59 protein-coding genes, 1 tRNA gene and 1 pseudogene (1 of these 61 cut by a window edge) are annotated in these 55,734 nt (G+C 56.9%); 9 read left to right on the top strand and 52 right to left on the bottom strand.

Annotated elements, in window-relative coordinates; genetic code table 11:
• Nucleotides 1-990 carry the 5' portion of an ABC transporter ATP-binding protein/permease gene (locus HMPREF1985_RS01490; RefSeq protein ID WP_040636688.1) on the bottom strand. It extends 717 nt beyond the left edge of the window, so only the first 990 of its 1,707 coding nucleotides appear in the window; its start codon is at nt 988-990; its stop codon lies off the left edge, out of view.
• Nucleotides 991-1,100: 110 nt separating this feature from the next.
• On the opposite strand from HMPREF1985_RS01490, the gene HMPREF1985_RS01485 reads away from it, so the two are divergent.
• Nucleotides 1,101-1,787, top strand: a complete 687-nt coding sequence (locus HMPREF1985_RS01485) for a hypothetical protein (protein ID WP_021770652.1) — start codon at nt 1,101-1,103, stop codon at nt 1,785-1,787.
• 127 nt (nt 1,788-1,914) lie between these two features.
• Here the strand turns inward: HMPREF1985_RS01485 and HMPREF1985_RS01480 are convergent, their stop codons facing one another.
• On the bottom strand, nt 1,915-3,294 hold the full coding sequence (locus HMPREF1985_RS01480; RefSeq protein WP_021770651.1) for an amino acid permease: 1,380 nt from the start codon (nt 3,292-3,294) through the stop codon (nt 1,915-1,917).
• A gap of 206 nt (nt 3,295-3,500) precedes the next feature.
• Here HMPREF1985_RS01480 and HMPREF1985_RS01475 point away from each other — a divergent pair, with 206 nt between their 5' ends.
• The 4 genes from HMPREF1985_RS01475 to HMPREF1985_RS01460 all read left to right on the top strand — a co-directional run bounded on the left by HMPREF1985_RS01475 (nt 3,501) and on the right by HMPREF1985_RS01460 (nt 7,156).
• Nucleotides 3,501-4,160, top strand: coding sequence for a YigZ family protein (locus tag HMPREF1985_RS01475; RefSeq protein ID WP_231385153.1), 660 nt, complete (start codon nt 3,501-3,503; stop codon nt 4,158-4,160).
• Nucleotides 4,161-4,275: 115 nt separating this feature from the next.
• Entirely contained in the window at nt 4,276-5,418 is a 1,143-nt protein-coding gene (locus HMPREF1985_RS01470) for a trans-sulfuration enzyme family protein (protein WP_021770648.1), read from the top strand.
• Between the two features lie 47 nt (nt 5,419-5,465).
• A complete protein-coding gene (locus tag HMPREF1985_RS01465; RefSeq protein ID WP_040636686.1) occupies nt 5,466-6,650 on the top strand; it encodes a MalY/PatB family protein in 1,185 nt (394 codons plus the stop codon).
• Complete coding sequence (locus tag HMPREF1985_RS01460) at nt 6,647-7,156, top strand: DNA-deoxyinosine glycosylase (RefSeq protein ID WP_021770646.1); 510 nt, start codon at nt 6,647-6,649, stop codon at nt 7,154-7,156. The genes HMPREF1985_RS01465 and HMPREF1985_RS01460 overlap by 4 nt, the downstream gene beginning before the upstream one ends.
• Here HMPREF1985_RS01460 and HMPREF1985_RS01455 read toward each other — a convergent pair.
• Nucleotides 7,149-7,706, bottom strand: a complete 558-nt coding sequence (locus HMPREF1985_RS01455) for a gamma carbonic anhydrase family protein (RefSeq protein ID WP_040636684.1) — start codon at nt 7,704-7,706, stop codon at nt 7,149-7,151. The two genes, HMPREF1985_RS01460 and HMPREF1985_RS01455, sit on opposite strands and share 8 nt — an antisense overlap.
• Before the next feature lie 165 nt (nt 7,707-7,871).
• On the opposite strand from HMPREF1985_RS01455, the gene HMPREF1985_RS01450 reads away from it, so the two are divergent.
• A tRNA-Arg gene (locus HMPREF1985_RS01450) sits at nt 7,872-7,949 on the top strand.
• A 63-nt stretch (nt 7,950-8,012) separates the two neighbouring features.
• A complete protein-coding gene (locus HMPREF1985_RS01445; RefSeq protein WP_040636759.1) occupies nt 8,013-8,399 on the top strand; it encodes a hypothetical protein in 387 nt (128 codons plus the stop codon).
• A 57-nt stretch (nt 8,400-8,456) separates the two neighbouring features.
• Here the strand turns inward: HMPREF1985_RS01445 and HMPREF1985_RS01440 are convergent, their stop codons facing one another.
• From HMPREF1985_RS01440 to gdhA, 14 genes and pseudogenes are all read right to left on the bottom strand, one after another.
• Complete coding sequence (locus tag HMPREF1985_RS01440; RefSeq protein ID WP_021770642.1) at nt 8,457-9,752, bottom strand: M18 family aminopeptidase; 1,296 nt, start codon at nt 9,750-9,752, stop codon at nt 8,457-8,459.
• 143 nt (nt 9,753-9,895) lie between these two features.
• Nucleotides 9,896-10,027 (bottom strand): annotated as a pseudogene (locus HMPREF1985_RS11515) (nuclease); the annotation flags it as partial.
• 206 nt (nt 10,028-10,233) lie between these two features.
• Nucleotides 10,234-11,556, bottom strand: coding sequence for an MFS transporter (locus tag HMPREF1985_RS01430; protein ID WP_021770640.1), 1,323 nt, complete (start codon nt 11,554-11,556; stop codon nt 10,234-10,236).
• Nucleotides 11,553-12,857: a lactate racemase domain-containing protein gene (locus HMPREF1985_RS01425; protein WP_040636682.1), complete on the bottom strand. Its 1,305-nt coding sequence runs from the start codon at nt 12,855-12,857 to the stop codon at nt 11,553-11,555. The genes HMPREF1985_RS01430 and HMPREF1985_RS01425 overlap by 4 nt, the downstream gene beginning before the upstream one ends.
• 20 nt (nt 12,858-12,877) lie before the next feature.
• Complete coding sequence (locus tag HMPREF1985_RS01420; protein WP_021770638.1) at nt 12,878-14,167, bottom strand: TRAP transporter large permease; 1,290 nt, start codon at nt 14,165-14,167, stop codon at nt 12,878-12,880.
• Nucleotides 14,160-14,663, bottom strand: coding sequence for a TRAP transporter small permease (locus tag HMPREF1985_RS01415; protein WP_021770637.1), 504 nt, complete (start codon nt 14,661-14,663; stop codon nt 14,160-14,162). The genes HMPREF1985_RS01420 and HMPREF1985_RS01415 overlap by 8 nt, the downstream gene beginning before the upstream one ends.
• Before the next feature lie 92 nt (nt 14,664-14,755).
• The gene (locus HMPREF1985_RS01410) at nt 14,756-15,775 is read right to left on the bottom strand and encodes a C4-dicarboxylate TRAP transporter substrate-binding protein (RefSeq protein WP_040636681.1); all 1,020 of its coding nucleotides are present in this window, start codon (nt 15,773-15,775) and stop codon (nt 14,756-14,758) included.
• 5 nt (nt 15,776-15,780) lie between these two features.
• Complete coding sequence (locus HMPREF1985_RS01405; protein WP_021770635.1) at nt 15,781-16,455, bottom strand: bifunctional 2-keto-4-hydroxyglutarate aldolase/2-keto-3-deoxy-6-phosphogluconate aldolase; 675 nt, start codon at nt 16,453-16,455, stop codon at nt 15,781-15,783.
• Nucleotides 16,452-17,399, bottom strand: coding sequence for a sugar kinase (locus HMPREF1985_RS01400; protein WP_021770634.1), 948 nt, complete (start codon nt 17,397-17,399; stop codon nt 16,452-16,454). The genes HMPREF1985_RS01405 and HMPREF1985_RS01400 overlap by 4 nt, the downstream gene beginning before the upstream one ends.
• A gap of 15 nt (nt 17,400-17,414) precedes the next feature.
• On the bottom strand, nt 17,415-18,908 hold the full coding sequence (locus HMPREF1985_RS01395) for a UxaA family hydrolase (RefSeq protein ID WP_040636752.1): 1,494 nt from the start codon (nt 18,906-18,908) through the stop codon (nt 17,415-17,417).
• Nucleotides 18,909-18,917: 9 nt separating this feature from the next.
• Nucleotides 18,918-20,384: a tagaturonate reductase gene (locus tag HMPREF1985_RS01390; protein WP_040636678.1), complete on the bottom strand. Its 1,467-nt coding sequence runs from the start codon at nt 20,382-20,384 to the stop codon at nt 18,918-18,920.
• 41 nt (nt 20,385-20,425) lie between these two features.
• On the bottom strand, nt 20,426-21,457 hold the full coding sequence (locus tag HMPREF1985_RS01385) for a zinc-binding alcohol dehydrogenase family protein (RefSeq protein WP_021770631.1): 1,032 nt from the start codon (nt 21,455-21,457) through the stop codon (nt 20,426-20,428).
• Nucleotides 21,458-21,673: 216 nt separating this feature from the next.
• Nucleotides 21,674-23,533 (bottom strand): sigma 54-interacting transcriptional regulator, encoded by a 1,860-nt coding sequence (locus tag HMPREF1985_RS01380; protein ID WP_021770630.1) that lies wholly within the window; start codon nt 23,531-23,533, stop codon nt 21,674-21,676.
• Between the two features lie 131 nt (nt 23,534-23,664).
• Nucleotides 23,665-25,011, bottom strand: a complete 1,347-nt coding sequence (gene gdhA / locus HMPREF1985_RS01375; protein ID WP_040636675.1) for an NADP-specific glutamate dehydrogenase — start codon at nt 25,009-25,011, stop codon at nt 23,665-23,667.
• A 274-nt stretch (nt 25,012-25,285) separates the two neighbouring features.
• Between gdhA and HMPREF1985_RS01370 the strand changes: the two genes are divergently transcribed.
• Nucleotides 25,286-25,483 carry a DUF1858 domain-containing protein gene (locus HMPREF1985_RS01370; RefSeq protein WP_021770628.1) on the top strand — a complete coding sequence of 66 codons (198 nt, stop codon included), beginning with the start codon at nt 25,286-25,288 and terminating at the stop codon, nt 25,481-25,483.
• Between the two features lie 50 nt (nt 25,484-25,533).
• On the opposite strand, the gene HMPREF1985_RS01365 is transcribed toward HMPREF1985_RS01370, so the two are convergent.
• Nucleotides 25,534-26,526, bottom strand: a complete 993-nt coding sequence (locus HMPREF1985_RS01365; RefSeq protein ID WP_196805295.1) for a sensor domain-containing diguanylate cyclase — start codon at nt 26,524-26,526, stop codon at nt 25,534-25,536.
• Nucleotides 26,527-26,865: 339 nt separating this feature from the next.
• Here HMPREF1985_RS01365 and HMPREF1985_RS01360 point away from each other — a divergent pair, with 339 nt between their 5' ends.
• A complete protein-coding gene (locus HMPREF1985_RS01360) occupies nt 26,866-27,207 on the top strand; it encodes a cupin domain-containing protein (protein ID WP_021770626.1) in 342 nt (113 codons plus the stop codon).
• 56 nt (nt 27,208-27,263) lie between these two features.
• Here the strand turns inward: HMPREF1985_RS01360 and HMPREF1985_RS01355 are convergent, their stop codons facing one another.
• The 34 genes from HMPREF1985_RS01355 to trpD all read right to left on the bottom strand — a co-directional run bounded on the left by HMPREF1985_RS01355 (nt 27,264) and on the right by trpD (nt 55,641).
• Nucleotides 27,264-28,277, bottom strand: a complete 1,014-nt coding sequence (locus HMPREF1985_RS01355) for a LacI family DNA-binding transcriptional regulator (RefSeq protein WP_021770625.1) — start codon at nt 28,275-28,277, stop codon at nt 27,264-27,266.
• A gap of 32 nt (nt 28,278-28,309) precedes the next feature.
• The gene (galT, locus tag HMPREF1985_RS01350) at nt 28,310-29,812 is read right to left on the bottom strand and encodes a UDP-glucose--hexose-1-phosphate uridylyltransferase (protein WP_040636671.1); all 1,503 of its coding nucleotides are present in this window, start codon (nt 29,810-29,812) and stop codon (nt 28,310-28,312) included.
• A gap of 64 nt (nt 29,813-29,876) precedes the next feature.
• Nucleotides 29,877-30,866: a UDP-glucose 4-epimerase GalE gene (galE, locus tag HMPREF1985_RS01345; protein ID WP_021770623.1), complete on the bottom strand. Its 990-nt coding sequence runs from the start codon at nt 30,864-30,866 to the stop codon at nt 29,877-29,879.
• Nucleotides 30,867-30,991: 125 nt separating this feature from the next.
• A complete protein-coding gene (locus HMPREF1985_RS01340) occupies nt 30,992-32,161 on the bottom strand; it encodes a galactokinase (protein WP_021770622.1) in 1,170 nt (389 codons plus the stop codon).
• A gap of 275 nt (nt 32,162-32,436) precedes the next feature.
• On the bottom strand, nt 32,437-33,387 hold the full coding sequence (locus tag HMPREF1985_RS01330; protein WP_021770620.1) for a glycosyltransferase family 2 protein: 951 nt from the start codon (nt 33,385-33,387) through the stop codon (nt 32,437-32,439).
• The gene (locus tag HMPREF1985_RS01325) at nt 33,387-34,853 is read right to left on the bottom strand and encodes an ArnT family glycosyltransferase (protein ID WP_021770619.1); all 1,467 of its coding nucleotides are present in this window, start codon (nt 34,851-34,853) and stop codon (nt 33,387-33,389) included. Before HMPREF1985_RS01325 ends, HMPREF1985_RS01330 begins: the two co-directional genes overlap by 1 nt.
• 219 nt (nt 34,854-35,072) lie before the next feature.
• Nucleotides 35,073-35,303, bottom strand: coding sequence for a hypothetical protein (locus tag HMPREF1985_RS01320; protein WP_021770617.1), 231 nt, complete (start codon nt 35,301-35,303; stop codon nt 35,073-35,075).
• A 229-nt stretch (nt 35,304-35,532) separates the two neighbouring features.
• Nucleotides 35,533-36,483, bottom strand: coding sequence for a hypothetical protein (locus tag HMPREF1985_RS11405; RefSeq protein WP_021770615.1), 951 nt, complete (start codon nt 36,481-36,483; stop codon nt 35,533-35,535).
• 36 nt (nt 36,484-36,519) lie between these two features.
• Nucleotides 36,520-37,005 carry a CinA family protein gene (locus HMPREF1985_RS01305; RefSeq protein ID WP_040636669.1) on the bottom strand — a complete coding sequence of 162 codons (486 nt, stop codon included), beginning with the start codon at nt 37,003-37,005 and terminating at the stop codon, nt 36,520-36,522.
• A 12-nt stretch (nt 37,006-37,017) separates the two neighbouring features.
• Entirely contained in the window at nt 37,018-38,349 is a 1,332-nt protein-coding gene (gene rimO, locus HMPREF1985_RS01300; RefSeq protein WP_040636667.1) for a 30S ribosomal protein S12 methylthiotransferase RimO, read from the bottom strand.
• Nucleotides 38,350-38,390: 41 nt separating this feature from the next.
• Nucleotides 38,391-39,431 (bottom strand): ABC transporter substrate-binding protein, encoded by a 1,041-nt coding sequence (locus tag HMPREF1985_RS01295; RefSeq protein WP_040636665.1) that lies wholly within the window; start codon nt 39,429-39,431, stop codon nt 38,391-38,393.
• A gap of 148 nt (nt 39,432-39,579) precedes the next feature.
• Nucleotides 39,580-40,539 (bottom strand): chemotaxis protein, encoded by a 960-nt coding sequence (locus tag HMPREF1985_RS01290; protein ID WP_040636663.1) that lies wholly within the window; start codon nt 40,537-40,539, stop codon nt 39,580-39,582.
• 135 nt (nt 40,540-40,674) lie between these two features.
• A complete protein-coding gene (locus tag HMPREF1985_RS01285; protein WP_040636747.1) occupies nt 40,675-41,583 on the bottom strand; it encodes a CvfB family protein in 909 nt (302 codons plus the stop codon).
• Nucleotides 41,584-41,593: 10 nt separating this feature from the next.
• On the bottom strand, nt 41,594-41,938 hold the full coding sequence (gene rsfS, locus HMPREF1985_RS01280; protein ID WP_021770609.1) for a ribosome silencing factor: 345 nt from the start codon (nt 41,936-41,938) through the stop codon (nt 41,594-41,596).
• A 40-nt stretch (nt 41,939-41,978) separates the two neighbouring features.
• The gene (locus tag HMPREF1985_RS01275) at nt 41,979-43,046 is read right to left on the bottom strand and encodes an LCP family protein (RefSeq protein WP_021770608.1); all 1,068 of its coding nucleotides are present in this window, start codon (nt 43,044-43,046) and stop codon (nt 41,979-41,981) included.
• A gap of 1 nt (nt 43,047) precedes the next feature.
• Nucleotides 43,048-43,620, bottom strand: a complete 573-nt coding sequence (yqeK, locus tag HMPREF1985_RS01270; protein WP_021770607.1) for a bis(5'-nucleosyl)-tetraphosphatase (symmetrical) YqeK — start codon at nt 43,618-43,620, stop codon at nt 43,048-43,050.
• On the bottom strand, nt 43,610-44,236 hold the full coding sequence (gene nadD / locus HMPREF1985_RS01265) for a nicotinate-nucleotide adenylyltransferase (RefSeq protein WP_021770606.1): 627 nt from the start codon (nt 44,234-44,236) through the stop codon (nt 43,610-43,612). The genes yqeK and nadD overlap by 11 nt, the downstream gene beginning before the upstream one ends.
• Nucleotides 44,237-44,238: 2 nt before the next feature.
• A complete protein-coding gene (locus tag HMPREF1985_RS11400; RefSeq protein ID WP_021770605.1) occupies nt 44,239-44,397 on the bottom strand; it encodes a hypothetical protein in 159 nt (52 codons plus the stop codon).
• Nucleotides 44,394-45,656, bottom strand: coding sequence for a glutamate-5-semialdehyde dehydrogenase (locus tag HMPREF1985_RS01260; RefSeq protein ID WP_021770604.1), 1,263 nt, complete (start codon nt 45,654-45,656; stop codon nt 44,394-44,396). Before HMPREF1985_RS01260 ends, HMPREF1985_RS11400 begins: the two co-directional genes overlap by 4 nt.
• 31 nt (nt 45,657-45,687) lie before the next feature.
• Nucleotides 45,688-46,812 carry a glutamate 5-kinase gene (proB, locus tag HMPREF1985_RS01255; protein WP_021770603.1) on the bottom strand — a complete coding sequence of 375 codons (1,125 nt, stop codon included), beginning with the start codon at nt 46,810-46,812 and terminating at the stop codon, nt 45,688-45,690.
• A gap of 47 nt (nt 46,813-46,859) precedes the next feature.
• A complete protein-coding gene (locus HMPREF1985_RS01250) occupies nt 46,860-47,162 on the bottom strand; it encodes a YhbY family RNA-binding protein (RefSeq protein WP_040636661.1) in 303 nt (100 codons plus the stop codon).
• Nucleotides 47,163-47,190: 28 nt separating this feature from the next.
• Nucleotides 47,191-48,471, bottom strand: coding sequence for a GTPase ObgE (gene obgE, locus HMPREF1985_RS01245; RefSeq protein ID WP_021770601.1), 1,281 nt, complete (start codon nt 48,469-48,471; stop codon nt 47,191-47,193).
• A 181-nt stretch (nt 48,472-48,652) separates the two neighbouring features.
• A complete protein-coding gene (gene rpmA, locus HMPREF1985_RS01240; protein ID WP_021770599.1) occupies nt 48,653-48,943 on the bottom strand; it encodes a 50S ribosomal protein L27 in 291 nt (96 codons plus the stop codon).
• Nucleotides 48,930-49,271 (bottom strand): ribosomal-processing cysteine protease Prp, encoded by a 342-nt coding sequence (locus tag HMPREF1985_RS01235; protein WP_021770598.1) that lies wholly within the window; start codon nt 49,269-49,271, stop codon nt 48,930-48,932. Before HMPREF1985_RS01235 ends, rpmA begins: the two co-directional genes overlap by 14 nt.
• A 3-nt stretch (nt 49,272-49,274) precedes the next feature.
• Nucleotides 49,275-49,586 carry a 50S ribosomal protein L21 gene (rplU, locus tag HMPREF1985_RS01230; protein WP_021770597.1) on the bottom strand — a complete coding sequence of 104 codons (312 nt, stop codon included), beginning with the start codon at nt 49,584-49,586 and terminating at the stop codon, nt 49,275-49,277.
• Between the two features lie 144 nt (nt 49,587-49,730).
• On the bottom strand, nt 49,731-51,065 hold the full coding sequence (locus HMPREF1985_RS01225) for an NCS2 family permease (RefSeq protein WP_021770596.1): 1,335 nt from the start codon (nt 51,063-51,065) through the stop codon (nt 49,731-49,733).
• A gap of 108 nt (nt 51,066-51,173) precedes the next feature.
• The gene (rplL, locus tag HMPREF1985_RS01220) at nt 51,174-51,545 is read right to left on the bottom strand and encodes a 50S ribosomal protein L7/L12 (protein WP_021770595.1); all 372 of its coding nucleotides are present in this window, start codon (nt 51,543-51,545) and stop codon (nt 51,174-51,176) included.
• A 50-nt stretch (nt 51,546-51,595) separates the two neighbouring features.
• Entirely contained in the window at nt 51,596-52,138 is a 543-nt protein-coding gene (gene rplJ / locus HMPREF1985_RS01215; RefSeq protein ID WP_369758546.1) for a 50S ribosomal protein L10, read from the bottom strand.
• Nucleotides 52,139-52,331: 193 nt separating this feature from the next.
• Nucleotides 52,332-53,012, bottom strand: coding sequence for a 50S ribosomal protein L1 (gene rplA, locus HMPREF1985_RS01210; RefSeq protein ID WP_040636745.1), 681 nt, complete (start codon nt 53,010-53,012; stop codon nt 52,332-52,334).
• A 68-nt stretch (nt 53,013-53,080) separates the two neighbouring features.
• On the bottom strand, nt 53,081-53,506 hold the full coding sequence (rplK, locus tag HMPREF1985_RS01205) for a 50S ribosomal protein L11 (RefSeq protein ID WP_021770592.1): 426 nt from the start codon (nt 53,504-53,506) through the stop codon (nt 53,081-53,083).
• Nucleotides 53,507-53,543: 37 nt separating this feature from the next.
• Nucleotides 53,544-54,095, bottom strand: coding sequence for a transcription termination/antitermination protein NusG (gene nusG / locus HMPREF1985_RS01200; protein WP_021770591.1), 552 nt, complete (start codon nt 54,093-54,095; stop codon nt 53,544-53,546).
• Between the two features lie 15 nt (nt 54,096-54,110).
• Nucleotides 54,111-54,290 carry a preprotein translocase subunit SecE gene (gene secE / locus HMPREF1985_RS01195; protein WP_021770590.1) on the bottom strand — a complete coding sequence of 60 codons (180 nt, stop codon included), beginning with the start codon at nt 54,288-54,290 and terminating at the stop codon, nt 54,111-54,113.
• 33 nt (nt 54,291-54,323) lie between these two features.
• A complete protein-coding gene (rpmG, locus tag HMPREF1985_RS01190) occupies nt 54,324-54,473 on the bottom strand; it encodes a 50S ribosomal protein L33 (RefSeq protein ID WP_021770589.1) in 150 nt (49 codons plus the stop codon).
• Nucleotides 54,474-54,624: 151 nt separating this feature from the next.
• Nucleotides 54,625-55,641 (bottom strand): anthranilate phosphoribosyltransferase, encoded by a 1,017-nt coding sequence (gene trpD, locus HMPREF1985_RS01185; RefSeq protein WP_021770588.1) that lies wholly within the window; start codon nt 55,639-55,641, stop codon nt 54,625-54,627.
• Between the last annotated feature and the right edge of the window lie 93 nt (nt 55,642-55,734).

Raw genomic sequence — 55,734 nt, 5'->3', positions numbered from 1 at the left:
GAGCTGCGCGATCGTATCGTACGACGAGACGAAATACGACAGCGCATCCTGCACGCGCCCGAACGCGGATACTGTCTGCAGCAAGCCGCCGAGCGCCATCGTGCCAGCAAAATACTGCGGTGCGGCGAGAATGAGCGGCACGATGAGCGCGATCTGCCCGTAGCCGTTGACGTAGAAATTGAGCAGCTTCGTCTGACGCATGAGCTGCCAAAAATTCCCGATGACTTTCGCAAAACGCTCGGAAAAGCCGACGCGCTCCACCTGCTCGCCGCGATAGAACGCGATGTTCTCGGCGTTTTCGCGCACGCGCATCATGTTGAAACGGAAGTCCGCTTCGAATCGCTGCTGCTCGAAATTGAGCCCGATGAGCTTTCGTCCGACGAGGTGCGCGATACCCGTGCCTGCCATCGAGTAGATCAACGAGAACCAAAACATGTAGCCGCAGACAACGAACGCGTGACTGCCGACCGGAACGCGAAACGTGCCCGACAGATTCCACAGCACGACCGAAAACGCCGCAAGCGTTGCAAGCTGCTTGATGAGCCCGAAGAGCAATGTCAGCGCCAGCGTAACGAACTGATTGATGTCCTCGCTGATTCGCTGGTCTGGGTTGTCCGTATCGCTGCGCAGAATCTGCAGGCGATAGTAGACTTCGCCGCGCGTCCACCGCGCCAGGAATCGGTTCGTGAGCCAAGTGCGCCACTTGATCTGAAGCATCTGCCGAAGGTAGATCGCATAGACCGCGAGGATGATATAGAGAAACGCGAGCGCCGTAAACTCGCCGATGAGCGGCCAAAACTGCCCCTCGGCGTACTGTTGGATCGCATTGTAAAAATCATTGTACCAGCTATTGATGCGGACGAGGAAGTAGACGGAGCCAAGGTTGAATGCGATGACGAGCGCGAGCAGTCCGCACCCCTTCCACTTCTCCTCCGAAGTCCAATACCCGCGGAAAAGCTGCCAAAACTGATGCAGGAAACGCCGTTTCAAACTATCCCATCCTTTGCGAATTGATAGGGTTAGTATATCCGTTTCCCCGCCGTGCCGCAAGAAGCGCACACATTTTCTTTCGCGTGCGTTTATGATATGATAGCCATATCATGTTTCTTTCTGGGAAAGGACTCGTCATGCTCATCTACATCGGCACCGTCATCGCATTTCTCCTGCTCCTGCTCCTCTACCACTACCTGCCGAGGCGCATCTTCGCACTCTTCTGCCTCATGCTCGCACTCTCTTCTGCCATCGTCTTCTATTGCTGGCCGCGCACGCAGGAGCAGCAGCCCGCGATGACCGCCGAGGAGAAATACGCGCTCGTCGAGCAGCAGCAAATCTTCTCCGCATGGTATGCGGACTATCAGAAGGACATCGATGCGCTCGACCGCAACTGGCGCAGGTACCATCAGATTTTGGAGACCTTCAAGGAGGGGCAGAGCGACATCCAGACGACCCACCTGCTCCTTGCCCAGCTCGACAACGACAGCCAGATCCTGCTCGACCGCATCACGGCGCACACGCCGCCAATCCCGCTCAACGGCGCATGCTACGACCTTCTCACGGAAGTCGTCAAAAAGACCGTCGCCTACGCCGATGCACAGCATCGCACCATCGCGCTCACAAAGGCCGCCGCCGACCCCGCCGCCCTGCACACGACCGACCCCGCCGAGCAGAGCCGCCTCCTCCAATCCGTCATGATCCGCGAATCCCCCGTCGGGCTCTTCACCGCCGACGAAATCACGCAGATACGCGACACCCTGTCGATCCCGAAGGATAACGAACCCGCGCCCTGACCCAGAAAGAAGCCGGGCGCAACAGGCTTCATCGGATAACGCATAAAATGCTTCCCTAGGATCAAAAAGACCTCTGATCGTTGCAATCAGAGGTCTTTTCCCTTCGTGCCAAAGGTACGCCGCGTGCTTAATGCACGACGCGCGTCGCCATCGCCTTGCGGTAACGCGCCCGCACCCGATACCACACCATCGGCAGGACGAGCAGCGGGATGCCCGCGCAGAACGCCTCTCGAAGATCCGGCGTAAACGCCATGACAACGAGGCATACGACCTGCGCCCATATGCCGAAAATCGTCACGTACGGGAAGAACGGTGTCTTGTAGCGCAGCTCGCCCTCGCGCCCCTGCGCAATCATGCGGCGGCGGCTGCGATACTGGCTCCAGCAGATGGAGATCCACGCGATCGCACCCGTGAATCCCGATACGGCGAGCAGATACGTGTAGGCAGCGGAGTTTGGATCAAAGCTGTAGAGCAGGATGACCGCCCAGCACGCACAGATCGAGATGAGGATCGCCTTCGACGGCACGCCTTTTCGGCTGAGCTCCGCGAAGGGACGCGGCGCCATGTCGAGCTTCGCGAGCGCGTAGAGCGCACGCGCGGCGCCGTAGAGTCCCGAATTCGAGCACGAGATCGCCGCCGTCAGAATGACGAACGCGAAGAGCGCGCCAAACTTCGTAAATCCGTACTGCACCATCGCCGCCGCAAAGACACTCTCCTCAAGCGACGCGCGGTCCCACGGCAGGATCGAGACGAGCAGCGTGATGGGGATGATGTAGAGCGCAATGATGCGCCATGTCACGTTGCGGACGGCGATCGGGATGCTTTCTTCGGGCTTTTCGCACTCGCCCGCCGCAAGCCCGATGATCTCCGTGCCTTGGAAGTTGACGAGGATAATGACCATCGTGAGCCCGATGGCCCAGTAGCCGTTCGGCGCGAAGCCGCCGCTGCCGAGCAGGACGCTCGCGCCGAGCGCCCCCTGCGAACCGATGGCGCCGAGACAGATGAGCGCTGCCACAGCAGAAAAGGCCAGGAGCGCGACGATCTTGACAAGGGAAAGCCAAGATTCGCACTCGCCGAACTTGTCGACATGAAACAGATTGATGATCGTGACGAGCAGTCCGAAGAAGACTGCCCACCAAAGCTGGCTGATCTCGGGGATGAAACCGTTCATGATGATGCCTGCGGCGATCATCTCGGAAGGCACATAGGCGACCCACGTCGCCCAGTACGACCAGCCGACGCCGCACGCCCAAGTCGGGGAAATGTGCTCGCGCGCATAAGTGACGAAGGACCCCGAAATTGGTTTTTCGACTGCCAGCTCCGCAAGACAGAGCATGACGCACAGCACGATAAGCCCCCCCAACAGGTAGGCGATAACGGCTGCCGGTCCCGCCTTCTCGAGGACGTACCCCGTGCCGAGGAAATAGCCGCTGCCGATGACGCCCCCAAGGGAGATCAACTGCAAGTGGCGATTTTTCAGCCCTCTGTTCATTTTCGACTCGTTCATAGCCTTAATAACACAACCTTTCCAGCGCCGCTTCTCTTTGTGATTTGTTTCGCAATGCCATCTCGCGGCGCCTCAAAACGCACTTTAAGAATAGCATATATATGTTAGGATTGCTACAAGCACGAAAAATTATTTTTTGCCTGCAAAATATAGGGGAATCGCCTCTGCCGTGGTACAATATGTCCGACAGAAAGCGAGGAACGACCATGCTTATGACCATCTACCGCACCATCGCGGACGGGATAAAGGACGCAGAACAGCAAGACATCTGCTTCGCAATCCAAAAATCGAAATTCATCACGCACTTCGCACATGTCGAAGCCGAAGAGGAGGCGCGTGCCTTCATCCTCGCGATGAAGAAGCGATACTTCGACGCGCGCCACAACTGCTCCGCCTACGTGCTCGGCAGGAGTGCCGAACAGATGAAGAGGAAGTCAAACGATGACGGCGAACCCGGCGGCACGGCAGGCGCCCCCATCCTTGAAGCCATCAAGCAGAACGGACTCACGGAGATCGTCGTCGTCGTCACGCGTTACTTCGGCGGCATCAAGCTCGGCGTGGGCGGTCTCATCCGCGCATACGGCCGCGCCGCAGCACTCGGACTCGACGCGGCACAGAAAGTCGAGATGCGTCCCTTCTGCCGCTGCGCCGTCACCGTCGACTACGGGCTGCTCGCGAGCGTCGAGCATTGGATCCGCACGGAGTCGATCCGCATGGAGGAGCCAGAATACGCTGACCGCGCGACGCTCCGCCTGCTCGTCGAGCCAAGCGATCTGCCGCGCCGCCGCGCCGAGCTGACCGAGCTCACGAGTGCACAGTTCGAGGCGAAAGAGGGGGACCGCACATATCTTGCGATCCCATGCTGACGCAGTGCAATCCGCACCGACCCGGTGCGCCTCTTCCTTGACAGATTTTGGGCGTTCCCTTATAATTATTCATATAATAGATATATGTATTACATAAATTTGTTTGGAGGTTTTTATGCGCGATTTTTCCATTGAGGTCCACGGCTGTCACGAATACGATGCGACCGGCGCGATCAGCGACCCGATCTACCTCTCCGCCACCTACCGGCACCCGTCTTTCGGGCATAGCACGGGCTACGACTACGGGCGCATGGCAAATCCGACACGTGACCGCCTCGAAGGCATCATGAACCTGCTCGAACGGGGCGAACGCTCATGGGCACTCTCGTCCGGCATGGCGGCGATCAATATGATCCTGCACATTCTCGTGCCTGGTGACCACGTCCTGCTTTCCGAAGATCTATACGGCGGCACGGTGCGTCTCGCAAAGGACATTTATCATGCTTATGGATTATCATTTGACTATGTAGATACTTCAGACATATCGATCGTCCGCAAGGCGATCCGACCCAATACGAAAGTGCTCTTCATCGAGACGCCATCGAATCCCATGATGCGCGTGACCGACATCGCCGCGATGGCAGAGACCGCACACCGCAACGGCGCGCTTCTCGTCGTCGACAATACGTTCCTCTCGCCGCACTTTCAAAAACCGCTGACATTCGGCGCCGACATCGTCCTGCACAGCGCAACGAAATACCTCTGTGGCCATAACGACATCATCGCCGGCATCCTGACCGTGCGCGACAAAAACGCCGACTACACGAAAAAGCTCGAGCTCCTCATCAAGTCCGAGGGGCCGAACCTCTCCCCGATGGACTCGTGGCTGCTCCTGCGCAGCATCAAGACGCTCGGCGTCCGCGTCGAGCGACAGGCAGAAAACGCGCTGAAAATCGCGAAGTGGCTGCAGGCACAGCCTGCTGTCACCGACGTCTACTACGTGGGGCTTCCCGATCATCCAGGCTACGCGCTGCAACAGAAGCAGGCGACAGGAAACGGCAGTATGATCTCCTTTAAGGTCGAGAGCCCCGCGCTTGCGAAAGCCATGCTCGGCAGGCTCAAGCTCTTCGCATTCGCCGAGAGTCTAGGCGGCGTCGAAAGCCTGCTGACTTACCCGCTCGCACAGACACATGCCGAAATGCCGAAAGAACTGCTTGCGCGGACGGGTCTTGACGAGTGCGTCATGCGCATGTCCGTCGGCATCGAGGACGTGCAAGATCTCATCGCTGACCTCGAACATGCATTGAAAGAATCTTGATTGGCTCATTATGGCTTTTATATATGGCAGAAAGGGGTTTCCATACCATGGCCATCAACTTTGATGAAATCATCGACCGCCACGGGACGTCGTGCCTCAAATACGACTTTGCCACCGAGCGCGGCTACCCCGAAGGGGTCCTGCCCTTTTGGGTCGCCGACATGGATTTCCGCGCACCGCAGCCTGTCATCGACGAACTCACACGCCGCGTCGCACACGGCATCTTCGGCTACACCGACCCGAAGGCGGCGTACCGCGAGACCATCGTGCGCTGGATGCGCGAGCGCCACGGCTGGACCCCGACGCCAGACGCGCTCGTCGTGACGCCCGGCGTCGTCTTCGCACTCGCCGCGGCCGTCCGCGCCTTTACAAAAGAGGGCGAGAGCGTCCTCCTGCAGCAGCCTGTCTACTACCCGTTCTCCGAGATCATCACGGGAAACCGGCGCAGGCTCGTCAACAGCCCGCTCGTGCTGAAAGACGGCCGCTACGGGATCGATTTTGCGGACTTCGAGAAGAAGATCGACGAAGCGCATGTAAGGCTCTTCCTGCTCTGCAGCCCGCATAACCCAATCGGCCGCGTTTGGGCGCGCGACGAACTCATGCGCATGGCGGATATCTGCGAGAAGCACGACGTCCTCATCGTCGCCGACGAGATCCATCACGAATTTGTGCGCCCTAGCTACAAGCATACCTGCCTTGCCTCGCTCTCACCCGCGACCGCGAAGCGCACGATCACCTGCACTTCGCCGAGCAAGACCTTCAACCTCGCCGGGCTGCAGCTTTCCAATATTTTTATCGAGGACAAACCCATCCGCCGCATCTTCCGCACGGAAGTGCTGAACACCGGCTACAGCCAGCCGAACAGCCTCGGTCTTTTCGCGGCGCAAGCTGCTTACGAAAAAGGCGGCGCATGGCTAAAAGAACTCCTCTCCTACCTCGAATCGAACTACCAAAAGACCAAGGCATTCCTCGCCAAACGCATGCCGAAAGCCCGTCTCATCGAGCCGGAGGGAACCTATCTCCTATGGATCGACTTCCGTGCCTACGGCATGACCGATACAGCGCTCGACGAGTGCATCATCCACAAGGCAAACCTATGGCTCGACAGCGGGCACATCTTCGGCAAGGCAGGCGAAGGGTTCCAGCGCATCAACACAGCGTGCCCATGGAGCGTGCTGGAAGACGGCCTAAAGCGTCTCGCAAACGCATTTGAGGACAGGGCATCGCGATGATCTGCAAAGGCCTGGCTCCCAACATCGACAATGCCTGTCATACCCTCGTCCTCGGCTCCATGCCGGGCATCCAATCCCTTGCCGAACAGCAATACTACGCACATCCTCAGAACCGCTTTTGGCGAATGATGGCGCAGCTCCTCAATGAAGAGCTGCCTGTCTCGTACGATGGAAAGCTTTCCATGCTTTTGCTGCATCATATTGCACTTTGGGACTCTATCGGGGCATGCGAACGCGAGGGCAGCCTCGATTCCGCAATAAAAAAAGAGCAGGGCAATGACTTTACTGCCCTGCTCGTTCGCTATCCTAAGATCCAAACGGTCTGCTTCAATGGCGCCAAATCCGCTGCCGCCTTCAAGCGTTTCAATCAGCCGCTGCTCGCGCGCCATGGTCTTGCCTTCTTCGCCCTGCCATCGACGAGTCCTGCCAATGCACGGTTCCGCATGGCAGACCTCCTAGCCGCATGGGGGAAGGCAATCGCGCCCAAAGCCAGGTGCCTTAAATGATCTTTTCGCCGTGGTAGCGCTCGCCGCCGATCTCGGGATAGACGCCGTAGCCAAGTGCCCACTCGCATTTGTACTTGATCGCCTGCGCATGGATCGTCGCGATGCGGTCCTGCGTGCGGATGACTTTGCCCGGCACGCCGACGACGAGACTGTTCTCCGGGATGACCTCATGCTCGCGCACGAGCGCACCCGCTGCGATGATCGAGCCGCGCCCAATCCGCGCGCCTGTCAATACCGTCGCGCCCATGCCGATGAGCACGTGATCGGCAACCTCGCAGCCATGCACGACAGCACCGTGCCCGATCGTCACGTAGTCGCCGATGATGCATGGCGCATCATCGGCGACGTGCAGGCAGACGAGATCCTGCACGTTCGAGCACTCGCCGACCGAGATGAAGTCGACATCGCCGCGCGCGACCGCCCCCGGCCAAAAGCTCGCGTATCGGGCGACGCGCACGTCGCCCGAAAGAAATACCTGCGGCGCAACGAACGCCTCCTCGTCAATCTGCGGCGTAATTCCATGAAACGAATTTCCCTTTAGTGTATACATGCAAATGCTCCTTTCCCGCATGGCAGAGTCAAAACTCCCCTTTCATTATAGCAAGCCGAGGCACAAAATTCATGCTCAAGTGCCGTATGCGTGCAAAATTTTTGCATTGACAGGCGAAGCCTTACATGCTATACTATCCCCTGTCAGTTGCGGAAGCACGACATTGACTCAGTAGCTCAGTTGGATTAGAGTATTTGACTACGAATCAAAGGGTCGGGGGTTCGAGTCCCTCCTGGGTCACCACTTTGAAACGAAGCATCGGTTCCACCGATGCTTTTTCTGTATGAATTGAAAGGCCGGATTCCCATGCTCTATCTCGTCACAAAGCTTCTCACGGAAAATGATGCTTCTTCCTTCTCCGTCGTCGGCACGGCGGAAGATATAAAAAGCGCCGCCGCACTCGCAGCCGATGTCTACAAGGACTACAATAAGGCGGCATCCTTCCAAAACCTCGAGATGATTGCCGAATGGCTCCGGACGCGGTGTTCCTACTCCTTCCGCAAGGACAAGTCACACCGTCTCCAGCTCGCCATCACGGAACTTTCGCGCGGTGCGCAGCCAAAGGAGAAACAGCTCATCTTCTCCGCCGCCGCAGAGGAAGAAGAGCTCATGCGCAAGGTCAGCGAGGCGCTCTTCGAAGGCAAACACCATGCGGAGCGTGGCAGCAGCCCCGTCTCCTGCCCATTGGAATAATCGACTGGAAGCAAACGCACGGATCCAAGACAGGCTCCCGAATCCGTGCGCTTATTTTTAGGTATGGTAAAATGTTTCGGTCAAGCGATTGAGCGCTGCCTGATCGCTCGCTCCCATCGTCTCGCGCGCCGCGTGCATCGCTAGGATCGGCACGCCGATGTCCATCGTGCGCATCGGCATTTGACGCGAGAGCAGCGAGCCGAGCGTCGAGCCACCGCGCAAACCCGAACGGTTCACGTACATCTGATACGGCACTGCCGCCAATTCGCAAAGCCCCTTCGCAATCGCGATCGCCTCTGCGTCGCCTGCGTACGATTGGCTCGCCGCTACCTTGAGCGCGATGCCGCCACCGAGCATGGGAAAGTTTGTCACATCATTCTTTTCAGGCATATTGGGATGCATGGCATGTGCGACGTCTACTGAGAAACAAAATCCTTTCTCCATGTCGGCATAGAGCCCTGCCTCTGTAAAACCGAGTCCCGCATAGATGCGCGCGAGATGATTCGGCAGCAGCATGGACGCCGCGCCCTGCTTTGTCCCGCTGCCGACCTCCTCGTTGTCAAAAAGCGCGGCACATGCGATGCCGTCCGCCTGCTCGCCTGTACAGAGTCCCGAAAGACACGCGTAGACCGACGTCATGTTGTCGAGGCGCGGCGCGGAAACAAACGCCTCGTTTCGCCCGATACGGCACGGTTTCTCCGTCGGGTAAAGCGTGATTTCGTACGATAGGATCGAATCCCTTTCTGCGCCAATCTCCTCCGCGAGAAAATCCAAGAAGAAATCGCCATCCGCCTCGTCCTCTTCCATCGTAAAGAGCGGCAGGAGGTCCTTCTGCGGGTTGAGTTCAACGCCCTTGTTCACATCGCGGTTCATATGGATCGCGAGCGAAGGGATGATGAGCAGCGGGCGCCGCGCGTCGAATTCCCGCACGACCGGTATATATGGATCGTCGCCGCGCATGGCGACCTTGCCCGCGAGCGAGAGCGGTCGGTCGAGCCAACTGCTCCGAATCATGCCGCCGTAAACCTCGACATTGAGCTTCCCGTACCCGCGCTCGCACATCGCTGCGTGCGGCTTCACGCGAAGGCATGGAAAGTCCGTATGTGCCGCCGCAATGCGAAGACGTGCGCGCGGGTTCTCGCCGATCGAAAACGCGAGCAGCGCCGACCCATAGGCGCGGACGAAAAACCGGCTGCCCACACGAACTTCCCGCTCCGTTCCATTCCATTCGAAATATCCTGCCTGCGCTAAGAGACGCGCCCCTTCCGCTGCCGCATGAAACGGCGAAACCGCCCGCTCCAAAAAAGAAAACAACCCGTTTAGCGCCGTATCCTTCGCACCAACTGTTTCCATACGTTTCTCCTATCTCAATCCCAAACCATTTCGAACCATCCTATGCATTCCATTATAGCATAAATAGGAACTCCAACATGCTCCCATCTCGTAAAATTATGATTCTCAATCTCTAATAATCTATTCGCCTTTTAATTTATTACGAGCGGCGTGTCATCACGATTTGCCCCGTTGACATAAAGGATATGCGCTCCATCATCAAACGATCGCTGAAGCTTCTCTATGATTCTCTCGACATGATACAGCGGACAACCCGCCTCGTAGGTATCATTTTCAATCCCTCTCTCACTCTGTTCCGCTATCATGGTATGCACTACGGCAAGGATAGTCAAGACTGAAAATTTCGTCGAAGGTTCAAGCATCTAACCTTTTTCCAAAGCGGTCAGATTCAGATATAGATGCGCTTGAAGGAAACCTGCCTAAGACGCAAATCGCCAAAAGGCTCGGCTTCGCCCGTTCTACAGGAAATTGCACGTCAAACTTACGATCCGTATTTCTCGAAGCTCTTACCTTTTTTCAGATTTTTCCCCATGCCCATGGAAATGGTCACCAGCAACATTCCTGCTGCAATAAATCCTGAGATGCCCATCGCATACAGTCCTGCGTTTGGATTTTGGAATAGAGTCTCGGCAAATACGCGTAAATTCGGCGCGACAAATCCGCCAAGATTCCCCATCGAGTTAATAAAGGCGATGCCGCTCGCTGCACCAAGTCCCGTCAGAATACGGCTGGGGATCGTCCAAAAGATCGGCTGGCAGGCAAGATTGCCAACTGCGACAACACAGAGTGCCGCAATGCCGAGCAGCGGAAGCGTCGTCGAAGAAATGAAGTAGCCAATGCCAGAAAGTGCAATAATCATAGCAGCAAGACTCGCGCGCATTCCAGTCCGATCTGAAACGCGCGGCAAATATACCGTTGCGAATAGTGCAAATATCCATGGAACGGCACTAACGAACCCGACCATCGTCCCGACCTTTGTACCGAGCAACCCGGCAACGTGTGTCGGAAGATAGAAGTTAAGCCCATAATTGCAGACTTGAATCATAAAGCAAATGAGCGCGAGATACCATACCTTTGCATTGAGCAGCACAGACAGCGCGCCGACTTTTTCAAAGGAACGCTTCTCCCGCTCCTCTTCAAGCGCTGCGAGCAGTGCTGCTTTTTCTTCATCGGAAAGCCATTTCGCGCTTTTCGGGTCATCAATGAGATGACGGAATGCGACAATACCGCTGGCTGCCGCCGCTAGGCCTTCTATCGCAAACATCCACTGCCAACCTTCATAGCCGAGAACTCCCTGCAAATCTAAAAGCAGACCGGAAACCGGCGAGCCAAAAACAAAAGCAAGCGGTGGTCCCATCCAAAAAAGTCCCATAATAGAACTGCGTCTCTTTTCCGTAAACCAAAGCGTGAAGTAATACACGATAGCCGGCATGAATCCCGCTTCCGCAATACCCAAGAGGACTCGTAAGGACAAAAACTGGAACTCCGTTGTCACGAGTGCAAAAGCTGCGGCGACCAAGCCCCATGTCACCATGATGCGAGACAGCCAAAGACGTGCACCAAATTTATGCATCAGGATATTGCTCGGCACTTCGAAAACCGCATAGCCGATAAAGAAAATGCCTGCACCCATTGCAAAAGCAGCATCACTAAGTCCAGTTGATGTCTGAAAGGCGTTTTTTGCAAATCCGATATTTGCACGATCCAAAAATGCAAATATGTACATTAGTACAATGAATGGCACGAGCTTTCGCTCTGCCTTTTTCATGGCTTGATCAGCCAATTTGCTAGCCGCTTCATTCATATTTTCTGCCCCCTTTGCAACAAGTCGCCATTTTCGTCAAATTTCATTTCCTTCGGTTCACTTTCAATCGTCAGTCCTTCTATATTCTTTGCCATCCCATAGTAGCTTTCCGACAGAAGGATATGTTCTATGTGCAAGCTATTCGGAATGCGTACAATGCGCGGCGCGTTCTTGTCAATCTCATTACAGGTCTTGACGCACACCGCAATCGCTTCCCGATCACTTTCCATCACGATAGGGATTCGGACGCCGCCTAAAACCGTGCAGGTAATGGCATTGGGATACATGGATGACAAATCAAGCTTCTTGAATACGCGCATCGTCGTTGCACTCGAATAGCCTAAGCCGATTCCGTTCCCATGCGTTTCCGGGCTCAAATCGAGTACACAAACACGCTGTGCCTTGATCCCTCCTGACGCATACGGCGTACAAAAGGTTCCCGTAATATTGGGATCCATTCCATCACCGCTAAAGTTCTTCCCGATATGATCTACGACAAGAACATCGCAGGAATCGACCAAGATACGCGGCATAAGCCCAAATGCTTCAACCAAGAGCGGCGGCTCCCTTTCTATTACTTCATCAGCAGGGACAGCAACGAGCTTGCATGTTTCATCGTAGGCATTTTCAATCGTCGCAACTGCAAATAAAACGGGCGCGTATTTTAGAATTGCCTTGCCAAACAGGGGAACGTTTTTTGCCATGCTCTTAAAGCCCGCCTCATGACAGGCCTCCGCTCCGTACTGTTTTCCCAGTCCAATAGCCATCATTTTCATGATGCCGCTCTCATACGGTCCTCGAAATGCCGTATGCGGTTTGATGCGACAGTTTATGATAATCCCGTCTGCATTTGCTGCGAATTTGTCGATGAATACTGCGCTGCCTTCCTCATTTTTACCAATTTCCACAACTTCCATTGAGGAACAAATCGGACAGCCTATGTAATCTTCTACAATCCCATAGCCTGCTAAAATCTCTCTTTGCCCTTCTGCCGTCGCCCCGCCATGGCTTCCCATCGCAGGAACGACAAACGGCGCTCCGCCACGTTCTTTGACGAAGTCCGCTATACATTTCGTGATACGTGCAGCATTCGCGATTCCTCGGGATCCTGCCGTAATGGCAATGCGCATCCCCGGACGAATGGATGCTGCGATTTTTTTCACTTCCAAAATATTCCTAACTCGTGCCGGTATTTCTTCAACCGGTATTTTGGGGCGCGGAAACGCCTGTCTGGCACGAAACATTTTAGGAAGCTTTACTTGCTCTACCATACTTGCTACCAATGGACGTTCACGCTTCATGCAACCGCCTCCCATCCGAGTCATTCGTAGAACAAATCAATGAACCCGCTGCTGAAAATGGGGAATATCGTCAGCATAACCAAGCAGAAAATCAAAAGGATATAGAACGGGACCGCCTCTCGGATAAAATCGCTCATGCTGCATTTTGTGACGCCGCATGTTACGAACATCAAGGTGCCCATCGGCGGAGACAACGCCCCAATCGCCAAATTGAAAATGAACATGATGGCAAATTGATACGCGTTGATGCCGAAATGCGTTGCAATCGGCGCAAGCAGAGGAACGAGAATAATCATGGCGGCATTGCCTTCGAGAAACATGCCGACAATCAACAAGAAAATATTCACGATGAGCAGGAACAGGAACGGACTCTGCAGCAAGGTGATCATCATTTCTGCCAGTTCCTGCGGGATGCGTTCCTTGGTCAAAATCCAAGCAAAAGTCGATGCCGCACCGATGATAATCATGATGGATGCAGATGTCGTCACCGTTTCGTATATTCCCGTCTTGATGTCCTCTAGACGCATCTCGTGATAGATAAAGCCCAAAAAGAGCGAATAGACGATGGCGACGGCACCTGCTTCCGTCGGCGTGAAAAGGCCGATTCGGATGCCGCCGATGATGATGATCGGCAGGCAAAGCGGCAAGATGGCTGCTTTCAGTGCCGACCAAAATTCACCTGCGCTCGCACGATGTTCCCGTATCGGCTTATAGCCACGCTTATGGGAGATAATGGAGACGAGTACCATCATCGCGACGCAGAGCAAAAGCCCCGGTCCGATCCCGCCGATAAAAAGCTTGCCGATCGAAAGATTGGCGATCGAGCCGTAAATGATCATCGCAATGCCGGGCGGTATAAGCGGCGTGATAATCGCCGAAGTTGCCGTGACGACCGAAGAAAACGCCTTGGAAAAGCCACGTTCCTCCATTGCCGGAACGAGCATCTTCGCCTCCATTGCCGCATCGGCGAGATTCGAGCCAGAAAGCCCGCCCATCAATGTCGAGAGAAGAATTGCGACCTGTGCCAGTCCGCCTGTAAACGTGCCGAGCAAGACCTCACAAAAATTCATGATACGCTTCGTGACGCCCGTATAGTTCATGAACACGCCCGCACAGACAAAAAAAGGGATCGCCAGAAGCGGGATGCTCTCCGTGCCGGAAATCACGCGCTGCACAAAGATCTGCCCGGCGAGATTTGCCGAGGCCAAAAAGTAAAGCACGCCGCCGGCTAAGACGGAAACGAATACGGGGACCTTCAAAAAGAGAAGCACGAGCATGGCAATCGTTGGGATGAGAACCGGATTATCCATTTCGGTTCACCTCCTTGAAGAACACAAGCCGTTCCCGCAGCGACATCGTATAGTTGTACATCATGAGCAGAATGCCGACCGGCACGACACCGTAAATTGCGCCGTACGGAATATGCAGGATATTCGTCGTGCGCTCCATCTCGATCATCTTGTCCACGATAATGCCGCTGTAATAGAGGAAGAAGAGAAACACCAACATGGAAATGACGTATCCGCCTATTTCGACCTTGCGAACCACCGCAGACGGCATGCGTTCGACAAGCAATTCAATCGCGACATGGCTGCCCGAACGAAAGGCAATTCCGATTCCTAGAAAGGTGATCCAAACGAAGCAAGCAAGCTGTACTTCTTCCTCCCATGCGAACGGTGCACCCAGGAAATATCGAGCAAAGACCCCGATAAACGTAACCGTCACGAGAATCGTCAAAGCAAGTCCTGCCAAAATCAAATCCAACCTTCGCAGAACGGATGGCATCTTCTTTCCTTGCTCTCCCATGTTTTCACATCCTTACAAATTTTTGAAATGAATTCGGCATAAATGGAGAGAGGCAACGAATCTGCCGCCTCTCGACCAACCCATCCATCGGATCACTTCATCGCATTTTGTACGGTTTCATAAAGGCCGGGCGTCCAATCCTTAAATTCGGGAAGCGTATAGAAAGCTTTGCTCTTCTCGCGGAATCCATTCAGGACATCTTCCGACGGCTCTACAATCGTCACGCCTTCTGCCTTGAACTTTTCCAGAACCTCTTTCTCAGATTCTTTCTGAAGTTCGTTGTTGTAAATTCCTGCTTCTTCCCCTGTCGACACCAACAAATCCTGTTGTTCTTTCGTCAGACTATGAAAGAATTCTGCACCGCAAACCCACGTCGTAAAGTTTTTGACATGTCCGTCGAGAATAAGATACTTCGCGACTTCCTGGAACTTGCCGTTGTATAAGACGGGAAGCGGATTTTCCACGCCATCAATCGTACCCTGCTGAAGTGCCGTATACGTATCACCGAGTGCCATCGGCGTCGGGACTGCACCGAGGACTTCGAAGCCCTTGACCTGAATCGTGTTGTTCGGTACGCGAATCTTCATGCCTTTTAAATCGTCTACTGTATTGACAGGCCTCTTCGTCAGTGTGTGGCGATCCCCGTAGACCCAATTTGACGAAAGGAGCTTAAGCCCCTTTGCTTCAAGTGCCTTGCTCTGATCCGCATACCAACTGCTTTTCGTGAGCTTCCAACATTCATCCCAATCTCGGAACAAGAACGGGCCAAAGACAATGCCGAAGTCCTTGACGCCACGATCTGCATAAAATGCACCGTCTGCCAGCGTCACAACAGGCTGCCCTGCGAGCATTTGATCGATCAAGTCATTCTTGCTGCCGAGCTGGCTCGATGGATAAAGCACGAGTTCCATCTTGCCGCCGCTCTTTTCCTGCAACAGCTCCTTCCACTTATTAAGAGCCTTATCGATCGGCTCGCCCGGATTGTTTTCATATCCGACTTGAATCGTAATCTTTCCATCCTTGTTCGCGGCTCCCTGCTGCCCGCTTCCACAGCCAGCGAGCAAAAGCACTGCGGAAAGCGCCACGAGAGCACCTATGATGATTCGTTTCATCTTGTTCACCACTTTCTTTTGATTTCAGCAAATGATTCTTTGCGCGCTTCGCGAACGGCTTGTACAAACTCTTTTGCTTTTGCCGTAACGCCCGCATAGTCGCCCTTTTTTGCCGCGCCTGTCAGGCTGCTGCCCGCCGAGACGGCAACGCATCCTGCCCGCAGCCAATCCGCGACATTGGGCACATCGACGCCGCCTGAAGGCATGAGGTTCGCCTGGGGGAATGGGCCGTGCAGATCCTGGATCATGCGCGTGCCGAGAATGTCTCCCGGAAAAACCTTTACAATGTCCGCCCCCGCCCGAAGCGCTTGCACCGCCCCTTCCGGTGTCATGACGCCGGGACACGAAACAATTCGGTAAAGATTGCAGATCCGAATCGTTTCCTCATCAAAGGAAGGCGAGACGATGAACTGCGCGCCTTCCAAAATGGCGATACGGGCGGAAATCGCCTCCAACACCGTCCCTGCGCCAATGATGACATCGGGATCACCCGCATATCGCTCTGCAAGTGTTCGGATTGCCTCCTGCGCCCGCGGTGTCGTAAAAGCAAGCTCGATCGCCTTGACGCCGCCAGCTATGCACGCCTCCGCCGTGCGGATCCCATCCGTGCAGGTCTTGCCGCGCACCACGGCAATTACGCCCTGCCTGCCGAGCTTTTCCAGTACCGCTTCTTTCGTCACACAATCCCCTCCTGTTCCATAAAGGCACGCAATTGCGCGCGCGTCGGCAGTCCCTCATTATCCCCGCGATGCATGACCTGCAACGCGCCGATGAGGTTGCCGCGCTGCACGGCTTTCGGCAGCGGAAGCCCTTCCATGAGCGCGGTCAAAACACCTGCGGCAAATCCATCGCCCGCGCCGACCGTATCGACGACTTTTCGGACGGTTACGCCTTTTTCCATCCCTTCATGCACGCCGTCCGACCAAAATGCCCCCGCGCTTCCGCACTTCGTAATGCAGCGCTTTGCGCCTTGTTTCCGGTAAAAGGCATGGATCTCCTTCGGATCGTCGCTTCCAACCAGGATCTTTCCTTCTGCAATGCCGGGCAAAACGAGATCGGCCTTGCTTGCCAAGCTATTCAGGACCTTGACCATTTTCTCTTTCGATTCCCAAAGCTGCGGTCTCAGATTGGGATCAAAGGAAATATGGAGTCCTGCCCTTCGTGCGGCATCCATCATTGCCTCTGTCGCTTCACGCGGCCCATCCCCCAGTGCGGGCAAAATTCCGGTCACATGAAGGTGTGTATACTCCGCAAAGGATATTTTCCCCACATCTGCCGCTGCAAGCGTTGACGCTGCAGAACCCGCGCGATAGTAAAAAATATGCGGATCGCCCTTCGTCACGCGGCTCTTGAGCATAAATCCCGTGCGACGCCTCTCACTCCACGAAAGAAGCTCCTGTCCGATCCCGTTTTCTTTCAGTCCCGCGCAGATCCGCTCACCAAACGGATCGCGCCCCAGTTTCGTCATATAGGAGACATCGTGGCCGAGCCGGGCCACGCCGACGGCAACATTGTATTCCGCACCTGCGACAGCCAAATCGTACCCGCGCACAGTGGAAAGCGGGCCTTCGCTCTGTGCCATCAGAAGCCCCATCGCTTCCCCAGCCAAAATCAATCGCTGCATGCACGCTCTCCTTTCCTACAACGTCACGCCATCCTTGAAGATTGCCAGTTCATGCTTGTCGAGCACCTCCGATTTGGCATGGCGCTTTCCAGAAGCAACCTGCATGAGAAACGCAAAGAACGCATCGCAAAGCTGCTGCATGGATTTCCCTTCAAGAAGTCCGCCGGCATTGAAATCGATCCAGTTCTTTTTATCCGCACTCAGCCTGCTGTTGCTCGCGATCTTGATGGTCGGCACGGGACAGGCAAAAGGCGTGCCGCGCCCCGTCGTAAAAAGAACGATATGGGCGCCGGATGCAGCAAGGGCATTTGCTGCAACGAGATCGTTGCCCGGCGCCTGCAGAAGGAGAAGCCCTTTTTCCACAGCGGGAGTCCCGTAGGAAAGCACATCCTGCACGATCGCCGTCCCGCCCTTCTGCACGCAGCCAAGCGACTTATCCTCAAGCGTCGTAATGCCGCCTTCTTTATTTCCGGGCGATGGGTTCTCATGGATCTTCTCGCCGTAGCGCATGAAGTATTCCTTGAAGCCGTTGATGAGCTGAACCGTCTTTTCAAACGTCGCCCTGTCCTTGCACCGATTCATCAGGAGGGTTTCCGCTCCGAACATCTCCGGCACTTCCGTTAGAATGCTCGTGCCGCCCTCTGCGATGAGTTGATTCGATACGGCACCGACAAGCGGATTTGCCGTGAGGCCGGAAAAGCCATCCGATCCGCCGCACTTCAGACCCAAGACCAGCTTTCCTGCCGGCTGTGTCGTTCGTTTGAACTGTCCGGCGAACGCGCATAGCCCGCGAACAATCCGCACGCCTTCTTCAATCTCGTCGCCGACCTCCTGACAAGTCAGGAACTTGACGCGATCCGCATCGTAGTCGCCAATCGCCTTTTTCATGAGATCGAGCTGATTGTTCTCGCAGCCGAGAGCCAAGACGAGCACTGCACCCGCATTCGGATGATGGATGAGCCCTGCCAAATACGCCTGCGTGTAACGCATATCATCGCCGAGCTGAGAGCAGCCATACGGATGCGTATAGGCACAAATCACATCAATCGTACCCGTCTTGAACTTCTGTGCCCGCCGTTCGATTTCCACCGCAATCGAGTTGACGCAGCCAACCGTCGGAACGATCCAAACTTCATTGCGGATTCCGACCTTGCCATCCTTGCGCGCATAGCCTTCAAACGTATACCCTTTCTTTTTCGGCAGTTCGGGCCTGCCAGCTTTTTCAGGCTCATACGAATAGTCCAAAATATTCCCCAGACGGCTTTTGACATTATGTACGTGCATCCAAGTCCCAGCCGTCACATCCTTTGTCGCATTTCCAATCGGAAAGCCGTACTTCACGACAGCCTCGCCCGCCTTTATCGGGCGGATTGCCATCTTATGGCCGGCAGGGATTGCATCCTTCGCCGTAATGGCAGTGCCTGCGGCCTGTACCGCTTCTCCTTTTGCAATCGGCGTAACAGCAACCACGACATTATCTGCCGCATGGATTTTTACCACGGTTTCCATTGCGCGCATTCACGCTCCTTGTTTTCCAAGTTTTTCAATATACGCCTTTGCGCCAAGCTCGCGGATATTTTGGAAATGCTGCCCGACTGCCTCCAAGAAACCTTGTATCTTTGTCAAGTCTTCCCCCCACCAATCAGATTCAGCAAGTACCGAGCGAACGTACTCTGCATCACTTTTCGCTGCGCACTCACGAATCTTCGCGAGTTTGTCTGCATCGTCATGAATCTCGTACGTCCCATTGCCGCGTTTCCCGATAAGACAGCCGTCCCCCGCTTCCGTCGCATGGTAAAATGCCAAAAGTGCCGCAAGCGAGTACGTCAGCCACTTCGGCAGCTTGCCCGCACGCTTCAAACTGTCTTTCAAGGAAGGCAAGACGCGCGCGCGCCATTTGGAAATGGAATTCAGCGAAATGGAAAGCAGCGCATGATGTACGAACGGGTTCTCAAAGCGCTCAAAGACGGATTCCGCAAAGGCACGAGCCTTCTCCTCCGGCAGATGGACCGTCGGCACGATCTCGCCGAAAACGGATTCCACAAGCTGCCTGCGCACCGCAGGATCCGCCATGCATTCGCCAACGTAATCGAAGCCTGCTAGATATGCGCCCAAGGCCATCGAGGTGTGCGCCCCGTTCAAAATGCGGACCTTCCTCTCTTTGAACTTCTCGATCGCATCCGTAAATTCCACCTGAAGCTTCGAGCTTGCGAGCGGCAGCTTGTCCTTCACGCGTGAATCGCCAATAACCCAAAGGCCAAACGGCTCGCCCTGATCCAAAAGTTCATCCTGATAGCCAAGCTCTTTCTCATACGCCGCAGCTTCATCACGTGGATAGCCCGCCACGATACGATCCACGAGCGTGCTTGCAAAAATACAAGCCGTGTCAAGCCAATCCGCGAACCCGCGCGGAAGATCCCAAAGCTCTGCATACTGCCTGACGCACTTTTTGAGCGTCTCGCCATTGTGATCAATGAGCTCGACGGGCAGCATGATAAGCCCCTTGTCCTTCGCTCCCGCAACATGCTGATAGCGTGCATAAAGGAATTTCGTGAGCTTTGCGGGGAATGTCTTGGGCGGACAGTCCTCCAATTTATCGCCGTCCTCATAGACAATACCGGCCTCCGTCGTGTTCGACACGACGAACTGCAGGGTATCGAGCTTCGCGAGTTCCATGTAAGCGTCATAATCGTCATAGGCGTTTAAAACACGATCCACGCAGGTGACAACGCGGTTTTCCTTGAACGGCTTTCCTTCCTTCTGCCCGCGAAGCAGCACCGTGTAGATATTGTCCTGTCTCGCAAAGCGTTCTTTTCCGCCCGCTGCAATCGGAATGATGATCGCAACGCTCGCATCAAGGCCTTTTTCTTCATTCGCCACGTCGATTCCATAGTCCACGAATGCGCGCAAGAAATTTCCCTCGCCGAACTGTACGAATTTGATGGGATGCTGCTTGCGCTGGTAAAGCTCCTTCACATTCTTCATGCTCTTTTCCCCTTTCCTGGCACATACCGAAAATGCGATGGTCACGCCGGATCGCTGAAGTGGATCACGACCTTCAGCATGGAGGCCGCGCGATCCGAAAAATCTTTGAACGCCGATGCTGCGTCATCCATCTCGTATACGTTTGTGACGATCTTATCCAAGTCAACCTTCCCTGATCTGACGAGGTCAATCAATTCGAGGAAGTCCTTTTTAAGCGCATTGCGCGAGCCAAACACGTTCAGCTCCTTCTTCTGAAGCAGCGTGAAATCAAAGTCCGCATGCTTCCTGCCGACACCGATCTGCACGAAGCGCGCACCGAATGCCGCCGCATCGATGCAATTTTGGAATGTCGAAGGGAGCCCAACCGCCTCGATCGTCACATCAAATCCGTTTCCATTCGTGAGGTTCGCGACGCTTTCATCAAAATGCTCCGGCGTATTGCTCAAGATTTTGCCATCAAGGCCAAACGTCTTTACTGCGTAGTCGAGCTTCTTGGGCGCAATATCCGCAATATAGACCTCTGCTCCTGCGGCCTTTGCCGCATTCGCCGCGAGCACGCCGATCGTGCCGGCGCCCACGACGAGGACTTTTTCGCCGGCATGAGGCTTTGCCCGGCTCACGCCATGATAGCTGATGCAAAAAGGTTCGATCAAGGCGAGCGTCTTCGGCGAAAGCCCCTTGCCATCGTAAATGCGTTCAACCGGCATCGCAACGTACTCCGAAAATGCGCCGTCGCGCTGTGCGCCCATCGTCTCATTGTGCGTGCAGCAGTTCACAAGACCGCGCTGGCAGGAATAGCACGTCCCGCAGTTAAAGTAAGGGTTGCAGGTCACGATCATGCCAGGCTTAAGCCCTGCATCGTTTTCGTCAATCTCCAAAATCTGTGCGGAAAACTCATGCCCCGGGATGCGTGGATACGATGCGTAGGCAAACGTGCCGCGATACGTCCCCAAATCACTGCCGCAAATCCCGCCGTAAAGAATTTTTAGAAGTGCTTCCCCTTTTTTTCTAACAGGTTTTTCTGTTTCAATGATTTGGACTTCTCCGGGTTTCGGTATTATGATTGTTTTCATTTCCTGCAGCTCCTTTTTTATTTATCTCACTAATAAATAAAGCAAATCGCATGCCAACTCAACTAAAAAAATTCCAAAATTAAAATAAGGCATATATATAGTTTGTCAGAAACTAACGTATACTATATATATGCCCATATTTTATTTTTATGGATTTGACTTTTCTAAACGATACAATATCTCAATCGTATCAGCAGCTTTATTTCACTTTTTGTTTCATTTTTGAAACATCTCGTATTTGCACTTCCGCCAAAGCGTGACACGGCTAATCCCAAGCTTTGCACAAACCTCCTCCGGCGAAAAACGTTCCAACATCTGCCGTATGACCTCCTGTTCTACCTCCTTCAGTGGAATGCCGAGCGGAACGGAAAGCATTTCCTTCTCCCCCTCTTTCCCCTTCGTGCGCACCTTGTGCGAACGGTCCGGCAGCCACTCCTGAAGCTGCTCTTCCTCGATTGGTTCACCAGCATAGCAAGCAAACACTTCCGCCAGATTGCGCAATTCTCGGATATTGCCGGGCCAAAGGTATTCCATAAGCCGTTTTTTCAGCTTGCGGTCAAAGCGCTCCTCAAATGCCGCCCCTGCTGCGTACCGCTCAAAGTAAAACCGCATCAGCGGCAAGATATCTGCTTTTCGTTCCCGCAGCGGCGGCAGGTGAATGTTCAGCACATTGATCCGATAGTAAAGATCCTCGCGGAACGTTCCCTCTTCCACCATGCGGAAAAGGTCTTGGTTCGTGGCGCAAATGACGCGTATGTCGAGAGAGATGACCGCATCGCCCCCGACGCGCATGATTTCATGTTCCTGCAATACGCGCAGCAGCCTGCTCTGTACATCCAAAGGAAGCTCGCCGATTTCATCCAAAAAAATCGTCCCCTTGTCTGCCAGCTCGAAAAGTCCTTTGCGCCCCGAGCGTCTCGCTCCAGTAAATGCGCCTTCCACATAGCCGAACAGCTCGCTTTCCATCAAATTGCGTGGAATCGAGGTGCAGTTGACTGAGACAAACGGTCCGTCTGCCCGACGGCTTCCGTTGTGCAGGCTCTGTGCCATCCCTTCCTTGCCCGTCCCCGTCTCTCCGTAGATGAGGACATTCGCTTCCGTCCTTGCGTATTTTTCCGCCATTTCGATAATTTTTTCCATTTTCGGCGTATGCGTGAGGATATCCGAAAAATGCAGCTTCGCATAAAGCCCCTTCTGATAGAGCGAGGCGTGAATTTTCTGTTCGGACTTCATGACGGTTTCCATCTTCTGAAAGATCAGCACGCGGTTTTCAATATGGTTTTCCATTTCGAGCGGGACCATCTGAAACAGAAGTTTCTGTCCGCAGACATCGATCAGCTGTTCCCCTTGGTAATGCCGGATGTGCCGATCCATTTCGGCATGAAACGTGCGTGCGAAATCGGGCGAAAAAATGGCCTTTGCATTTTCATTGCAAAAAATGGGGCATTGCCGCTCATCGAGCAGCACGATGCCCTCTTGTATGTTTTGCACTACAGCGCCCATCCTACCAGCCTGCAGCGCCTCGTCCTGCTTCGCCCGAACGATGCGGACAGCTTCCCTTACGGCACGAAGGATCGACGCGCTGCATGAATCGACATAGGTACACAGCATGTGCCGGCTTTTTGCAACGTGAACGGCATACATGCAGCCCGCAATTCCATCTGCCATTCCCGTTTCGTCCAACGTTCGGACGGTCGCTTCAATTGCCTCATACGTTTCGCATGGATAAATGCAAAGCTTCGTATCTCCGATTTGAAAATCGTGCATCTTATCGAATAGGATATTGGCCCGCATGACGATTCCAATGCGGTGGCATCCCTGCGCCTGAAGCATTTCGGCCGCCCGCAGCAAGTCATTGAGCGATGTTCCCAGTTCCACGACACTTGTTCCCGGAAGCTTTTTCAATTCTTCTGCAATGCCTCCGCGGCTGATGACAACATCTATCTTGCCGTACTCCTTCGCGTCTGCGATCACATTTTTATCGCACGACACGATGACCGGCATGGACAGGTGCAGATCCGCCAGCACCCCTTCCACACGATGCTTCATATCTTCCGTCGGCGCGACGAACAACATGGTTGGCACAAAAACACCCCCAATTTTTTTGCTTTATATTATATCATGCAAGGATTCGTTTTTCCCATAAAAAAATCCCTTTCCCAAAACATAAGAAAGGGATTTCCGTTATGGGCCCAGGGGAAACGGATTTAGACAAGTCCCTGTGCGAGCATGGCCTCGGCGACTTTCGAGAACGCCGTGATGTTGGCGCCCGCGACGAGATTGTCGGGATCGCCGTACGTCTCCGCGTTCTTCTTCGCGTTCGTGTAGATGCGCTTCATGATGTCCTTGAGGCGGCCGTCCACCTCCTCAAACGTCCACTGCAGGCGCTCGGAGTTCTGCGCCATCTCAAGCGCGGAGACGGCGACGCCGCCCGCATTTGCCGCCTTTGCCGGTGCAAAGAGGATCTTATGTTCGAGGAAATACGCAATGGCGTCGAGCGTCGACGGCATATTCGCGCCCTCACCGACAGCCTGCACGCCGTTTGCGACGAGCCTCTTCGCGCTCTCGAGGTCGATCTCGCTCTGCGTCGCACACGGAAGCGCGACGTCGCACTTGACCGTCCAAACGCCCTTGCAGCCCTCGTGGTATTCGGCATGCGGATGCGTCTGGACGTACTCCTTGATGCGCGCACGGCGGACTTCCTTGATGTCCTTGAGCGCCGCGAGGTCGATGCCGTCCGGGTCGTAGACGTAGCCATTCGAGTCGGAGCACGTCACGACCTTTGCCCCAAAACTCTGTGCCTTCTCAATCGCGTACGTCGCGACATTGCCCGCGCCCGATACGACGAGCGTCTTCCCCTTGAGTCCGATGCCCTTTGCGTCGAGCATGTTCTTGACGAAGTATAAAAGCCCGTAGCCCGTCGCCTCCGTGCGCGCGAACGAGCCCCAAAAGTCGACGCGCTTGCCCGTCAATACGCCCGCATCGTAGCTGTCGCGGATGCGCTTGTACTGGCCGTAGAGGTAGCCAATCTCACGTCCGCCGACGCCGATATCGCCCGCCGGCACATCGACATCCGGCCCGATATGGCGATAGAGCTCCGTCATGAAGCTCTGGCAGAAATGCATGACCTCGTTGTCGCTCCTGCCATGCGGGTCGAAGTCCGAGCCGCCCTTCGCGCCGCCGATCGGAAGCCCCGTCAGCGCGTTCTTGTAGACCTGCTCGAACGCAAGGAACTTCAAGATATCGAGCGTGACGCTCGGATGGAAGCGCAGCCCGCCCTTGTATGGGCCGATGACACTCGACATCTGCACGCGGAAGCCGCGGTTCACATGGCACTCGCCCTTGTCATCCTGCCAAGGGACACGGAACATGATCACGCGTTCCGGCTCGACCATGCGCTCTAAGATCTTCGCCGTCTCATAGTTCGGATGCGCATCGAGAACGGGCTCGATCGAGCTCAGCACCTCCGTCACCGTGTCACGGAACATCTTCTGATCTGGATCGCGCTTCGCGATGCATGCGATCATTTTCTCCACATACTGTTTCCCTGACAATGGAATCGCTCCTTTTCTTTTTCAAATGAAACTGAATGAAACTGCTTTTCTTTACGAACCATAACGAATTATACTACATTCTATCCAAAATGTATATAACGTATATCGCAAAGAGGGGTCTGCAGGGGCAGAAATAATGTATTCTTCAATGGACATGGCCGCATCAAATCCAAAATATATCCTAGCCGAAAAAACCAAAGTATGCTATAATGCGCGTGTGGGGAGCATACCCCTTATCCGTATATTGTGATCGATCTCACAGGAGGTTTTTATTATGCCTATCACGAAAGACATGAGCATTCTCGAAATCGTCCAGAAGTACCCCGACACGATCGAGGTCTTCGTCAACAGTGGCATGGGTTGCCTCGGCTGCGCGGCTTCGCATTTTGAGAACCTTGAGCAGGGCGCGCTCGCACACGGCATCGACGTGGATGAGCTCGTCGCGAATCTGAACACCGTTATCGGCGCATGATCAGTCCCTACGTCAAATGAGAAACGGTCACGCTTCTGCGTGACCGTTTTTTAATCCATAACACAGCAGGATTCATCGCCCTGCACTTTGGCAACCTTGAGTGCCGCTTCGGCACGCGCGAGGACGGAGCGAATATCATCTGCCTTGTGGATCATGACGCCGCCGACGCTGATCTGCACGTTGCATTTTCTCGCCGCATCGGTGAGGCTGCTCGCCGCCGCCTTGTTGAGACGCATGCAGCATCCATAGAGCGTATCGTAGCTGAGCCGATTGGAGATGTAAACCGAAAACTGATCGTCCGCAAAACGTCCTAAAATATCATTGCCGCGGATGGTTTCAAGGAGATTCTGTGCGAGCGCCTTCAGGAATGCATTCACTTCCTCCTCGCCACACGCCGTCTGAAACGATTCGAGTCCCATGATATCGACGAGCACGAAGGCCCCTGTAAGCTTCGGCTTCTGCTCACGCATCCTGCGTTCGACGAGGAACCGCGTCGTGCCTGCATGGAAGACGCCCGTGACTTCGTCGCGTCCGCCTTCGGAGTCGAGCGCTTCCTGCTCGCGCACTTCGTGCGTCACATCCGTCAGGATGCCGACGCAGCTTAGCTGTTTGCCGTCCTCGTCACAGAACGATTCACACCGCGCATCGAAAATGCCCATACGGCCATCTGGCTTTAGGATCTCAAGGCGCGTGTTCTCCTTCGTGCATGCCATGACCTTGCGGACACAGGCGAGTCCGCGGCGAAGCGTCGAATTCTTCGTCTGGTCGCTCACGTGCGAGAAAGAGCGCACGAGCTCCGGCACTTCGAGCAGCCTTGCACACTGCGGCGAGAACCAAATCTCATCGTGCTGCCCGTCATATTCGAACAGGTAGAGCCCCGATGCCTGCATGACCCAACGGAAATGTGCCTTGCGTGACCGCAGCCGTTTATTCATGAAATAAATCACGATGAGCAACACGCAGATGATGGCGCTTTCGAGAATCGCGTAATAGCCCAGTGAGTTTCTCAATGCGAGTGCTATCACCCACATCAAGTCTTTCATCGTATCATCCATTATAACAATACCTACCATTTTCTGACTATCTTAAAGAAGCACGGATGCATCCAGTGCCTCCGTCTTGACGCATCTTTTTTCCCGCACCCAAGTGGAAACCCCACGCCAATCCAAAGGGATCCATGTATCCGCGATCCCTTAAATCGTTCCGTTTCATGTTACTACAAACAAGAAAAAAGCACAAGGGATTCTGTCTTATTTTGATCGTGATAAGAATATCCATTCGATTCTTCCCATCCGTAACGATTGTGACATATTTTCATATATTTCCCTGCTACAATACAGGCAAACGAGATCGAAAGGTCCGAGAAAGAGAGGTCGGTTTTTATGTCAGACATTCTTCGCAATATCCCAAAATCCGAGGTGCTGTCGCTTGCCAGCCTAGTCCCTTACGCGGATGGACAGGTCGTGAGCAAGACGCTCGTTCAAAACAGTGGCGTCGGCATCACGCTCTTCGCCTTTGCCGCAGGCGAAGGCATCAGCACGCACGAGTCAAAAGGAGATGCGCTCCTCACTGCGCTTGACGGAAAAGGACGCATCACGATAGACGGCAAGGACTATGCGCTGTCTGCGGGCGAAAGTATCGTGATGCCCGCCAACCACCCGCATGCTGTCTGCGGAATCGAAGCGTTCAAGATGCTCCTCGTTGTCACGTTCCCCGAAACGTAACACGCGAAATAAAAGGAGGGTCCCCTTGCCTACGAACAGGCAGCGGGACTCTCCTTTTATTTCGCGCGGCAGCTTGTCGTTTCCCGTTCGACGAGGCGATTTTCAAGGAGGATATCACGCGTCGTCTCACGATTGATTTTTTCAAGCATGAGCTGGGCCGCAGCCGCTCCAAGCTCTGCCATGCGCTGGTCGATCGTGGTGAGCTTCGGTTCGATGAAGCGGCTCAGTGACGTGTTATCGTAGCCGACGACGGCGATGTCTTCCGGCATGCGCCGCCCCATGCGCTTGCACGCGTTGACCGCGCCCGCTCCCATCATATCGTTGCAGCAGAAGACTGCCGTCACTGCCCCTTTTTCCATGCGGCGCATGAGGGCCCTCATCGTATTGTCGACGGTCTCAAGGCTATTGCCCGCCCCGATGTTGAGGATATCGGCCTCGGAGAACGTGCCGTGCTCCTGCATGATGGCACGGTACACCTCTTCCTTGATGCGGTAGCTGTCGCTCTTCTCGCCGCGAACGAAGAGGATATGCCCGTATCCGCAGCGCAAGAGGTATTCGAGTGCGATCCGTGTGCCGCCGCACTCGTCGCTCGTCACGTAGGAAATCCCCGGCACACGCTCATAGCTGTTGATGAATACGAGCGGCAGCCGCCCAGCCGTATCCGCGTAGAAGTCTGAGGCGATCGTCTCCGTATTCGGGCTGACGACGATGACGCCGGAAGCATTGCGCGCAAGGAGATCCATGACACAGCGCTTTTCCTGCGCCGAATCGTTTTCTGCGCAGGCGAGCAGCAACGAATAGGAACTTTGGCGCAAGCGGTCCTCGATCCCTTTCAATACTTCGGCAAAGAACATGTTCTCAAACCCCGGCACAACAACGCCGATGCTCGAAGACCGCTGCATGTTGAGTTCGCGCGCTTGAATGTTCGGCACGTAAGAAAGCGCCGCTATCGCCGCTTTGACGCGTGCGCGCGTCGCACGCCTTACGGGGTAATTCCCATTGACGACGCGCGAGACGGTCGCAACGGAGACGCCCGCCCGATCCGCCACGTCGGTGATCGTCGCTTTCATACGATTGGCGCTTCCTTCATGAAATATCCTGCTCACTGCACCGCCCCGATGAAGCGATCGAATGCTGCCATGCCTGCCGCGTCGCGCTTGAATACGCCCGCATGCGTCAAGACTTCAAGGAACACGTGCCCGATTTCATCCTTCAGTATGCCCCCAACGCTCAGCGCGGAGATATCCGCATGGCTTTCCTTTACCTTCTTGTACCAATCCGCGTGCTTTGCGATCGCCTCGATGCCGGAAATATCTTCCGTCCCCTTGAGCAGCTCAGCGCGGACCTGCAGCATCTCGTCCTTGAGCCGCGCAGGAAGAATGGCGAGCCCCAATACTTCAATGAGGCCGATGTTCTCTTTTTTGATGTGATGGACCTCCGCATGCGGATGGAAAAGGCCGAGCGGGTGCTCCGCCGTCGTGCGATTATTGCGCAGCACGAGGTCGAATTCAAATGCCGAGCCGCGCTTTCTCGCGATTGGCGTAATCGTATTGTGCGGCGTGCCGTCCGTCTCGGCGAGCACTTCAGCGCTCGCATCGCTGTAGGTGCGCCATGCCGCAAGGATCTTTTCGGCGAGCGCGACGAGCTGCTTCGGATCTTCGCTCGTCAGGCGCAGCGCCGACATCGGCCACTTGACACGACCTGCCTTGACTGCTGGAAAATCCGCGAACGCGTACGCTTTTTCAACGGATGCCCGTTCCATCGCGAACGTGCAGCGCCCGCCCTGATAGTGGTCGTGTGAGAGAATCGAGCCGCCGACGATCGGGAGGTCGGCATTTGAGCCCGCGAAATAGTGTGGGAAAAAGCGCAGAAAGGTGATGAGGTTTTCAAACGTCTCACGCGAGATCTTCATGGGAATATGTTCGCCGTTCAGGATGATGCAGTGCTCATTGTAGTAAGTGTACGGCGAATACTGCAGGAACCACTCGTGCCCCCCGAAATCGAGCGGAATGAGGCGGTGTGTCTCGCGTGCCGGATAATTCACGCGTCCTGCGTAGCCTTCGTTCTCACGGCAAAGCAGGCATTTCGGGTACGCGGACGACTTCATGCGCTTCGCTTTTGCAATGTCGCGCGGGTCTTTCTCGGGCTTCGAGAGGTTGATCGTCACGTCGAGATCGCCGTACTCCGTCGCCGTCTTCCATGCAATATTCTTGTCGATGCGCGCCTTGCGGATGTAGTTCGACGCGATGTTCATGCGGTAGTAGCCGTCAGTCGCTTCCTTCGGTGAATTCCGGTAGAGCGACCAAAAGCGGTGCACGACTTCCGACGGGCGCGGCATCACGCAGTCCATGATACGCGTATCGAATCGATCGCGCTCGTTCGCCGTGTTTTCGATGAGCCCTTTCCCTGCTGCGTAGTCGAGCATATTCAAAAGGATCGGCGTCGGCGTTTCGAGCGTCTCCTTGATCTTTTCCGGCCGATACGACTCGACTGCGAGCACGTCAAGCAGGCGGTTTGCCGAATAGACGACGTCTTCCGGCGTGATGAGAAGCTCCTGCTCGGCAAAATTCAGCAAACGTGCAATTTCGTGTTGGATGTCTACCATGATATTTGTCCCCTTCATGCAAAGAGAGATGACGGATGCAGCTCCCACCTACACATCCATGCGTTTAGTCCGCGTACCCGTTCGGATGTTTCTTATGCCACGTCCAAGCCGTGCCGATGATCTTTGCGACATCTGCGTAGTGCGGATTCCAGCCAAGCACCTTGCGCGCCTTCTCGCTCGATGCGATGAGCTGGGCGGGATCGCCCGCGCGGCGGCCGCCGTACTCGACTTTGATCGCCTTGCCCGTGACGTTCTTCGCCGTCTCGATCATTTCCCTGACGGAGAAGCCATGTCCGTTCCCGAGGTTGAATACATCGCTCTCACCGCCCTTGCGCAGGTAGTCGATCGCGAGAAGATGGGCGTCCGCGAGATCGATGACGTGGATGTAGTCGCGCAGGCACGTTCCGTCTGGCGTCGCGTAGTCCGTGCCGAAGACCGTGATGTGATCGCGTTTTCCGAGCGGCACCTGCAGGATGAGCGGGATGAGATGCGTCTCCGTCGTGTGCGCTTCGCCGATCGATCCGTCTTCGAGCGCGCCCGCCGCGTTGAAGTAGCGCAGGGAGACGTAGCGGATGCCGTTTGCGCGGCTCACCCACTTCATCATCTTCTCCATCGTGCGCTTCGTCTCGCCGTACGGATTCGTCGGGTTCGTCTCGTCATCCTCTAGGATGGGGATGCGCTTCGGCTCGCCGTATACGGCTGCCGTCGAAGAGAATACGATCGCTCCGACATGGTGGCGCACCATCGCTTCCAAGAGGACCTGCATGCCGTACACGTTGTTGTTGAAGTAGAGGAGTGGCTTCTCGACGCTCTCACCGACGAGCGAATTCGCCGCAAAGTGAACGACGGCCTCGATCCTGTTTTCCATAAAGACCTTGTCAAGCGCTTTCGGGTCGCGAATGTCGCCCTCGTAGAATTTCGCTGCCGGATTCAATGCCCCGCGATGCCCGGTCTGCAAGTTATCGATGATGACGACGTCCTCGCCCCTTTCGACAAGCTGATGGACGGCATGGGAACCGATATAGCCCGCCCCGCCGCATACTAGGATTGCCATTTCTGCCTCTTCCTTTCTTTGTTGACTTTGTTAAGAAACCACGGCTCCGTGATCCTGCGACGGATCCGCCTCAACTGTTACGGACATGCGCGCCATGCGCAAATGCCTCGCTTTGCAAGCGGCCGTCAGCCGATGACGTGTGTGCCGTCCGCGATGCTCGCGACGTAGAAGCTCGGCGCGTAGCCGATCTTCCTCGTGTACGCCTCGCCGACATTCTTCTCGAATGCGGGAATCGCGTCATTCCTGACGATGCTGACCGTGCAGCCGCCGAAACCGCCGCCCGTCATGCGCGAGCCGATGACGCCCTCCTGCTCCCACGCGAGCTTTGCGAGCGTATCCAGCTCCTTGCCCGTAACCTCGTAGTCATCGCGCAGCGAGACGTGCGAGTCATTCATGAGCCTGCCAAACTTCTCGATGTCGTCTGCTTCAAGTGCGGCAACGGCTTCAAGCGTGCGCTGGTTCTCGTAGACGGCGTGACGGGCGCGCTTGCGTTCGACGGGGTCCTTGATCGCATCCGCAATCGCGTCAAACTCCGCATTGGTGAGCTCACCAAGTGCCTTGATCGGTTTTGCCTTCTGAAGTTCGGCAAGCGCGGCTTCGCTCTCTGAACGGCGTTCGTTGTACTGCGACGCCGTGAGCTTGTGCTTCTTGTTCGTATTCGTGATCACAATGCTCGCATCCTTGAGCGCGATCTTGCTGTAGCGATACTGGAGTGTATTGCAGTCGAGGAGGATCGCACAATCCTTCTTGCCCATGCCGACCGCGAACTGATCCATGATGCCGCAGTTCATGCCGACGAAATCATTCTCCGCCTTCTGCGCGAGCTTTACGAGCGCAACGCGGTCGATGCCGAAGCCGAACAGGTCATCGAGGATGACGCCCATCAGGACTTCGATCGATGCCGATGAGGAGAGTCCCGAGCCATTCGGGAGCGTACCGTAGAAGACGACGTCGACGCCGTGCTTCGCTGGAAATCCCGCCTTCTCCATCATGCGGACGACGCCGATCGGATAGTTCGCCCAATCGTATTCCTCTTTTGGCGCGAGTCCCGTCATGGGGAATTCGACGACGCCCTTTTCTGCGAGATTCATCGAGTAGGCACGCGATGTATTTCCCTTTGCCGGCGCTGCAATCGCATACGTGCCAAGCGTGATCGCGCATGGGAAAACGTGCCCGCCGTTGTAGTCCGTGTGCTCGCCGATGAGGTTGACGCGCCCCGGTGAAAAATACGCTTTCGTATCCGCCTTGCCGAACTTTTCCTCGAAAACCTTTCGCATCTTGTCCAAAATTTCCATGCGAGCTCCTCCTTATGCCGTGAAACCGCACCCTGCTATTTTTAGGAATATAGTAAACGTTTTCTTCCACATCCCTAGTTTATCGCATCTCACGCGAATATGCAAGCCCTTTGCATAGAAAAAGAACCCTTGCAAATCCGCACAGCATAAGCGTCCCATTCCCAAACATTCCCAAACATATCCTTCCTCCTTGTGGTCCATCTCAGAAAGGATTCTTGCGTCCTGCAGCAGAAAAGATGCCCTCCACAGAAAAACATGGAACGGCATCCCACCTTTCATGGATTGGGCTTCCCCTCTTTCGGCATGCCGCGCGCAATAAGGTAGAGCGGGCGTCGCTTCGTCTCCTCATAGGTACGGCCGAGATACTCGCCGATGAGGCCGAGCACCATGAGCTGCATGCCGCCGAAAAAGAGGATGCACGCCATGATCGTCGGCCAACCTGCGACGGTATCCGCCTCGACGAATGTCTCGTAAAGGACGTGCAGGAAGACGAGGAAGCTCAGCGCCACGCTCAAAAATCCCGCGTAAAGGCCGATGCGCAGCGGGAACGTCGAGCACGTGAGCACGCCGTCGATCGCAAGGCGCAGCATCTTGCGCGGCGAGAATTTCGAATGCCCGGCGTAGCGTGGCGGCGCTGCGAAGTGCACCTGTTTCTGCCGGAATCCCATTGAGCCGATGAGCCCACGGATAAAGCGCGCGTGCTCGCGATAGCGCCGGAAGGCGAGTACGACCTTACGATCCATGAGGCGGAAATCCGATCCGCCCGGCTGGACGGGGATCTCCGATATGGCATTGAGCCAACAATAGTACGCCGCCGACGTCTTTCGCTTGATCCACGAAGCATCCGCCGTCGCATCGCGTATCGTCTGGACGACCTCGTAGCCTTCTTTCCAGTAGCCGATGAGCGTCGGGATGAGGGAGGGCGGATGCTGCATGTCGCCGTCAAGCGTAATGACGGCATCGCCGTCCGCATGGTCGAGCCCGCACGTCAGCGCAAGCTGATGCCCAAAGTTGCACGAGAGAAAAATGGACTGGACGTGTGCATCCTCTCCCTCCAGCCGCATGAGGATCGATCGCGTCGTATCGGTCGACCCGTCGTCAACGAAAATGAGTTCCCAGTCGTAGGGCAGATGATCCATCTCGCAGCGTACGGCATCATAAAAATGCTCCAGATTTTCCGATTCATTGAAAACCGGCACTACGATGGAAAGACTCTGCTTTGCCATCAGTCCATGCTTCCTTTCTGCTTTGCCGCCGCATCGGGGATGACCATTTCGTATAGATCGAGATACTTTTGCTCCGTCAGGCGGCGAAATTTGGCATTCGGCAGCTCTCGCTGCATGCGTTCCGCCTGCCGCGGAATACAAGTGACGTATATCGGCTCACCGACGGGGAGGTCTTCGATCGCCATGAACGGCATGACGTTCTTCGCGTCCCAGCTGATGCCTGCTGGCTTTTCATGCGCGATCTCCGACCGCCACACGATCCATGGAATTCGTTCGTGGCTGTAGTAAACGGTCGATGCGCTGTAATCGCCGTAGCTCACGACGAGGTGCCGCCCCGTATTCACCGATTCGATTTTCTCCGCTACGGCGCGCCCCGAATGGGACTGGATGAGCGGCACGGCGACGGCGAAATTCAGCACGAGGTAAAAGATGCCCATGCCTGCCGCAAGGCGGCGCACAAACCGCTCGCGGCCACGCAGCAGGCGGCCTGCAAGAATCGCGAGCGGCAAAAAGGCAGGCTGCGTGTACGTGACGTACTTCGTCGCCATGAGCTGGAAGAGGACATTGACAAGCCCCGCCCAAAGCACGAGAAAAATCACGTGCTCGCTCCACTTCCTATGCCGGATCTCCTGCCACTTTGCCTTCACGCGCGCGATCATGACGAATGACCACGGGAAGAAGCCGAGCAGGAAAATGAGCGTATAGTAGTACCAAACGTCATCGCGCGGGTGCTCCGACACCGTCGCGCGCAGGAAGTTATGCACGCCGAAGAAATTCGTGATGAAGTCCATGCCGTGCATCGCGTACATGCGGTAGTACCAATAGCCTCCGACCGCCGCGAAAATCACGATCCCAGGCACCCACATCATGTGCATCAGCTCCCTCGTACGGCGGCGCACGAGGAGGAAGACGAGGAGAATGAGCCCTGGCATCAGGATGCCGACGGGTCCTTTCGTGAGCACCGCAAGCCCCGCAAAGAAAAACGAGGCGAGATAGAGCCTTCGGTTGCCGCTTCGATACGCGAGGTAGAAGGAAATCAGAACCGCATTGAAGAAAAACACGAACGCCATGTCCGTGATGATCGCGCGCGACAGGTAGAAAAAGCTCGTCGTCGTCGCGAAGACGAGCGCGGAGCAGACCGCCGTGCGTTCATCGTAAAGCTTTTTGGCAAAGCAATAGACGGCACCGACGTTGAGCGCCGAAAAGACGACGGGAAAGAACCGCGCCGCAAAATCATTCACGCCGAACAGGGAAAACGCGGCGATGAGCTCCCAGTAAAAAAAGATCGGCTTGTCATACCAGAAATTCCCGTAAATGCGCGGCGATATAAAGTCCCCTGCCTCCAACATCTCACGAGCCGTCAGCGCATAATTCGATTCGACCGGATCGGTGACAGGCATCCATGCATTCCCAGCAAGCACGAGCATCATGCCGGCGATAAGCGCCCACAATACAGTTCGGTTCATGCTCCTTCTTCCTCTTTCCCATTCGTATCAGAACATCCTCTCTATCTTACGCGATTCCCGTAGAAAAAGCAACCGCTTGGCCCCTCCTGCGGATGCACGGCATCTGACGCTTTCCTTTCGCGCGCCAATCGCCTGCAAAAAAAGACAAGTTCCCTTCCCATAGACCTGCCGTCCATGGAAAGGGAACTCGCTTTCACCCTATATGCGCGATATGCGGCTTCATCTGCGGAATTTTGACACGTCCTTTTGCAGCTTCCAGGCGAGATCTGCGAACGTGTGGTTCGCGGCGGCAATCGCTTCGATGGAAACCGCCTGCTCTTCCGAAATCGCCGAGACGTCCGTCGCCTTTTCCTGCACGACATGGGAGACCTTGTCGATCTGCGCGACGGCATCCGAGTTGGATTTCCCGTCCTTCTTCAGCCTGTCGGCAATGCCGGAGAGCTTTTTCACCTGCTCATTGAGGGATTGGACGAGCGTTGCGATGCGTGCGAACTTTTCGTCCGCTTCCTGTACCTATCCGACGGTCTCCTTGCCTTCCACCTCCTGCCCCTTCGTGAGGCCGAAGGCATTTTGGATCTGCGTCGTATTCTGCGTGATGACGCCAGTGACCTGCTGCGCCGCCTGCAGGATGCTGAAAATGGCATTGGATAGCGCTCGCTCATCTATGCCTCATGCCGGCTCATTTTTCTTGGAAGGTTGCCGCGCCCTTTTGGAAGGCCGCAAGGGCACTGCCGCGCAGAACCGGGTTATCGATGAGCTTTATCGCATAGCGGCCGCCCTTCTCGCCGCGGAAAAAGAGCACTGCCATCTGCGTGTCGGCCTTCCCCGTTTCGTCGGGCACGCCGTCGCCATTCGTGTCGATCTCAACTTCTTTTGCGGTCACCGCGTAGATTGCCTTGTTCGTCTTGGATAGGTTGACGAGCATGATGCCCTCGTAACCGTTGCTGCCCATGATCCCTTTCAGAAGCTCTTTTGCTGCCTTTTCGTCGAGCGTATTGAGATCGGGAACCTTCGCATCGTCAAACGCATCCTCGGTGATGATCCAAGCGTATTTGATGTTGTACGCATCGTTTTCAAAGACGAGGACATCGCCCTTCTCGCCCTCGTAAAGCGCGCTCGCGGGAATGACGCCGACCGGTTTCTGCGGGCACTGGATCGTAAAACCGTATTCCTTGCTCGTATACGTGTAGGGAAGCGCGACGTCTGCCTGCGTGCTCTGCCGCATCGCCTTTTCGGTCGAAGGCTCTTCCGCCGATGCCTTTGCGGCGTGCCCTTTCTTCGAGGCTTCTGCAGCAGGCTCTTTCGCCGATGCCTTTGCAGCGTGCCCTTTCTCCGAGGCTTCTGCAGCAGGCTCTTTCGCCGATGCCTTTGCGGCGTGCCCTTTCTTCGAGGCTTCTGCAGCAGGCTCTTTCGCCGATGTCTTTGCGGCAGGTTCTTTCTTCGAGGCTTCTGCAGCAGGCTCTTCCGCCGATGCCTTTGCAGCAGGTTCTTTCATCGAGGCTTCTGCAGCAGGCGCCTGCTCCGTCGTTTTGACCGAGGCTTCTCCCGCCCCTTCTGCGTAAATGTAGGCGGGATTCGCCAAAAGGGCAGCCGAAAGTGCCGCCGTGGCAACATAAGAAAATGCTTTCATAGGATAGAGACTTCCTTTCTAAAAATAGATCGAATTTTAATATTTTTCTAAATACTCCACGATTATAGAAAGCGCCGACTCTGTACTCGATCGCTTGTTTTCCACGCGCGTGCCCGTGAAGTATTTCTTGTGCGCAATTATACCTGCCACACCTGAAATGGCTATGAAAACGAGTCCGACTGGCTTTTCCACCGTGCCGCCTCCCGGTCCCGCGATGCCCGTGATGCCGACGCCGATATCGGTACGGATGGCACGGCGTATCCCCTCCGCCATCTCGCGCGCCGTCTCTTCCGATACCGCTCCATGTGCGGCGAGCGTCTCATGCCGCACGCCGACGAGGCGCTCTTTGATCGCGTTCGTATAGGAGACAACCGAGCCCATGACGTAGGCGGAGCTTCCCGCTACGTCCGTGAGGCGGCTCGTAAGCAGTCCGCCCGTGCAGGACTCCGCACAGGCAATGGTGAGTCCGCGCGCGGTGAGAAGCTCTCCCACACGCATTTCGAGTGTTTTTTTTTCGTTCATGTTCGCCTCCACTCAGTCCGTCACACGCTCGCCGACGATGTCGTAGGCAAAGCCCTGCAGCACGCGTACGCGAATGATGTCGCCAACTTTCGCCTCCGTATCGCCTTCAACGTAGACCTGTCCATCGACTTCGGGTGCTTCGCGGCAGGATCGCCCGATCGCGATATTGGGCTGCTCCGCGTCGCGCCCTTCGATAAGCACGTCGAGCTCTTCGCCCTCAAGGCTCTGATTGACTTCCTCCGATATCTTCGACTGGAGGCTCATGAGGTCGTGATAGCGCTCCTGCATGACCTCCTCGCTGACCTGATCCGGCATCTCTGCCGCACTCGTTCCCTCTTCCTGGGAGTAGGTGAATACGCCGACCTTGTCAAAGCGCACCGATTCGAGGAAGTTGCGGAGTGCTTGATACTGCGCATCCGTCTCGCCGGGGAATCCGACGATGAACGTCGAGCGGATCGTGACGCCCGGGATGCGCTCGCGAAGTTTTTGGATGAGCACGCGCATCTCCTCCTGCGTATCGGGACGGCGCATGCGGCGCAGCACGGCGTCGTGCGCGTGCTGCAGCGGCAGGTCTACGTACTTGCAAAGCTTCGGCTCGCGCGCGATCGTCTCAATGAGTTCATCGGTAAAGAACTTTGGGTAGCTGTAGAGGGTGCGGATCCACTCGACTCCCTCGATCCTGCAAAGCTCGCGCAGGAGCTTTGCAAGCATGGGCTCACCGTAGAGATCCCGTCCGTAGTCCGTCGAATCCTGCGCGATGAGAACGATCTCCTTTGCGCCGCGCGCGGCGAGGCGGCGCACCTCCGCTGCGATGTCCTCAATCCTGCGGCTGCGGTACTTGCCGCGGATGAGCGGGATCGCGCAGAACGCGCAACGGTTGTTGCAGCCCTCGGCGATCTTGACGTACGCCGTGTAGTCGGGCGTCGTCGTGATGCGCGGCGTTTTCTCGTCATAGAGCGCCTCATCCTCGCCTGCGATGACGATGCGGCGCCCTTTGAGTGTCTCCTCGACGGCCTCCATGATGCGCGGCCATGCGCCCGTGCCGATGATCGCATCGGCCTCCGGGATCTCATCGAGGAGTTCCTGCTTGTAGCGCTGTCCGAGGCAGCCCGCGACGATGAGGCTGCGGCAGCGGCCCGTCTCCTTGTAGTCCGCCATATTGAGGACCGTCGTGATCGACTCTTCCTTTGCCGACTGAATAAAGGCGCAGGTATTGACGATGAGGATGTCCGCCTCCGCCGGATTCGGCGTGAGTTCGATGCCATGCTGCTGCAAGATGCCGAGCATGACTTCCGTATCGACGAGATTCTTCGAGCAGCCTAGACTGATAAAGCCAGCTTTCACAATATTCCTCCCAAAAGCAGACACATAGATTTCCGCTCCGCTTAGCGGAACCGCACTTCGCGCGCCCAGCGGTCGAGCAGGGCCTTCTTCTGCTCCTTCGTAAACATTTGAGGTGCGGTGAAGAGGACTAGATTCTTGCCCGCAAACGACTTGCTCGCAAGTGTCGCGGGATTCGTCGGGATGAAGAAGCAGCCCTTGCTCTGCAGCGCAAGCTGCGCTTCATCCGTGAGCAGCCAGTCGGCAAACGCCTTCGCATCAGCCGCCTCGTTTGGCGGCGCGTTCAGAAGCAGCCCCGTCCCCGTCACGATCGCCGCCGTGCCATCTGCCGGATAGATGACGCGAAGCGGATAGCCGTCGTGAATGTAGCGAAGGGTCTCGCTCTCGACGGCGATCGCGATGTCGACCTCCCCCATGCCAGCCTGACGGACAGGGTTCGCGAGATACCTTGCGTACTGGACGACGCGCGGATGAATCGCGCGGCATATATCGAACGTCACCGCATCGCCGTACTGCGCGATCATCGAATAGAGCAGATTGGCCGAAGCATCCGCCGCCATGAAGTCCGTGATGCCGACGCGCGCGTCCGACTTCGCGAGCGTCTGCCACGAGTCGGGGATGCTGCGCTGCGTCTTGAGATAGTCACGGCTCACGCAGAATACGATGGGGTCGTACCAAACGCCCGTCCAATACCCGTCATGCTGGCGCAGATCGTCGGCGATCATATCGTTCGTCTCGGAGAGATACGGCACGAGGTATCCTTTCGACGCCGCCTGCGTGAGCGTCTCGCTGTCCGTGAGCACGAGCGCAGCGACGCCCTCCCCCGCATTCTCTGCCTGTTCCTTCATGCGGGAGAGCACGTCGTCTTTTGAGACGGGCACGAAATGGACCCGCACGCCAGTCGCGCGCTCGTAATCCGCTGACAGGATCGATGCGGTTTCCGGTGGCAGTGTCGTGAGCGCCGTGATTTCCTGCCTTGCCTGCTTTTCGCCCTTTCCGCCTGCACCGGCAAGATACGCCGCACCTGCAAGCACGAGGAGAAAAAGTATGAACGCCGTCAATAAGAGTGGCGTATATCGTTTCATGCTTGGACCCTCTTTCGATTGACCCATTTTCCTCATTATAGCGGACATCGCGCATTTCAACAAGGAATATCCTGCCATTTTACAGTAAAAAGCAAGCTGCGCATATCGTGCAGCTTGCTCCCTTGCTTTTCCTGGTCCAAGAATCCGCTTATTCCGTGAGCTGGGCGTGCTTAAGCTCCGTGCCAAAGACGAGATGGTCGAGAAGCTCGATAAGCTGGTTGATCTCCGGCTTTGCGATCTGCCCCGAAGCGCCGAGTTCCTTGCCCTTGCGGCGCATTTCTGGGTTGATGAGCGATGAGAAGAGTACGAGAGGCACTTCCTTCAGGCGCTCGTCTTCGCGTACGAGCTTCAGCAGGCGATGCCCGTCCATCTTCGGCATCTCGACATCGGAAACGATGACGCCGACCTGGTTCTCGATCGGGCCATTCTTCTTCGCAAGTTCGCAAAGATACTCCCAAGCGTCCTGCCCGTTGCCGAAGTCACGTATGAAACGATAGCCTGAATCGTGGAGTGTCGAGACGAGAAGCTCGCGCAGGAGCGGCGAGTCCTCGGCGACGACGACGTGCGCGCGGCCCCGTTTGTCCTTGACGTCCTCCGTCGCATCATCCACCGTGCTGAGCTTCTGATTGATCTCCGGATTGATCTCCGCGATGATCGTCTCAAAATCCAGCAGCAGGACGATGCGGTCCTTCATCTTGATGATGCCGACGACGCGCGACTGATCGCCGACCTCCGGCGCCGGCTCCATCTCCTTCCACGAAATGCGGTGAATGCGCGAAACCGTCTCGACGAGGAAACCGATGTTGTAGTTGTTGATCTCCGTCACGATGATGTTGCGCGGCGTGCCCGCCGTCTGCGCGTTCAGGCAGCGCGGGAGATTGACGAGCGGTATCGCTTTGCCGCGAAGCGTGAAGAGCCCATCGATGTACGGATGCGCCTGCGGCATTGCCGTTACGGGCACGCGCGTGATGACCTCACGGACTTTTGCGACGTTGATGCCGTAGTTTACATTGCCGATGTTAAACTCTACAATCTCGAATTCATTTGTGCCTGTTTCCAGCAGAATACCTTTCTGCTCGTTCTTGGATTCTGCTTTTTTTTCTGCCATTCCATTCGCCCCCATGATGATTGATCGGCGGCCGCCTTTGCGGCTCCTTGATTCATTTCATGCCCGGTGAAACAATACATCTTATTTTTTTAATTCGCTTTTGCAGGGAAAACTCCTTCTATTTCCATGAGAAAATTATTGTGTTTTCACTTCTTTCAAATACGTCCAACCCTCGCGCTCCTCGATGCGCCCTTCCTTGATGAGATGCCCGAGTGCGCGCTTGAACGCCGCCTTGCTGATTTGGAACTTGTCGCGGACGACTTCGGGCGTCGTCGCGTCGCTGTAGGGCATCTTGCCCTCTCGCTCGTGCAGGAAGGCGAGGATGCGCTCCGCGTCGGTGATGCGTGCCACTTCCTTTGCCGCGCGGAGCGAGGCATTGAGCCTGCCGTCCCTGCGGACATACGTCACGCGCACGGTTACCACCGCGCCGATGCGCGGCCGATCCGCCATCTCCTTATTCGCGATGAAGACGATGTAGCGTTCTTCGGAAAAGAGGAATGCGCCTTTGTCCGTATAGTTGTAGATCGCGCCCGTGAGACGATCGCCTACCTTGACGCCCTCCGCCCTCTTCGAGGCGCGGCGCATCTCGTCTTCGACCTCCATCGTCACGGCGAGGCGTCCCGACTTGTCGGTGTAGAGCTTCGCCCAAACGACTTCGCCGACCTGGGGCCTGCCGCGCATGCCCGCATACGGCATGAAGATGCCGCGCTCCGCGCCGACGTCGAGGAACGCGCCGTCTTTCGCGACGTTGATGACCGGAAGCCGCGCGATCTGCCCTTCCTTCATCTTCGGCGTGTGCATGCTCGCCGTCAGGCGATGCTTCGGATCGAGGTAGAGGAATACTTCGACCATGTCGCCCACCGCGACGGGATGCGTCTGCTGCGCATGGTGCAGCAGGATATCGTCGCTTGTATTTCCGGTCTCTGCATCGAGGAACGCCCCCATCTCGCCAAGGCGGACAACGCGCAGGCATGCGACGGTGCTCGGCCCGTACTTGTGCCTGCGCAGCACGCGCTCTCTTGTGCGCTCTTTCCCATCGTACATATTCATATTGTCAATCCTCATACGGCGTGAGCGCCGCATCCCCCCAAAGATTTTCGAGTGCGTAGTATTCACGCGCATCCTGCATGAAGACGTGCGCGATGACGTCGCCGTAGTCCATGAGGACCCACTCGCCTTCGCGGTAGCCCTCCCTGCGAAGGAATGCCTTGCCCTTCTTCGCGAGTTCCTCCTCGATGTTGTCGGCGATGGCGCGTACCTGCGTCGCCGTATTCGCCGAGCAGACGACGAAGTAGTCCGTCGAGCTCATGACGCCGTGCATGTCCATCTGCACGATGTCACGCGCCTTCTTCGCGCTCGCCGCCGCGCAGATCGCCTGCGCCATTTCCTGTTCTGTCATGAAAAATCCTCCTGAAATCCATAGCTTGTGTGCAGCAGCTTCATTCTGTCCCTAGCGCACTCGCATCGAGTACGAAAAGTTCATCCATTTTTTTCTCAATCCCGCTGTCGTCCGGCATCCAAATGCTCGCATCGCCATGCGCAGGCGAACCGGGCAGCATGAGGCTCTGCGGCTCATCCGCCGCGAGCGCGCGCACAACGTGCGCGAGATGTGCCGAGTCGAATATCTCCGCACTCGTATCGACGCGGTCGCGCAGGATCTCGGCGATCGCAGGCAGCTTCGGAATGGTGCGCACCTGCAGGAGCCTGCGGTAGAGCGCGCGAACGAATTTCTGCTGGCGCTGCACGCGGCCGACTTCCCCGAGCTCGGGGCTGCGGTAACGGAGATACTGCTGCGCCTGCTCGCCTGAAAGATGCTGGTATCCCTGCTCCAGATGGATCGCCGTGCCGTCCTCCGGATCGTCGTAGTTCATGTCGCTCTCGACGTAGAGGTCGATGCCGCCCAAGGCGTCGATGAGGTCGGCAAACGTCTGCATATCGACCGTGACGTACTGGTGAATGGAAACGCCGCCGAGCAGGGTGCGGACGCTCCGCACGACGAGCGGCGCACCGCCCAGGGCGTAGAGATCGCGGATCTTGCCGTGTCCGCCCTGCTCCGTCGGGTACGTCACCCACGTATTGCGCGGGATCGTGATGAAGCGGACCCTGCCCGTCGCATTCTCCATGCTGAGGAAAAGCACCGTGTCGGCATGCGTTCCCGTTGGCTCCCCTTCCTCCGACGCCCCCGCATCAAGCCCGAGGACGAGCACGTTCGTATAGCCGTCGAACGCGGGGCTGATCTCGCCGCGCCGCGCCTTTTGCCGCTCTGTGTAAGCGGCGTACATCGTTTGGCAGTCATGGTACAGTTCCGTGCCCCAGCTATAGGCCGCATAGCCGACGAAGAGCAGCCCCGCCATGAGCGCCGCAGCGAGCACGAGCAGAAAGAGGCAGCCGAAAAACCGCCTGCGCCTTCGCCTTGCGATGATGCGCTTTTTCCTTAGAATGTTTTGTTTCGTTGTATTGACATGCGCGCGCGGCGCTTCGTCCCAGCCTTCATCCCATTCCGACATATCACGTGCTTCCTTTCAAAAGGAGCGCGTTGCGTGCCGCTACCGTCACCGGATGGATGAGATGTCCTTCGCGCACGACGAAGAGGATCGTCTGCGTGAGCCCTTCGAGCACCATCGCATCGAGGCTCGCCTCGCGCGAGAGGCGGCGCAGCCTCTCGACCTCGGGGTAAGCTCGTCCCGGCTCGATCATATCGGCGAACCAAATCACCTTGTCTAGATCCGTCATATCTTCTGCGCCGACGCTGTGGCGCCAAATCGCCTGCTCGATCGCCGCATCCTTGATGCCGTACACTTCGCGCACGCGCCGTGCGCCGATGTAGGCGTGCAGGAGGATCGGCATCGCCCGTTCGACGTCCGAGACGGGGATGCCCCGCCGCTCCGCTTCATGGATGAGCGCGCTGTCCTCATACTCGCGCCCGCAATCGTGGAGGAGTCCCGCGATGCGCGCCTTCTCCTCGTCGACGCCGAACCTACGTGCGAGAAAGACTGCCGTCTCGGCAACGCCGAGCGAGTGCGTGAAGCGCTTCGGCTTCAGCCGCTTTTTAAGCGCTTCTTTCATTTCGTCATACGTCATCTTTGTGCGCACGGTACAGCCCTTCCTTTCGTATGTAAGCATCGACGGCTTCCGGGACGAGATAGCGTATCGGCTTGCCCTCGCGCACGCGCGCGCGCAGGTCGGTCGAGGAAAGGGCAAAGGCAGGAACGTCAAGGCAGTGGATCCGAGTCTCGGCGAGCACGCCGAAGTCGCGTATGAGCGCCGCGTGATCCGGTGGCTCGCCGGGGCGCGTCGTGCCGACGAAGTGGCACGCGGCGAGGAGTTCCTTCGGATGGTACCACGTATGAAGCTCGTTGATGGAGTCCATGCCCGTGATGAAGTAGAGTTCCTGTTCCCTTCCGTACATTTCGTGAAGCTCCTGCACCGTGAGCAGCGAGTACGATGGTCCCTTGCGTTCCATCTCCACAGCCGAGACGAAGAAATGCGGGTTCGCCGCCGTCGCGAGCTGAACCATCATAAAGCGGTGCCGCGCATCCGTGATCGATCGTCCCTGTTTGTGCGGCGGATTCGCTGCGGGGATGAACAGCACGCGCGAGAGCGCGAACGCCACGCGCGCTTCCTCCGCGATCGCAAGGTGTGCGATGTGGATGGGGTCAAACGTGCCGCCCATAATGCCGATTCGCCCTGCCGTCATGCCTACACTCCCATCTCATGCAAGATCCATATCGCGGCTGCCGCCGTGAGCGCCGCGAAAAATGCCGCCCGCGCCCAGTCGCGCACATCGCGGCCGCCCTTTGGCGACGCGAGGTACTGCCGGATCGTCCGAACGTAGCCGAAGAGCATTCGCCGCTTCATGCGCGAATCTGCCCTTCGCCGTAAATCAGGTACTTCGTGCTCGTGAGTGCCGCGAGTCCCATCGGGCCGCGTGCGTGAAGTTTCTGCGTGCTGATGCCGATCTCCGCACCGAAGCCGAATTCGTGTCCGTCCGTGAAGCGCGTCGAAGCGTTGACGTAGACTGCCGCCGCATCGACCTCGCGCTGAAAACGATGCGCACGTTCGAGGTCGCGCGTCACGATCGCCTCGGAATGTCCCGTGCCATAGCGATGGATATGCGCAATCGCATCATCCATCGTATCGACCACGCGCACGGAAAGGATGAGGTCGCCGTACTCTGTCGCCCAGTCCTCCTCCGTTGCCGCCTCCATCGAGGGACAGATCGCGCGCGCGCGTTCGCAGCCGCGCAGCGTGACGCCCGCGCGCTCCATCTCCGCCGTCACCTTTGGCAAGAAGGATGCTGCGATATTTGCGTGCACGAGCAGCGTCTCCATCGCATTGCAGACGCTGCAGCGGCTCGCCTTTGCATTGACGGCGATCGCCGTCGCCATACCTTCGTCTGCCGTCTCGTCGACGAATGTATGGCAGACGCCCGTGCCCGTCTCGATGACGGGCACGCGGCTATGCGCGACGATATGCGCGATGAGCCCTGCGCCGCCGCGCGGAATGACGACGTCGATCATGCCGCGCAGACCGAGCATCGCGTCGACGGCAGCGCGGTCGCGCGTCTCGATGAGCTGGATTGCGCCTTCAGGCACACCGGCAGCGTACGCCGCATGCGCCAGGACAGAGGCGATCACACGGTTCGAGCCGAGCGCGTCCGAGCCGCCGCGCAGAATGACGGCGTTCCCCGACTTGAGGCAAAGCCCTGCGGCATCGGACGTCACATTGGGGCGCGCCTCATAGATGATCGCGACGACGCCGAGCGGCACGCGCACGCGCCGGATCTCAAGCCCGTTGGGGCGCACGGTCTCATAATCGCCGCCCGCGACGGGATCGGGAAGGCGCGACGCCTCGCGAAGCCCCTCCGCCATCGACTCGATGCGCGTCGCGTCGAGCGCGAGCCGGTCGAGATATGCGGGGCGAGCGCCCGCTGCGCGCGCCGCCTTGAGATCCGATGCATTCGCCTTTCGGATCACTTCCGTATGCGCGGTGAGCGCATCCGCCATCGCGCGGAGCGCTGCGTCCTTTGCCGCGCTCGAAAGGCATGCGAGCGCGCGCGAAGCACATTTTGCCGCTTCTGCCTGCGCACGGACGCGCGCCTGAACTTCTGATCCCATTTCTGCCTCCCCTCTTTTCGTGTTTGATTCATTATACCATGCGCACGAGATTGTCGCGATGGATGATTTCCGCACGGTGCGCGCCTTCGACGAGCGCATCGAACTCCTCTGTCCGATGCCCGATGAGACGCGTGAGATCCGATGCGCCGTAGTTCGTGATGCCGCGCGCGATCTCGCGTCCCTTCGCATCGAGAACGCGAAGTGCCGAGCCTGCCGCGAAGTCGCCCGCGACGGCGCTAATGCCTGCCGCGAGCACGCTCGCCCCGCCTGCAAGCGCTTCGGCACAGCCTGCATCGACGGTGATCTCGCCCGCGAGCCGCTTGCCGAATGCAATCCAGCTCTTGCGGACGCGCAGATGCGCTTCCCGTGCCGGGAATATCGTGCCGACCGTCTCCCCTGCGAGCACGCGGCGAATGACTCCCTCCTCGCGCCCTGAGGCAATGACCATCGTGACGCCCGCACGCATCGCGACACGCGCCGCCTCAAGCTTCGTGACCATGCCGCCCGTGCCGCGCTCCGAGCCCGCTCCGTCTGCAAGCTTCTCGATTTCCGGCGTGAGCTGGTCGATCTCGTGGATGAGCTCCGCCTCCGCATGCGTTGCGGGATTCGCCGTGTAGAGGCCCTCGATGTCCGACAGGATGAGGAGCGCATCGGCGTCGACGAGCGTCGCGATGATGGCGGAGAGATTGTCGTTGTCGCCGATCTTGATCTCGTCGACCGATACGGCATCGTTCTCGTTGATGACGGGGATCGCGCCCATCGAGAGGAGCGAGAGGAGCGCGTTGCGCGAATGGCTGTACTGATTATGCTGCGCCGCATTCTCTTTCGTGAGCAGGATCTGTCCCATCGTCACGCCGTACTCTGCAAAGAATTTCTCGTAGATATGCATGAGGACGCCTTGGCCGATCGCAGCGATCGCCTGCTTCTTTGGAATCGCCGCAGGCTTTTCCTTGAGTCCGAGCCTGCCCATCCCCGCCGCAATCGCGCCCGACGAGACGAGCACGAGTTCCTTGCCCGCGTTCATGAGATCGGCGAGCTCGCGCACGAGCAAGTCGATCCGGCGCAGGTTGAGCCCGCCCGCGCCGTGCGTGAGCGTGCTCGTGCCAACTTTGACGACGATACGGTTTGCCTCTTTCAGGCGCTCTCTTGCCTTCATGCCTTGCTCCTTCGCCTATGCCCTGCATTTCACCTTTCCCGCCCACCCTACGGCAGCTCGATCTTCGGCTTGTCGAAATTGCGGCGAAAGAGGAGTCCGTTGCGCCCGATGATCTGGACGAGGTTCACATCCGCACGCTCGGCGAGCATCGTGATCGCATCCTTCGGCGGCATCATGCAGTTCTGCAATACGCGCACCTTGATGAGCTCGCGCTTTTGGAGCTGCTCGACGGCTGCCTGCACGACGGTCGGCATCACGCCATCCTTGCCGATCTGCAGGGACGGCTCCGTCGTCATGCCGAGCGAGCGCAGGAAACGCTTCTGTTTGCCCGTGAGTGAATTTCGTATCAAATTGGTTCCTCCTATTCGGAATCGTCGGTTATTCGCGGTACTCGAACTCCATCGCGCCGATACGGACGGTCTGTCCTTCCTTGATGCCGCGTTCGATAAGCTTGGCATCGATTCCCTTGATGCGCCAAATGTACTGGAAGCGGCGCACGGCTTCGTCGTTGCTGAAGTTCGTCATTCGGACGAGTTTTTCGAGTGCCTTTCCGCTCACGATGAAGTCGCCTGCATCGTTTCGCGAGATCGTCACGTGATCGGGATCCTCCTCCATCGGCTCGTATCCCTTTTCGCCCATTTCTGTCTCCGGCTCCTCGACATAGTCCTCCAGCCATTCGCCGACGTAGGCGATGAGCTCCTTGATGCCCTCGCGCGTCGCGGCGGAAATCGGGAAGAACTTCAGTCCCTCCCGCGCAGCGAGTTCCTTCAGGCGCGGCAGGTTTTCCTGCGCCTCGGGCAGGTCGATCTTGTTCGCGACGAGAACCTGCGTGCGCCGTGCGATCTTCTCGCTGTACTTCTTCAGCTCGACGTTGATCTTCGCGTAATCCTCGACGGGATCACGCCCTTCGATGCCAGCCGCGTCGACGATATGGAGGATGAGCTTCGTGCGCTCGACGTGGCGCAGGAAATCATGCCCAAGCCCGACGCCGTCCGCCGCGCCCTCGATGAGGCCGGGGATATCCGCCATGACGAAGCTCTTCTCGTAGTCCGTCCTGACGACGCCGAGCACGGGCGTGATCGTCGTGAAGGGATAATCAGCGATCTCGGGGCGTGCGGCGCTGCAGCTCGCGACAAGACTCGATTTTCCGACACTCGGATAGCCGACGAGGCCGACGTCCGCCAGGAGCTTCAGCTCCAGGATGAGGTTTCTTGCCTCGCCCGGCTCGCCGAATTCGGCGAACGTCGGCGCGCGGTTCGCCGCATTCGCAAACTTCGCGTTGCCGCGCCCGCCTCGCCCGCCTTTCGCGACGACAGCCATCTGCCCGATCTCCGTGAGATCGGCGATTTGCTCGCCCGTCTTCTCATCCTTTATTATCGTTCCGGGCGGCACTTTGATGAAGCATGTCTCGGCGTTCTTTCCGTACTGGTTCTTGATATCGCCGTTCCCACCATTTTTCGCCTGAAACTTGCGATGGTAGCGGAAGTCCAAGAGCGTGTTCCGATTCGAATCGACGATGCATACGACATCGCCGCCACGCCCGCCGTCACCGCCCGCAGGGCCGCCCTTCGGCACGAACTTCTCACGGCGGAATGCGGACTTGCCATGCCCGCCGTCGCCCGCTTTGACGATGACGCGCGTCCTGTCGATGAATTGCATAGTGGCTCCTTTCGAGCTTTTGGTGCCAACGGACGCCGTACTGGCCCATACGACAAAAACCGACGCCGCCGCGCCGGTCCTTCCGTAGCAACAACGCAGCCTAACGCTGTTTTCCCTATATTTCTTCTAGATAGAAGAAAAACCTGCACTCCAAAAGGAAGGAGCGCAGGCATTTTATGCATTACATAGCCTCTTCTGCCGTGTAAACACTGATCTGACGACGGTAGCGACCCTTGCGCTCAAACGCGACCTTGCCTGCCACCTTCGCAAAAAGCGTGTCGTCCTTGCCGATGCCAACGTTGTGCCCTGGATGAAAGTGCGTGCCGCGCTGGCGGACGAGGATGCTGCCTGCCGTCACGACCGTGCCGGCATGCTCCTTGACCCCGAGGCGCTTCGCCTCGCTGTCACGACCGTTTCGCGTGGAGCTGACGCCCTTCTTATGTGCAAAAAGCTGCAAATCAAACTGGAACATGTATCTCACCTCCGCTTTTTTCCTTTACGCAGACGGCTTCGGGATGGATCCTCTCGATCGCACGGATTCCCAGCAGCATCGTCTGCAAAACGGCTTCTGTCTCTGTATCGGGTGCGTCCTTCAGGCACATCATGAGCTTTCCGCTCGCGACTTTGTATGAAACCTCGCGATGCAGGTACTCGCCGATTCCTAAAAGGGCGGTCTGCGCGAGTGCCGAAACGCCCGCGCAGACGATATCCTCTCCATGCGCCGCCGTGCCACTGTGGCCCTCGACCTGGTAGCCCGATACCTTTCCGTCTGCCTCTCTCGTCACCGTGACCCGTATCATGGATCAGGCTTCGATCTTTTCAATGACAACCTTCGTGAACGGCTGGCGATGCCCCTGTCGTTTGCGGTAGTTCGACTTCGCCTTGTACTTGAAGATGCGGATCTTCTTCGCCTTGCCCTGTTCCTCGACTTTCGCCGTGACTTTTGCGCCTGCGACGCTCGGTTTTCCGACCTTGACCGCTTCGCCGTCAACGACCGTCAGGACCTCGTCAAAGACGACCTGCTCACCCTCGCTTGCTGCGAGCTTCTCGACGCGGATGACATCACCCTCAGCGACCTTGTACTGCTTGCCGCCCGTCTTGATAATTGCGTACATTCATTACACCTCCCTGGATTCGTACTCGCCGGCTTCGGCGCGGCTTTCGCCGCCTTATGGCTCGCGCCGCCTCGCCGTGCGGTTGGGGAAAGGCGCAATACGTGCGCCTACGGATACCTATCGTATCATAGCGTCCTGCCTTTGTCAAGAACGCAGGAAGAGATTGATGATGAAAGCGATGCTCACGAGCCACATGATGAGGCTGACTTCCCTCGCCTTGCCGCCGAGCGTCTTGACGATGGAGTAGCTGATGAAGCCGAACGCGAAGCCGTTCGCGATGCTCGACGTGAGCGGCATCATGATGATCGTGAGGAAGGCGGGCAGTCCGTCCGTGAAATCCTGGAACTCGATCTTGCCGACCTCGCTCATCATGAGCGCGCCGACGAGCACGAGCGAGGGCGCCGTAGCAAAGCCCGGCACGAGGCCGATGAGCGGAGCAAAGAGCAGGGAGACGATAAAGAGGATCGCGACTGTCACGGCCGTGAGCCCCGTCTTGCCGCCCGCTGCGATGCCCGCGGCGCTCTCGATGTAGCTCGTGACCGTCGATGTGCCGAAGACGGAGCTTATGATCGTGCCGCACGCATCCGTCGTGAGTGCACGGTCGAGATTTTCGATCTCGCCGTTTGATTTCACCATCTTCGCTTTCGACGTGAGACCGATAAGCGTGCCCATATTATCGAAGAGCTCGACGACGGTGAACGTGAAGATGATCGAGAAGATGCCGTAGTCCCATGCGCCAGCGATATCAAGCTTCGCAAACGTCTCGCCCATATGCGGCAGCGATGTGCTGATGATGTCCGCGACGCCGTGCGGCGCTGCCGATATGCCGAACGCCATCGAGAGGATCGTCGTCACGATGATGCCGAGCAGGATGGCGCCCTGCACGCCGCGCGCCATGAGCCCCGCCGTGAAGACGAGCCCGAAGAGCGCGAGTGCCGTCGTCGGCTGCGTCACATGGCCGAGCGTGATGAAGGTCGCCGGATCGCTGATGATCAGCCCCGTTCCCTTGAGCCCGACGAATGCGATAAAAAGGCCGATGCCGACGCCGATCGCACGGCGCAGGTTCGTCGGCACGGCGCCGATGATCGCTTGGCGGATATGGCTGATCGTCAGGATGAGAAAGAAAATGCCGGAGAAGAACACGGCGCCGAGCGCGACCGTCCAGTGAAGTCCGAGGACGCCGCAGACGTAGTAAGCGAAGAACGCATTGAGCCCCATGCCCGGCGCCATGGCGACCGGATAGTTCGCGAACACGCCCATGACCATCGTCGAAAGCGCTGCGATCCAGATCGTCGAGGCGATCGCCGCTTCCTTCGGAATGCCCGCATCCGCCAGGATATTCGGGTTGACGAACATGATGTAGGCGAGTGCGATAAAGGTTGTGAAGCCTGCGATGACCTCCGTGCGGACCGTCGTGTTTTTTTCGCGCAGCTTGAATAATCGGCTGAGGACGCCATGCTCTTCCGTCTGTGCCTGCATAAAAGATCCCTCCTTGAATCCAATGTGCCGTGAAGTGATTTCCAAGGCACGGTCAAAACAAAAAGAACTGTCTCCTTCGGAGACAGTTCTTTTTTTGTGAAGCGAGCCTTACTTCAGCTCAACCTTAGCGCCAGCCTCTTCGAGCTTCGCCTTGAGTGCCTCAGCGTCAGCCTTGGGGGCATTCTCCTTGATCGGAGCCGGAGCGCCGTCAACGAGTGCCTTTGCTTCCTTAAGCCCAAGGCCCGTAGCCTCACGGACAGCCTTGATGACGTTGATTTTCTTATCGCCAACAGCCGTGAGAACGACCGTGAACTCGGTCTTCTCTTCGCCGCCTGCAGCAGCAGCAGCGCCGCCTGCAGCAGCAACCGCGACCGGAGCAGCAGCGCTGACGCCGAACTTCTCCTCCATAGCCTTGACGAGCTCGGACAGCTCGAGGACAGTCATGCCTTCAATGGCTTCCATGATTTCTTCTTTCGTCATTGTCTTTTCCTCCAATAATTTGAATTCGATTTTCTTCTTATGCGATTCGCTTATGCGGACGCCTTCTGCTCGCGGATTGCCTCAAGCACATAGACGGCCTTGCGGATAACGCCCTGCAGGACACCAACCGTGTTGGAAATCGGCGCATTCATGCTGCCAAGCATCTTGGCGATGAGTTCCTCGCGGGACGGAAGTTCGGCGAGCGCCTTGACTTCCTTGACGCCCACGACCTGCCCTTCGATGGCACCGACCTTGACGGTCAGGAGCTCCGACTCATCGAGCTTGTTCTTCTTGATGAAGCCGCAGATGACCTTCGCGGGAGCGACCGCATCCTCTGCCGAGAATGCGAACGCCGTCGTGCCCGCAAGGTGCTCGTCGATCTCGTTCATGCCCGCTGCATCCGCTGCGAGGTGCATCATCGTATTCTTGACGACGTGGTACGAAACGCCGGCAGCGCGGAGCTCGCGGCGCAGTTCCGTGTCCTGTGCAACCGTAAGGCCCTTGTAGCTCGTGAGGACAACGCCCTTCGCGGACTTGAGCTGTTCGGTGAGCTCCGCGACAACGGCCTTCTTTTCTGGACTGATCTTGCTCATTCTTACACCTCCCATCGCTGTAAATTTCAAAGCAAATAAGAAAACCTCCGGCTGTACGCCGGAGATCACAATTTCAAAGTCGTGGCTCCGGCCTCGGCAGGCGGTACGACGTACCGTTAGATGAGTGACTCAAACCTGCTGTCTGCAGCCTTCGTATGATGATAGAGGATCGCTCCTCCCTTGAACGCGCTTCTTAGATCTGGATCGGCACGCCCGGTCCCATCGTTGCGCTGACCGTGATGGAGCGCATGTACTGACCTTTTGCCGCCGACGGCTTGACGCGGTTCAATGTATCAATCAGGGCTTGGAAGTTCTGCTGAAGCTTCTCAGCATCGAACGACGCCTTGCCAATCGGGCAGTGCACATTGCCCGCCTTGTCCGTGCGGTATTCGACTTTACCTGCTTTAATCTCGGAGATCGCCTTCGTGAGATCCATCGTGACTGTCCCCAGCTTCGGGTTCGGCATGAGGCCGCGGGGTCCGAGGACCTTGCCGAGACGGCCGACCGTCCCCATCATGTCCGGCGTAGCGACTGCGACATCAAAGTCGAGCCAGCCGCCCTGGATCTTCTGGACGATTTCATCGGAGCCGACGAAGTCTGCACCTGCAGCTTCCGCCTCCTTGACCTTCTCGCCTTTTGCAAAGACGAGGACGCGCTTCGACTTGCCCGTGCCATGCGGCAGGACCATCGCACCGCGAACCTGCTGGTCCGCGTACTTCGGATCGACGCCGAGCCGGACGTGAAGCTCGATCGTTTCATCGAATTTCTTCGTCGCCGTCTTCTTGACGAGATCCATTGCCTCAGCAGGCGTATAGAGCTTGCCCGCTTCGACGAGCTTGGCAGCTTCCTGATATTTCTTGCCAGTCTTAGACATTTCCATGTTCTCCTTTTCGTGGTTCAAACGGTATTGCCTCCCACCGGAGGAAGGGCAGCATCATCGAATCAATCGACGATCTCGATGCCCATGCTGCGTGCCGTGCCCTCGATCATGCGGGTAGCGGCTTCGATATCGGCAGCATTGAGGTCGGCCATCTTGCTCTGTGCGATTTCCTGTGCCTTTGCGCGAGGGAGCTTTGCGACCTTCGTCTTGTTCGGCTCGCCCGAAGCCTTATCGATGCCGGCGGCCTTCTTCAGAAGGACCGCTGCCGGCGGGGTCTTCGTGATGAACGTGAAGGAACGATCCTCAAAAACCGTAATGACGACCGGGATGATCAGCCCAGCCTGCTGCTTCGTTCGCTCATTGAATTCCTTGCAGAAGCCCATGATGTTGACGCCGGCCTGGCCGAGTGCAGGTCCGACCGGGGGAGCCGGATTCGCCTTGCCAGCCGCGACCTGAAGCTTCACGATCTTAGAAACTTTCTTTGCCATTGATTTCACCTCCTAATAAGGATATCCATCGCCTAAGTCAGATCCTCTCGACCTCACGGAAACCCATCTCCACGGGCGTTCCATCGACGATGACCTTGAGACGCGCTTTCTCCGTATCGATTTCGGAGATGGTGCCTTCGTAGTTTTCAAACACGCCCGCCTTGATGCGGACTGCGTCGCCGACCGCGACTTCGGGCGCCGCCTTCTCTCTTTCCGTGATGCCGCCCTGCAAAATGCGCTGCGCTTCGGCAGGCGTAAGCGGGATCGGGTGTTTTTCCGAGCCGACAAACCCCGTTACGCCCGTCGTGTTGCGCACAACGTACCACGAGCGTTCATCGACGACCATGTCGACGAGCACGTAGCCCGGAAACACCTTGCGCGGAACGACCTTTTCGTGTCCATCCTTGATCTCGACCTCATCCTCCATCGGGACGACGACGCCAAAGATCATGTCTTCCATATTCGCCGTATGGATGAGGCGCTCAAGATTCGCCTTGACTTTGTTCTCATAGCCCGAATAGGTATGAATCACGTACCATGCCCTGCCCGGATTGTCCTTATGCAGATCGAGTTCTTCTTTGTCCGCCACTTTTCCTCACCCAGCTTACCGCAAAATGATGTTGAACACTCTCGCGAAGATCGTATCGCAAATCCAAATCAAGACACAGACGACAACGACTGCGATGCCGACGACGCCCGTATAGGTGAAAAGTTCCCGTCTCGTGGACCAAGACACCTTTTTCATCTCTGCGACGACTTCGTCGAGAAACTTCTTCACCGCCATCTCACATCTCCATTCGCCCCAAAAGAACCCGAATCACTTCGTTTCCTTATGTACCGTGTGCTTCTTGCAGAACTTGCAGTACTTATTGAACTCCAGGCGATCCGGATCGTTCTTCTTATTCTTGTTGGTGCGGTAGTTGCGGCTATGGCACTCCGTGCACTCCAACGTAATATTGTTGCGCATCTCGTTAACACCCCTTACGCTCGAAATTTAGATCCATTGCATAATGTCACCTATACAATCTAGCATAAACGTCCATGCCTGTCAACCAACATTTTTCGTTTTGGCAAGCCGCTCATGCCGCCTACACGAATAGAACATTTCATAGAGAAAATCACGCATGGGAGAGTGCCTTGAACGCCTCCAGCTTCTTCATCGCCGCGCCGGAAGCGACCACGTCGCGCGCAGCTCGGATGCCGTCCGCAATGCTTTCCGCCTTGCCGCCGACATAGATCGCCGCGCCTGCGTTCAAGAGAACGATGTCCGTCTTTGCGCCCGTACCGCCCGAGAGGATCGCGCGCGTCACAGCCGCGTTTTCTTCCGGCGTGCCGCCCTCGATGTCCTTCTTCGTGCAGCGCGCAAGGCCGTATTCCTCCGGCGTGACCTCGTAGCGGCGGAACCAACCGTCCTTGAACTCGCAGACGGCAGTCGGCGCGGAAAGCGAGAGCTCGTCGAGGCAATCCTTGCCGTAGACGACCATGCCGCGCTTCACGCCAAGCGAGAGGAGCACCTGTGCGAGCGGTTCGAGAAGGTACTCGTCGTAGACGCCGAGCACCATGCGCGTCGGATGCGCGGGATTCGTGAGCGGGCCAAGTATATTGAAGACCGTGCGGATGCCAAGCTCGCGGCGGACCTGCCCGACGTGCTTCATCGACGCGTGGTACTTCTGTGCGAAGAGGAAGCATAGCCCGATCTCTTCAAGCTCGCGCACCGCCTTCTCCGGCGGCTGATCGAGATTGACGCCGAGCGCTTCGAGACAGTCCGCCGCGCCCGACTTCGAGGATGCCGCACGATTGCCATGCTTGGCGACCTTGACGCCTGCCGCCGCAATAATCATCGAAGCCGTCGTCGAAATGTTGATGCTGCACGAGTGATCGCCGCCCGTTCCGACGATATCGAGAACGTCCATCGTGTGAGCGACGGCGCGTGCATGGTCGCGCATCGCCTTGGCAGAGCCCGCAATCTCTTGGATCGTCTCCGCCTTCGCACTCTTCGCCGAAAGCGCCGCGAGATACGCCGCGTTCTGCACCTGTGTCGTCTCGCCGTTCATGATCTCATTCATGACCGCGTACGCTTCCTCGTAGGAAAGGTCTCCCTTTCCTACGACCTTGACGATTGCCTCTTTGATCATACTGCGTCCTCCCTCGTAATGCGCGTAAACGAAAAGCCCCTAAAAAGGGGCTGCAGTCACGATGGTGGCGGCACAGAGATTTGAACTCCGGAC

It is taken from the genome of Mitsuokella sp. oral taxon 131 str. W9106 (assembly GCF_000469545.1).
Classification (GTDB): domain Bacteria; phylum Bacillota; class Negativicutes; order Selenomonadales; family Selenomonadaceae; genus AWVT01.
This window is presented reverse-complemented; position numbering and strand designations above follow the sequence as displayed.

Bases quoted from the DNA above. Each gene is read 5' to 3' on its own strand.
- HMPREF1985_RS01430 (WP_021770640.1), bottom strand. From the start codon at position 11,556: ATGAATGAAGCGGCTAGCAAATTGGCTGATCAAGCCATGAAAAAGGCA.
- HMPREF1985_RS01380 (WP_021770630.1), bottom strand. From the start codon at position 23,533: ATGTTGTTCGTCGCGCCGACGGAAGATATGAAGCATCGTGTGGAAGGG.
- HMPREF1985_RS01325 (WP_021770619.1), bottom strand. From the start codon at position 34,853: ATGAACCGAACTGTATTGTGGGCGCTTATCGCCGGCATGATGCTCGTG.
- HMPREF1985_RS01340 (WP_021770622.1), bottom strand. From the start codon at position 32,161: ATGGAAATTTTGGACAAGATGCGAAAGGTTTTCGAGGAAAAGTTCGGC.
- HMPREF1985_RS01470 (WP_021770648.1), top strand. From the start codon at position 4,276: ATGCGCGATTTTTCCATTGAGGTCCACGGCTGTCACGAATACGATGCG.
- HMPREF1985_RS01455 (WP_040636684.1), bottom strand. From the start codon at position 7,706: ATGTATACACTAAAGGGAAATTCGTTTCATGGAATTACGCCGCAGATT.
- HMPREF1985_RS01330 (WP_021770620.1), bottom strand. From the start codon at position 33,387: ATGGCAAAGCAGAGTCTTTCCATCGTAGTGCCGGTTTTCAATGAATCG.
- HMPREF1985_RS01395 (WP_040636752.1), bottom strand. From the start codon at position 18,908: ATGGAAACCGTGGTAAAAATCCATGCGGCAGATAATGTCGTGGTTGCT.
- galE (WP_021770623.1), bottom strand. From the start codon at position 30,866: ATGGCAATCCTAGTATGCGGCGGGGCGGGCTATATCGGTTCCCATGCC.
- HMPREF1985_RS01465 (WP_040636686.1), top strand. From the start codon at position 5,466: ATGGCCATCAACTTTGATGAAATCATCGACCGCCACGGGACGTCGTGC.
- rplJ (WP_369758546.1), bottom strand. From the start codon at position 52,138: ATGAGCAAGATCAGTCCAGAAAAGAAGGCCGTTGTCGCGGAGCTCACC.
- HMPREF1985_RS01390 (WP_040636678.1), bottom strand. From the start codon at position 20,384: ATGAAGAATGTGAAGGAGCTTTACCAGCGCAAGCAGCATCCCATCAAA.
- rplL (WP_021770595.1), bottom strand. From the start codon at position 51,545: ATGACGAAAGAAGAAATCATGGAAGCCATTGAAGGCATGACTGTCCTC.
- rplA (WP_040636745.1), bottom strand. From the start codon at position 53,012: ATGTCTAAGACTGGCAAGAAATATCAGGAAGCTGCCAAGCTCGTCGAA.
- HMPREF1985_RS11400 (WP_021770605.1), bottom strand. From the start codon at position 44,397: ATGAAGCGGCGAATGCTCTTCGGCTACGTTCGGACGATCCGGCAGTAC.
- HMPREF1985_RS01295 (WP_040636665.1), bottom strand. From the start codon at position 39,431: ATGAAACGATATACGCCACTCTTATTGACGGCGTTCATACTTTTTCTC.
- rpmG (WP_021770589.1), bottom strand. From the start codon at position 54,473: ATGCGCAACAATATTACGTTGGAGTGCACGGAGTGCCATAGCCGCAAC.
- HMPREF1985_RS01480 (WP_021770651.1), bottom strand. From the start codon at position 3,294: ATGAACGAGTCGAAAATGAACAGAGGGCTGAAAAATCGCCACTTGCAG.
- trpD (WP_021770588.1), bottom strand. From the start codon at position 55,641: ATGATCAAAGAGGCAATCGTCAAGGTCGTAGGAAAGGGAGACCTTTCC.
- rsfS (WP_021770609.1), bottom strand. From the start codon at position 41,938: ATGACAGAACAGGAAATGGCGCAGGCGATCTGCGCGGCGGCGAGCGCG.
- HMPREF1985_RS01425 (WP_040636682.1), bottom strand. From the start codon at position 12,857: ATGAAGCGTGAACGTCCATTGGTAGCAAGTATGGTAGAGCAAGTAAAG.
- secE (WP_021770590.1), bottom strand. From the start codon at position 54,290: ATGGCGGTGAAGAAGTTTCTCGACGAAGTCGTCGCAGAGATGAAAAAG.
- HMPREF1985_RS01365 (WP_196805295.1), bottom strand. From the start codon at position 26,526: ATGAAAGACTTGATGTGGGTGATAGCACTCGCATTGAGAAACTCACTG.
- HMPREF1985_RS01475 (WP_231385153.1), top strand. From the start codon at position 3,501: ATGCTTATGACCATCTACCGCACCATCGCGGACGGGATAAAGGACGCA.
- HMPREF1985_RS01285 (WP_040636747.1), bottom strand. From the start codon at position 41,583: ATGTACGATGGGAAAGAGCGCACAAGAGAGCGCGTGCTGCGCAGGCAC.
- HMPREF1985_RS01410 (WP_040636681.1), bottom strand. From the start codon at position 15,775: ATGAAACGAATCATCATAGGTGCTCTCGTGGCGCTTTCCGCAGTGCTT.
- nadD (WP_021770606.1), bottom strand. From the start codon at position 44,236: ATGACGGCAGGGCGAATCGGCATTATGGGCGGCACGTTTGACCCCATC.
- galT (WP_040636671.1), bottom strand. From the start codon at position 29,812: ATGGTAGACATCCAACACGAAATTGCACGTTTGCTGAATTTTGCCGAG.
- HMPREF1985_RS01400 (WP_021770634.1), bottom strand. From the start codon at position 17,399: ATGCAGCGATTGATTTTGGCTGGGGAAGCGATGGGGCTTCTGATGGCA.
- HMPREF1985_RS11405 (WP_021770615.1), bottom strand. From the start codon at position 36,483: ATGAAAGCATTTTCTTATGTTGCCACGGCGGCACTTTCGGCTGCCCTT.
- HMPREF1985_RS01485 (WP_021770652.1), top strand. From the start codon at position 1,101: ATGTTTCTTTCTGGGAAAGGACTCGTCATGCTCATCTACATCGGCACC.
- HMPREF1985_RS01305 (WP_040636669.1), bottom strand. From the start codon at position 37,005: ATGAACGAAAAAAAAACACTCGAAATGCGTGTGGGAGAGCTTCTCACC.
- HMPREF1985_RS01415 (WP_021770637.1), bottom strand. From the start codon at position 14,663: ATGGGAGAGCAAGGAAAGAAGATGCCATCCGTTCTGCGAAGGTTGGAT.
- HMPREF1985_RS01445 (WP_040636759.1), top strand. From the start codon at position 8,013: ATGCTCTATCTCGTCACAAAGCTTCTCACGGAAAATGATGCTTCTTCC.
- yqeK (WP_021770607.1), bottom strand. From the start codon at position 43,620: ATGACGTATGACGAAATGAAAGAAGCGCTTAAAAAGCGGCTGAAGCCG.
- rplU (WP_021770597.1), bottom strand. From the start codon at position 49,586: ATGTACGCAATTATCAAGACGGGCGGCAAGCAGTACAAGGTCGCTGAG.
- HMPREF1985_RS01460 (WP_021770646.1), top strand. From the start codon at position 6,647: ATGATCTGCAAAGGCCTGGCTCCCAACATCGACAATGCCTGTCATACC.
- HMPREF1985_RS01440 (WP_021770642.1), bottom strand. From the start codon at position 9,752: ATGGAAACAGTTGGTGCGAAGGATACGGCGCTAAACGGGTTGTTTTCT.
- proB (WP_021770603.1), bottom strand. From the start codon at position 46,812: ATGAAGGCAAGAGAGCGCCTGAAAGAGGCAAACCGTATCGTCGTCAAA.
- HMPREF1985_RS01290 (WP_040636663.1), bottom strand. From the start codon at position 40,539: ATGGCAGAAAAAAAAGCAGAATCCAAGAACGAGCAGAAAGGTATTCTG.
- HMPREF1985_RS01260 (WP_021770604.1), bottom strand. From the start codon at position 45,656: ATGGGATCAGAAGTTCAGGCGCGCGTCCGTGCGCAGGCAGAAGCGGCA.
- HMPREF1985_RS01225 (WP_021770596.1), bottom strand. From the start codon at position 51,065: ATGCAGGCACAGACGGAAGAGCATGGCGTCCTCAGCCGATTATTCAAG.
- HMPREF1985_RS01360 (WP_021770626.1), top strand. From the start codon at position 26,866: ATGTCAGACATTCTTCGCAATATCCCAAAATCCGAGGTGCTGTCGCTT.
- HMPREF1985_RS01385 (WP_021770631.1), bottom strand. From the start codon at position 21,457: ATGAAAACAATCATAATACCGAAACCCGGAGAAGTCCAAATCATTGAA.
- obgE (WP_021770601.1), bottom strand. From the start codon at position 48,471: ATGCAATTCATCGACAGGACGCGCGTCATCGTCAAAGCGGGCGACGGC.
- HMPREF1985_RS01275 (WP_021770608.1), bottom strand. From the start codon at position 43,046: ATGTCGGAATGGGATGAAGGCTGGGACGAAGCGCCGCGCGCGCATGTC.
- rplK (WP_021770592.1), bottom strand. From the start codon at position 53,506: ATGGCAAAGAAAGTTTCTAAGATCGTGAAGCTTCAGGTCGCGGCTGGC.
- HMPREF1985_RS01370 (WP_021770628.1), top strand. From the start codon at position 25,286: ATGCCTATCACGAAAGACATGAGCATTCTCGAAATCGTCCAGAAGTAC.
- HMPREF1985_RS01420 (WP_021770638.1), bottom strand. From the start codon at position 14,167: ATGGATAATCCGGTTCTCATCCCAACGATTGCCATGCTCGTGCTTCTC.
- HMPREF1985_RS01235 (WP_021770598.1), bottom strand. From the start codon at position 49,271: ATGATACGGGTCACGGTGACGAGAGAGGCAGACGGAAAGGTATCGGGC.
- HMPREF1985_RS01355 (WP_021770625.1), bottom strand. From the start codon at position 28,277: ATGAAAGCGACGATCACCGACGTGGCGGATCGGGCGGGCGTCTCCGTT.
- rpmA (WP_021770599.1), bottom strand. From the start codon at position 48,943: ATGTTCCAGTTTGATTTGCAGCTTTTTGCACATAAGAAGGGCGTCAGC.